General features: G+C 60.7%; 52 protein-coding genes (2 of these 52 running past the window's edge). 15 read left to right on the plus strand and 37 right to left on the minus strand.

Features of this window, described 5'->3' with window-relative positions; all coding sequences use genetic code 11:
• The 12 genes from ACTG4K_RS03825 to ACTG4K_RS03880 form a co-directional block, all read right to left on the minus strand.
• Nucleotides 1-175, minus strand: partial view of a transposase gene (locus tag ACTG4K_RS03825; protein ID WP_439112865.1) — the beginning only. The gene continues 527 nt to the left of window position 1, outside the view; 175 of the gene's 702 nt are visible here — the first part of the coding sequence; it begins with the start codon at nucleotides 173-175; its stop codon lies off the left edge, out of view.
• Nucleotides 176-238: 63 nt separating this feature from the next.
• Nucleotides 239-904 carry a hypothetical protein gene (locus ACTG4K_RS03830; protein WP_439112866.1) on the minus strand — a complete coding sequence of 222 codons (666 nt, stop codon included), beginning with the start codon at nucleotides 902-904 and terminating at the stop codon, nucleotides 239-241.
• Between the two features lie 97 nt (nucleotides 905-1,001).
• A complete protein-coding gene (locus tag ACTG4K_RS03835; protein WP_439112867.1) occupies nucleotides 1,002-2,219 on the minus strand; it encodes an MFS transporter in 1,218 nt (405 codons plus the stop codon).
• A 26-nt stretch (nucleotides 2,220-2,245) separates the two neighbouring features.
• The gene (locus tag ACTG4K_RS03840; RefSeq protein ID WP_439112868.1) at nucleotides 2,246-3,433 is read right to left on the minus strand and encodes a deoxyguanosinetriphosphate triphosphohydrolase; all 1,188 of its coding nucleotides are present in this window, start codon (nucleotides 3,431-3,433) and stop codon (nucleotides 2,246-2,248) included.
• The gene (gene aroB, locus ACTG4K_RS03845; RefSeq protein ID WP_439112869.1) at nucleotides 3,430-4,560 is read right to left on the minus strand and encodes a 3-dehydroquinate synthase; all 1,131 of its coding nucleotides are present in this window, start codon (nucleotides 4,558-4,560) and stop codon (nucleotides 3,430-3,432) included. Before aroB ends, ACTG4K_RS03840 begins: the two co-directional genes overlap by 4 nt.
• 112 nt (nucleotides 4,561-4,672) lie before the next feature.
• The gene (locus ACTG4K_RS03850) at nucleotides 4,673-5,227 is read right to left on the minus strand and encodes a shikimate kinase (protein WP_439112870.1); all 555 of its coding nucleotides are present in this window, start codon (nucleotides 5,225-5,227) and stop codon (nucleotides 4,673-4,675) included.
• Entirely contained in the window at nucleotides 5,224-7,278 is a 2,055-nt protein-coding gene (locus ACTG4K_RS03855; protein ID WP_439112871.1) for a hypothetical protein, read from the minus strand. Before ACTG4K_RS03855 ends, ACTG4K_RS03850 begins: the two co-directional genes overlap by 4 nt.
• A gap of 45 nt (nucleotides 7,279-7,323) precedes the next feature.
• Nucleotides 7,324-9,462 carry a type IV pilus secretin PilQ gene (gene pilQ, locus ACTG4K_RS03860; protein ID WP_439112872.1) on the minus strand — a complete coding sequence of 713 codons (2,139 nt, stop codon included), beginning with the start codon at nucleotides 9,460-9,462 and terminating at the stop codon, nucleotides 7,324-7,326.
• An 11-nt stretch (nucleotides 9,463-9,473) separates the two neighbouring features.
• Nucleotides 9,474-10,025, minus strand: coding sequence for a pilus assembly protein PilP (locus ACTG4K_RS03865; protein WP_439112873.1), 552 nt, complete (start codon nucleotides 10,023-10,025; stop codon nucleotides 9,474-9,476).
• The gene (locus ACTG4K_RS03870; RefSeq protein WP_439112874.1) at nucleotides 10,025-10,696 is read right to left on the minus strand and encodes a type 4a pilus biogenesis protein PilO; all 672 of its coding nucleotides are present in this window, start codon (nucleotides 10,694-10,696) and stop codon (nucleotides 10,025-10,027) included. The genes ACTG4K_RS03865 and ACTG4K_RS03870 overlap by 1 nt, the downstream gene beginning before the upstream one ends.
• An 18-nt stretch (nucleotides 10,697-10,714) precedes the next feature.
• Nucleotides 10,715-11,338: a PilN domain-containing protein gene (locus ACTG4K_RS03875; RefSeq protein ID WP_439112875.1), complete on the minus strand. Its 624-nt coding sequence runs from the start codon at nucleotides 11,336-11,338 to the stop codon at nucleotides 10,715-10,717.
• Nucleotides 11,335-12,414: a pilus assembly protein PilM gene (locus tag ACTG4K_RS03880; protein WP_439112876.1), complete on the minus strand. Its 1,080-nt coding sequence runs from the start codon at nucleotides 12,412-12,414 to the stop codon at nucleotides 11,335-11,337. The genes ACTG4K_RS03875 and ACTG4K_RS03880 overlap by 4 nt, the downstream gene beginning before the upstream one ends.
• Nucleotides 12,415-12,682: 268 nt before the next feature.
• Here ACTG4K_RS03880 and ACTG4K_RS03885 point away from each other — a divergent pair, with 268 nt between their 5' ends.
• Nucleotides 12,683-15,103: a penicillin-binding protein 1A gene (locus ACTG4K_RS03885; protein WP_439112877.1), complete on the plus strand. Its 2,421-nt coding sequence runs from the start codon at nucleotides 12,683-12,685 to the stop codon at nucleotides 15,101-15,103.
• On the opposite strand, the gene cyaY is transcribed toward ACTG4K_RS03885, so the two are convergent.
• Nucleotides 15,093-15,422: an iron donor protein CyaY gene (cyaY, locus tag ACTG4K_RS03890; RefSeq protein WP_439112878.1), complete on the minus strand. Its 330-nt coding sequence runs from the start codon at nucleotides 15,420-15,422 to the stop codon at nucleotides 15,093-15,095. The two genes, ACTG4K_RS03885 and cyaY, sit on opposite strands and share 11 nt — an antisense overlap.
• A 12-nt stretch (nucleotides 15,423-15,434) precedes the next feature.
• Here cyaY and lptM point away from each other — a divergent pair, with 12 nt between their 5' ends.
• Both lptM and lysA read left to right on the plus strand, forming a co-directional pair.
• Nucleotides 15,435-15,650: an LPS translocon maturation chaperone LptM gene (lptM, locus tag ACTG4K_RS03895; protein WP_439112879.1), complete on the plus strand. Its 216-nt coding sequence runs from the start codon at nucleotides 15,435-15,437 to the stop codon at nucleotides 15,648-15,650.
• Nucleotides 15,651-15,735: 85 nt separating this feature from the next.
• Nucleotides 15,736-17,025, plus strand: coding sequence for a diaminopimelate decarboxylase (gene lysA, locus ACTG4K_RS03900; protein WP_439112880.1), 1,290 nt, complete (start codon nucleotides 15,736-15,738; stop codon nucleotides 17,023-17,025).
• A 40-nt stretch (nucleotides 17,026-17,065) separates the two neighbouring features.
• On the opposite strand, the gene ACTG4K_RS03905 is transcribed toward lysA, so the two are convergent.
• The 5 genes from ACTG4K_RS03905 to ACTG4K_RS03925 all read right to left on the minus strand — a co-directional run bounded on the left by ACTG4K_RS03905 (nucleotide 17,066) and on the right by ACTG4K_RS03925 (nucleotide 23,196).
• A complete protein-coding gene (locus tag ACTG4K_RS03905) occupies nucleotides 17,066-17,674 on the minus strand; it encodes a sulfite oxidase heme-binding subunit YedZ (RefSeq protein ID WP_439113138.1) in 609 nt (202 codons plus the stop codon).
• A 99-nt stretch (nucleotides 17,675-17,773) separates the two neighbouring features.
• A complete protein-coding gene (gene msrP / locus ACTG4K_RS03910) occupies nucleotides 17,774-18,778 on the minus strand; it encodes a protein-methionine-sulfoxide reductase catalytic subunit MsrP (RefSeq protein WP_439112881.1) in 1,005 nt (334 codons plus the stop codon).
• Nucleotides 18,779-18,897: 119 nt separating this feature from the next.
• On the minus strand, nucleotides 18,898-20,259 hold the full coding sequence (gene ccsB, locus ACTG4K_RS03915; RefSeq protein ID WP_439112882.1) for a c-type cytochrome biogenesis protein CcsB: 1,362 nt from the start codon (nucleotides 20,257-20,259) through the stop codon (nucleotides 18,898-18,900).
• Nucleotides 20,256-22,397, minus strand: coding sequence for a cytochrome c biogenesis protein ResB (locus ACTG4K_RS03920; RefSeq protein WP_439112883.1), 2,142 nt, complete (start codon nucleotides 22,395-22,397; stop codon nucleotides 20,256-20,258). Before ACTG4K_RS03920 ends, ccsB begins: the two co-directional genes overlap by 4 nt.
• A 184-nt stretch (nucleotides 22,398-22,581) precedes the next feature.
• Nucleotides 22,582-23,196: a c-type cytochrome gene (locus ACTG4K_RS03925; protein WP_439112884.1), complete on the minus strand. Its 615-nt coding sequence runs from the start codon at nucleotides 23,194-23,196 to the stop codon at nucleotides 22,582-22,584.
• Between the two features lie 164 nt (nucleotides 23,197-23,360).
• Here ACTG4K_RS03925 and yihA point away from each other — a divergent pair, with 164 nt between their 5' ends.
• Nucleotides 23,361-24,131 (plus strand): ribosome biogenesis GTP-binding protein YihA/YsxC, encoded by a 771-nt coding sequence (gene yihA, locus ACTG4K_RS03930; protein WP_439112885.1) that lies wholly within the window; start codon nucleotides 23,361-23,363, stop codon nucleotides 24,129-24,131.
• 49 nt (nucleotides 24,132-24,180) lie between these two features.
• On the opposite strand, the gene ACTG4K_RS03935 is transcribed toward yihA, so the two are convergent.
• Both ACTG4K_RS03935 and ACTG4K_RS03940 read right to left on the minus strand, forming a co-directional pair.
• Nucleotides 24,181-25,104 carry an LpxL/LpxP family acyltransferase gene (locus ACTG4K_RS03935; RefSeq protein ID WP_439112886.1) on the minus strand — a complete coding sequence of 308 codons (924 nt, stop codon included), beginning with the start codon at nucleotides 25,102-25,104 and terminating at the stop codon, nucleotides 24,181-24,183.
• A gap of 23 nt (nucleotides 25,105-25,127) precedes the next feature.
• A complete protein-coding gene (locus ACTG4K_RS03940; RefSeq protein ID WP_439112887.1) occupies nucleotides 25,128-26,003 on the minus strand; it encodes a lysophospholipid acyltransferase family protein in 876 nt (291 codons plus the stop codon).
• Nucleotides 26,004-26,195: 192 nt separating this feature from the next.
• Here ACTG4K_RS03940 and metK point away from each other — a divergent pair, with 192 nt between their 5' ends.
• The 5 genes from metK (at nucleotide 26,196) to groL (ending at nucleotide 32,803) form a co-directional block, all read left to right on the plus strand.
• Nucleotides 26,196-27,377, plus strand: a complete 1,182-nt coding sequence (gene metK / locus ACTG4K_RS03945) for a methionine adenosyltransferase (RefSeq protein WP_439112888.1) — start codon at nucleotides 26,196-26,198, stop codon at nucleotides 27,375-27,377.
• Between the two features lie 269 nt (nucleotides 27,378-27,646).
• A complete protein-coding gene (locus ACTG4K_RS03950; protein WP_439112889.1) occupies nucleotides 27,647-29,722 on the plus strand; it encodes a PAS domain-containing sensor histidine kinase in 2,076 nt (691 codons plus the stop codon).
• A gap of 276 nt (nucleotides 29,723-29,998) precedes the next feature.
• Complete coding sequence (locus tag ACTG4K_RS03955; RefSeq protein WP_439112890.1) at nucleotides 29,999-30,391, plus strand: transposase; 393 nt, start codon at nucleotides 29,999-30,001, stop codon at nucleotides 30,389-30,391.
• A gap of 387 nt (nucleotides 30,392-30,778) precedes the next feature.
• Nucleotides 30,779-31,072, plus strand: a complete 294-nt coding sequence (locus tag ACTG4K_RS03960) for a co-chaperone GroES (protein ID WP_305334028.1) — start codon at nucleotides 30,779-30,781, stop codon at nucleotides 31,070-31,072.
• 81 nt (nucleotides 31,073-31,153) lie between these two features.
• Nucleotides 31,154-32,803: a chaperonin GroEL gene (gene groL / locus ACTG4K_RS03965; protein WP_439112891.1), complete on the plus strand. Its 1,650-nt coding sequence runs from the start codon at nucleotides 31,154-31,156 to the stop codon at nucleotides 32,801-32,803.
• A 190-nt stretch (nucleotides 32,804-32,993) separates the two neighbouring features.
• Here the strand turns inward: groL and tal are convergent, their stop codons facing one another.
• Nucleotides 32,994-33,935, minus strand: coding sequence for a transaldolase (gene tal / locus ACTG4K_RS03970; RefSeq protein WP_439112892.1), 942 nt, complete (start codon nucleotides 33,933-33,935; stop codon nucleotides 32,994-32,996).
• Nucleotides 33,936-34,005: 70 nt separating this feature from the next.
• Here tal and ACTG4K_RS03975 point away from each other — a divergent pair, with 70 nt between their 5' ends.
• Nucleotides 34,006-34,854 carry a MurR/RpiR family transcriptional regulator gene (locus tag ACTG4K_RS03975; RefSeq protein WP_439112893.1) on the plus strand — a complete coding sequence of 283 codons (849 nt, stop codon included), beginning with the start codon at nucleotides 34,006-34,008 and terminating at the stop codon, nucleotides 34,852-34,854.
• Between the two features lie 271 nt (nucleotides 34,855-35,125).
• Here the strand turns inward: ACTG4K_RS03975 and ACTG4K_RS03980 are convergent, their stop codons facing one another.
• From ACTG4K_RS03980 to ACTG4K_RS04015, 8 genes are all read right to left on the minus strand, one after another.
• Nucleotides 35,126-36,223 (minus strand): ABC transporter ATP-binding protein, encoded by a 1,098-nt coding sequence (locus ACTG4K_RS03980; protein WP_439112894.1) that lies wholly within the window; start codon nucleotides 36,221-36,223, stop codon nucleotides 35,126-35,128.
• Complete coding sequence (locus ACTG4K_RS03985; RefSeq protein ID WP_439112895.1) at nucleotides 36,220-37,209, minus strand: ABC transporter ATP-binding protein; 990 nt, start codon at nucleotides 37,207-37,209, stop codon at nucleotides 36,220-36,222. Before ACTG4K_RS03985 ends, ACTG4K_RS03980 begins: the two co-directional genes overlap by 4 nt.
• Nucleotides 37,210-37,308: 99 nt before the next feature.
• Entirely contained in the window at nucleotides 37,309-38,217 is a 909-nt protein-coding gene (locus tag ACTG4K_RS03990; RefSeq protein ID WP_439113139.1) for an ABC transporter permease, read from the minus strand.
• Nucleotides 38,218-38,371: 154 nt separating this feature from the next.
• Entirely contained in the window at nucleotides 38,372-39,952 is a 1,581-nt protein-coding gene (locus tag ACTG4K_RS03995) for an ABC transporter substrate-binding protein (RefSeq protein WP_439112896.1), read from the minus strand.
• Between the two features lie 52 nt (nucleotides 39,953-40,004).
• Nucleotides 40,005-41,231, minus strand: a complete 1,227-nt coding sequence (locus ACTG4K_RS04000) for a M20 aminoacylase family protein (protein WP_439112897.1) — start codon at nucleotides 41,229-41,231, stop codon at nucleotides 40,005-40,007.
• A gap of 19 nt (nucleotides 41,232-41,250) precedes the next feature.
• The gene (locus ACTG4K_RS04005; RefSeq protein WP_439112898.1) at nucleotides 41,251-42,231 is read right to left on the minus strand and encodes an ABC transporter permease; all 981 of its coding nucleotides are present in this window, start codon (nucleotides 42,229-42,231) and stop codon (nucleotides 41,251-41,253) included.
• Between the two features lie 64 nt (nucleotides 42,232-42,295).
• The gene (locus ACTG4K_RS04010) at nucleotides 42,296-43,867 is read right to left on the minus strand and encodes an ABC transporter substrate-binding protein (RefSeq protein ID WP_439112899.1); all 1,572 of its coding nucleotides are present in this window, start codon (nucleotides 43,865-43,867) and stop codon (nucleotides 42,296-42,298) included.
• A 184-nt stretch (nucleotides 43,868-44,051) separates the two neighbouring features.
• Entirely contained in the window at nucleotides 44,052-44,903 is an 852-nt protein-coding gene (locus ACTG4K_RS04015; RefSeq protein ID WP_439112900.1) for a DUF3047 domain-containing protein, read from the minus strand.
• A gap of 283 nt (nucleotides 44,904-45,186) precedes the next feature.
• Between ACTG4K_RS04015 and ACTG4K_RS04020 the strand changes: the two genes are divergently transcribed.
• Nucleotides 45,187-45,540 carry a ComEA family DNA-binding protein gene (locus ACTG4K_RS04020; RefSeq protein WP_439112901.1) on the plus strand — a complete coding sequence of 118 codons (354 nt, stop codon included), beginning with the start codon at nucleotides 45,187-45,189 and terminating at the stop codon, nucleotides 45,538-45,540.
• Between the two features lie 960 nt (nucleotides 45,541-46,500).
• Here the strand turns inward: ACTG4K_RS04020 and ACTG4K_RS04025 are convergent.
• From ACTG4K_RS04025 to ACTG4K_RS04035, 3 genes are all read right to left on the minus strand, one after another.
• A complete protein-coding gene (locus tag ACTG4K_RS04025) occupies nucleotides 46,501-47,481 on the minus strand; it encodes a porin (protein ID WP_439112902.1) in 981 nt (326 codons plus the stop codon).
• A 266-nt stretch (nucleotides 47,482-47,747) separates the two neighbouring features.
• Complete coding sequence (locus ACTG4K_RS04030; RefSeq protein WP_439112903.1) at nucleotides 47,748-48,677, minus strand: porin; 930 nt, start codon at nucleotides 48,675-48,677, stop codon at nucleotides 47,748-47,750.
• 317 nt (nucleotides 48,678-48,994) lie between these two features.
• Nucleotides 48,995-49,903 (minus strand): porin, encoded by a 909-nt coding sequence (locus ACTG4K_RS04035; RefSeq protein ID WP_439112904.1) that lies wholly within the window; start codon nucleotides 49,901-49,903, stop codon nucleotides 48,995-48,997.
• Between the two features lie 400 nt (nucleotides 49,904-50,303).
• Between ACTG4K_RS04035 and coq7 the strand changes: the two genes are divergently transcribed.
• Nucleotides 50,304-50,954 carry a 2-polyprenyl-3-methyl-6-methoxy-1,4-benzoquinone monooxygenase gene (gene coq7, locus ACTG4K_RS04040; protein ID WP_439112905.1) on the plus strand — a complete coding sequence of 217 codons (651 nt, stop codon included), beginning with the start codon at nucleotides 50,304-50,306 and terminating at the stop codon, nucleotides 50,952-50,954.
• Nucleotides 50,955-51,029: 75 nt separating this feature from the next.
• On the opposite strand, the gene ACTG4K_RS04045 is transcribed toward coq7, so the two are convergent.
• From ACTG4K_RS04045 to ACTG4K_RS04060, 4 genes are read right to left on the minus strand one after another with little or no spacing between them, the layout of a single operon-like run.
• Nucleotides 51,030-51,227: a hypothetical protein gene (locus ACTG4K_RS04045; protein ID WP_439112906.1), complete on the minus strand. Its 198-nt coding sequence runs from the start codon at nucleotides 51,225-51,227 to the stop codon at nucleotides 51,030-51,032.
• A 39-nt stretch (nucleotides 51,228-51,266) separates the two neighbouring features.
• A complete protein-coding gene (locus ACTG4K_RS04050; protein WP_439112907.1) occupies nucleotides 51,267-51,470 on the minus strand; it encodes a hypothetical protein in 204 nt (67 codons plus the stop codon).
• Nucleotides 51,467-51,769: a nucleotidyltransferase domain-containing protein gene (locus ACTG4K_RS04055; protein ID WP_439112908.1), complete on the minus strand. Its 303-nt coding sequence runs from the start codon at nucleotides 51,767-51,769 to the stop codon at nucleotides 51,467-51,469. The genes ACTG4K_RS04050 and ACTG4K_RS04055 overlap by 4 nt, the downstream gene beginning before the upstream one ends.
• 26 nt (nucleotides 51,770-51,795) lie before the next feature.
• Nucleotides 51,796-52,251 (minus strand): OsmC family protein, encoded by a 456-nt coding sequence (locus tag ACTG4K_RS04060; protein ID WP_439112909.1) that lies wholly within the window; start codon nucleotides 52,249-52,251, stop codon nucleotides 51,796-51,798.
• Nucleotides 52,252-52,483: 232 nt separating this feature from the next.
• Between ACTG4K_RS04060 and ilvA the strand changes: the two genes are divergently transcribed.
• Entirely contained in the window at nucleotides 52,484-54,094 is a 1,611-nt protein-coding gene (gene ilvA, locus ACTG4K_RS04065; protein ID WP_439112910.1) for a threonine ammonia-lyase, biosynthetic, read from the plus strand.
• Nucleotides 54,095-54,109: 15 nt separating this feature from the next.
• Nucleotides 54,110-55,210 carry a nicotinate-nucleotide--dimethylbenzimidazole phosphoribosyltransferase gene (locus tag ACTG4K_RS04070; RefSeq protein WP_439112911.1) on the plus strand — a complete coding sequence of 367 codons (1,101 nt, stop codon included), beginning with the start codon at nucleotides 54,110-54,112 and terminating at the stop codon, nucleotides 55,208-55,210.
• 30 nt (nucleotides 55,211-55,240) lie between these two features.
• Here ACTG4K_RS04070 and ACTG4K_RS04075 read toward each other — a convergent pair whose 3' ends face one another.
• Nucleotides 55,241-55,756 (minus strand): type II secretion system protein N, encoded by a 516-nt coding sequence (locus ACTG4K_RS04075; protein ID WP_439112912.1) that lies wholly within the window; start codon nucleotides 55,754-55,756, stop codon nucleotides 55,241-55,243.
• A 93-nt stretch (nucleotides 55,757-55,849) separates the two neighbouring features.
• Here ACTG4K_RS04075 and gspG point away from each other — a divergent pair, with 93 nt between their 5' ends.
• A protein-coding gene (gene gspG / locus ACTG4K_RS04080; RefSeq protein ID WP_439112913.1) for a type II secretion system major pseudopilin GspG crosses the window boundary here: on the plus strand, nucleotides 55,850-56,198 show its 5' portion. The gene runs 122 nt beyond the window's last position; only the first 349 of its 471 coding nucleotides appear in the window; the start codon lies at nucleotides 55,850-55,852; its stop codon lies beyond the right edge, outside the window.

Genomic DNA, 56,198 nt, shown 5'->3' on the forward strand with positions numbered 1-56,198 from the left:
TGTCCATCAACACGTAGGCGTGCAACGCCACCTGGTGTTTCACCGCGTTTTCAGCGACCAGGTCCAGCAGGGTTTCGCGGTCCTGGTCGCTGGCCACAATAGCTTGGCGGTTGTTGCCCCGCTGAATGACATGGTGCGGGTAGCCGGGAACGGTCAGTCGGGGAAGTCGGGCCATGAGCAGGGTCGGGTCCGGGAGGTTTTGAATCTGACCCCGATTATCGACCCTGAACCAAAGCCGTTACAGAAAACGGCTGGCCTGCCCGACGATAAGCTTGGCCAGCTCGTCCAGCGCAGCGGTGTTCAACTGGGCCACGGTGTAACGGGTGTTGGCAATTTCCAACCCGCCCACCGCAGCCAGGCGAATGTCGAAATTGCCGCTGTCGTGGTTGGGCATCACCCGCACACTGGCTCGCGCGGCCATGTCGTGCTCGAACACGATCGACTGCAAGCGCTTGGTTTCGGGGTGGCGCAGCTCTTGCCGGTCGTGGCGCACCTGCCCGGCCTGCAGGCGGCGCTCCACCCGCTCCAGATCGGGTGGAAAGTTGACGCTGACGCGCCCTTTGGGCAGATCGGCTGCCACCAGCGCGGGAGGCTCAGCGGGTTCGATCCGCCAGCCCAGCGCAAGGTAGTCAAACACTTCTTTGCCCCGCAGGGTTTTTTTGCGGGCATCAAACCGAAAGTCGGTCTGCTTCATCGCAGGCCAAGTCGCCTTGCCGTCCAGGCTCAGGCTCACCGCCGCAGGCTCAATCACATTGAGCTGGCGCGGCAGCTCCATAAAGTAGTGCCACACTGTCTTGCAAGCGGCCTCGGCAGCCTCGGTGCTGGCGTCCAGATGCTGAAGCTCATCGCCCTGCCGCGTTTGCAGCGTCTGCGCTTGTTGCTTGAGCTGGTTCAAAAAGCTCATTGTGGAATCCCCTGTCGGCCAATGAAGCCACCCTCTTCGGGATGATCGCGTGATCAGAATGTTTGAAAGTTTAGCGGCTTCGTGCGGTGCGCGGTGCTCAAGCACAGCCCGGCACAAAGGCCCGCGTGCGCCAAGCGGCCTGCAGCCGTCGGGCGGCCCACACCCCCAGCAGGGAGCAAGCGCCTGTGGCCACCCACGTCCAGTGCCAGCCACCCACCCGCATGGCCAGCCATGCCACCAGCGGCGGGCCTAAAAATTGACCCAGCGAAGAAAATTGCTGCATCCAGCCCACGGTGGTAGATACCGTGTCTTCGCCAGGTGCGAGCGCCACGGCCAGGCCAAACAAGGTGCCCGGTATCAGCCCGCCAACCCCTGAAAAAACCAGCACGGCCAGGTACTGCCACACCGGGTGGCCCTGCGCAGCGAACGCCACCCCGGCACCCAGCGCCATGGCGCCATAAGCCACCGTCAAGATCCACCCGGGCTGCATGCCCCGCGCCAGCAGGCGCCCCGCCCCGATGTTGCCCACCATGTTGATACCCGCTGCGAGCGCGCTGAGCATGCCCACCACCGCACCGCTGTAGCCCGCCTGACTGTAAATCGTGGGCAAGAAACCAACCACCGCCAACCACTGACCGGAATACAGAAAGAACGCTACGGCCACCAGCCAGGGGCCCGGAGCGCGCAAGGTGCGCTCCAGCCGTGGCCACAGCCGAACCAGGGTTGGCTTCACCAGGCCATTGGCTACCCGCGCGGCTGGCACCCAGCGCAGCAAAGCCCCAGCAGCACACAAAGACACCGCGGCCAGCGCCAGCCACGCCCAGCGCCAACCCACCAGCTGAAACAAAGGCGCACCCAACAGCAGGGCCAACGCGGTGCCCAGCGGCATGTAGGCGCCCCACCAACCCAGCGCGCGCGCCAGCGTGGGGGCGTGCGCCACGCGCTGGCGCAACAAGCCGGGGGCAGGCAGCACCGCCATCAAAAAGCCCATGCCCTCCACCACCCGGGTCAGCAGCAGCATGTTCACGTCGGGCGCAGCAGCGCCCAGTGCGCTGCCCAGCGCCAGCAGCACCAGGCCCGCCAGCATCACGCGGCGCGTACCCAGCCGGTCGGCCATCAAGCCCACCACCAGGCCCAGTGTCATGCCCGCCAACTGCACCAGCGACAGCAAAAACCCCGCTTGCAAGAGCGTGATATCCAGCGCTTCGCGCAACACCGGAATGGCCACCGGCAGCTTGCCCACATGCAAGGCGCAGGTCACACCCACCGCTACCACAAGCGCAGCCAGCTGGCGGGCTTCGACGGCCGTGTTCACCCCCATCGGCGCGGACTCTCCTCGGTTCACGGAAACACCACCGCACCAAACAGCCGCTCGTGCTCACGAACAGCAAACCGGTCGGTCATGCCGGCAATGTAGTCCGCCACCGCGCGTGCACGGTGCTTGGTGCGGGCATGCGCTTCGGGCAATTCATCGGGCTCGTTCAGGTAGCGGTCAAACAAATCAGCCACCACGCGGCGCGCGCGGTCGGTGGTTTCCACCACCTGCGGGTGTCGGTATAGGTTGCGCAGCAAGAATGCCTTCAACACCTGCGAGCGCTCGCGCATGCCCGGCGAAAAAGCCACCAGCCCCGGGCTGCCCCGCACCTCTTCCAGGCTCTGCACGCCCGAGGCGCTGACCAGCGCTCGGGTGGTGTCGATCACGTCGTACACCTGATCGCTCAACATCAGGCGAATGGTTTCAAACAACAATCGACGCCCCGCCAGACTGGGGTGCGCGTGCAGCGCTTGGATGCGGTAGTGCTCAAACAGCGGCACATCGCCCAGCTGATCCATTGTCAGCAAGCCCGAGCGCACGCCGTCGTCAATGTCGTGCGCGTTGTAGGCAATCTCGTCGGCCAAGTTGCACAGTTGTGCCTCCAACGAAGGTGAACCACCGTGCAAAAATCGCTGCGCCACACCACCGGGCTCCTGCGCTTCAAGCCGCTGCGCGTTGGCGCGCGAACAATGCTTCAAGATGCCTTCACGGGTTTCAAAGCTCAGGTTCAGCCCGTCGAACGCCGGGTAACGCTCTTCCAACTCATCCACCACCCGCAGACTTTGCAGGTTGTGCTCGAAGCCCCAGGCCTCTGGCTCGCTGCGGCCCTGCGTGCTGGAAAGCCGCTTCAAGCAGCTGTGCAGCGCATCCTGCCCGGCGTGTCCAAACGGCGTGTGCCCCAGGTCGTGGGCCAACGCCACCGCCTCCACCAAGTCTTCATTCAACTGCAGCGAGCGCGCGATGCTTCGCCCCAGCTGCGCCACTTCCAGCGAGTGGGTGAGCCGTGTGCGAAACAGGTCACCCTCGTGGTTTAGGAAAACCTGCGTCTTGTAAACCAGGCGCCGAAACGCCGTGGAGTGGATCACCCGGTCGCGGTCGCGCTGAAAGGCGGTGCGCGTGGGGGCCTCGGGCTCTAGGAAACGGCGGCCCCGGCTTTGCGCCGGGTCGCAAGCGAAAGGGGCCAAACCGGCAGGCCGTCCGGCTGGCGGCGTCATGCGCTGGCGCAACTGGCTTCAATCACCCGAGCCACCACGGCATCTTGCGCACCTCGCACCACCGCTTTGCCGGGCCCGTCGATCAACACAAACTTGATCTCACCCGCTTCAGACTTCTTGTCCACCCGCATCAGCGCCAGGTACCGGCCCACGTTGTCTTGCGCATCCAGCGTGGGCGCCACCGTGGGCAAACCGGCCCGCTGAATCAGCCGCGTCAGCCGCTCAACAAAAGCCGCATCCACCAGACCCAGCGCCTGCGACAAACGCGCGGCCATAACCATGCCGCAGCCCACCGCCTCGCCATGCAGCCACTGCCCGTATCCCATGCCCGCCTCGATGGCGTGGCCAAAGGTGTGCCCGAAATTGAGAATGGCACGCAAGCCAGACTCGCGCTCGTCTTGCCCGACCACGTACGCCTTGATCTCGCAGCTGCGCCTGACCGCATAGGCCAGCGCCTGCGGGTCCCGCACCATCAGCGCGTCCATGTTGACCTCAATCCACTCCAGAAAAGCCATATCGGCAATCGGTCCGTATTTGATAACCTCGGCCAAACCTGCACTCAGTTCGCGCACGGGCAGCGTCTTGAGCGTGTCCAGGTCGCACACCACGCGCTGTGGCTGGTAAAAGGCGCCAATCATGTTCTTTCCCAGCGGGTGGTTGATGGCTGTTTTACCGCCTACCGACGAGTCCACCTGCGCCAGCAGGGTGGTGGGCACCTGCACAAACGGCACACCCCGCATGTAGCTGGCGGCGGCAAAGCCGGTCATGTCGCCCACCACCCCACCGCCCAGGGCAAACAGTACCGTTTTGCGGTCGCAGCCACGGCCCAACAACGCGTCAAAAATCAGGTTCAGCGATTCCCATGTTTTGTAGGCCTCACCGTCTGGCAAGGCCACCGTGTGAACCACCGGGTAGCGCGGTGCCAGCGCGGTTGCCAGGCGTGCGGCATACAGCGGTGCGATTGTTTGGTTGGTCACGATCAGCGCACAGGCCGCTGCCGGCAAGCCACGGTAGCTGGCCTCGCTGTCAAACAAATTTGAGCCAATCAAAATGCCGTAGCTGCGCTCGCCAAGGGCAATGTCCACCTGCTCGGTGGTGAGGGTGTGGTGCTGAGATTGCGTGTTCATAGCCCTTTAGTTTAGGCCCTGTGCCAGGGCCTGGGCGCCGGTGCGGTGGGTGATGCTGTCAAACACCAAGCCCCACCTTTCACCCACCCCAAAATGGCAGAAATTTTTTCGCTCAGTCCAGCTTCGGCGGGCGTTCTGAAAGCACACCCACCGGTACCGCACCCCCTAACTCCAACTGCATCACAATCATGTTCACCAGCGTCGCCACCGAAGGCCGCCCGGTTTCAATCACAAAATGAGCCGTTTCGCGGTAAAAAGGATCGCGCACCGCATACAGATCACGCAAACGCTGCAGTGGATCGGCAACCTGCAGCAAGGGCCGATTGCGGTCGTTGCGCAGACGCCGAAACACCTCCTCAGGTGAGGAGCGCAAGTAAACGACCTGACACCGGTCACGCAAATGCGCTCGGTTTACAGCGCGCAGCACCGACCCACCGCCGGTAGACAAGACACAGGGCTCACCCAGAGTTAGCTCGTCCAACACCGCCTCTTCAACGTCGCGAAAACGCTCCTCCCCATCACGCTCAAAAAACTCACGGATGGAGCAGCCAATGCGCTGCTCAATCACGTGGTCTGAGTCAAAGAAGGGAACGGCCAGTCGCCTAGCCAGTTGCCTCCCGACGGTGGACTTGCCACTGCCGGGGAGTCCCACCAAAGATATGATCAAAGTAGTACCGAAAATGTCGTTTTCAGCCCAGAGGGCGCCGTCACATCTATGAAGAGTTGATCACCGGGACGACAGTCCCTAAGGCTCACCTGGTGACGGGTCGCCAAATCGGCCGCTGGTGAGTTGCCTGGGGAAATGTTCGGGATCGGCGTACCGGTAGGGCCAAAACTCACCGCACAGCTTGCTCCGTCGGAGGTGTTAGTGTCCACTGCGGTAGCGGCAATACGGGTTCCCGATGGCATGGGAAGCGATGGGTGGGCAGCACTGCCGACCACCAAGTTCGCCGCAACTGGTATTGAGATAGTCCGTGTACCCGTTCCATCAGGCACGGTAGCGTCTACACGGTCGAGCGCGAACGTCAAAGTCGGTGAAGACGATGAGAACATAATCGTGGTTTGCTGACGGACTGTGGTCGCCAAGGTAGTGTCACAACTGTTGGCAATGGAAGGAAACGGCGCGCCCGAGTTAGCACAAGAAGCACCAGTCACACTGCGCGGAATCCTGAATTCACCTACGCTAAAAGTCCCATCTTCATTGTCATCACGATACGTATCACCTATTTGGATGAGTGCGTCTGTACCAGCATCGAACCTGTTGTTGCTGTTTACATCGCTGTAATCCTTGGTGCCTTCAGTGTATGCCAGCACCGACACCCGACCATCGAGTGGCCGATTATTTTGGCTGATGAAGTTCACCGAGCACGAAGAAATATTATTCACTCTCGTGGTGGCGCAATTGGACGCCACTTGTCCACCCTCTGTGGTGAAGTTTACAACCGTGCCATCTTCAACGGCATTCCCCTGCCGATCAGCGATAAGCGCGGTCAAACGCGTACTGGTTCCGTCGATGTCCCAACCTTCGATGTTGAAGGTTTCCACGGACAGACTCATGAAGCGCTGTGAAGGCGGGCCAGAAGCTACTGTCAGATTTTGAGATTCGGCAAATATGTTGGGGTTTGCCTCCAGTGCAGCACGTAATCTGATTGGGCCTGGAATGGTCCCAGAAAAAACGGGAACTGACGCGACGCCAGTAGCATCGGTGGTAACCGTAACGGTAGACACGGAACCAGAGGACCCAATACCCACTCCGCCTGGATTGGCGAGGAGAGTGAATGTCACGGTTTCGTTTGACATTCCTGTTGCAGCGGAGGAGAGCACTCGAAAACTAACGATAGCCTGCTCCACTGCACCAGATCCAGCTACGAAAATTTGAGCAGGCGTTGCCGAAACGAAAGTCACGGCACTGGCGCTAGGCGCAGCAACGTTCAAAGACATCGATTGTGGAGTAGCGCCAGCGCTGGAAGCTGAGATTGTGATAACTCCGCTGCACAGCGAACCATCTGGCGCAACCGCCGTGTAAGTAGCGGGCGCAACACCACTACCGTTGGTAGTAACACTGACACCACCTGGTAACAACGAGCCATTGATACGGCCGCACGATGCGGTGTAAGTAATATTGACAGGAACGCCAGTAGAAGGCAACCCACCCACTAAGGCAGTTGTAGCCAAGGATGTGTTGCCGCCCGAAGTTAGATTGAGAGATCCCGCCGTGATAGCAGTCAAGCTCAAACTAGCTGCATCCACTGAAAAATCAACACTGCCAGAAACAGTAGTACCAGCCAAATCTGCTGAACCCGATAGCGTGGCAGCCCCCACACTGGACAGTGAGGCCGGTGCAATAGCGACTTCGGCCACACCTGCTGAGGAATTGGTAAGCGCCGTCGTCGGAGCCAAAGTCGCGATGCTTGCACCGTTTAAATTGAAAGTGATGACTGTATTGGGGACGACTGCACCAGCTGCATCTCTTAAGGTGGCTCGCGCAACAAATCCGCCACCCACAGAAATGCTGTTAATTGGAACTCCTAACTGATTGACAATCGTGACGACCAGGGTAGGAGTGCCCGTTGATGAATCAACGCCAGAATCAACACCTCCGGTTGCACCAGCATCAGTTGCACCACCTACTGTAGAACCAGGGTTACCGCCACCGCCGCCGCAAGCAGCCAATACAGACACCAACAGTACACTCCCTATTATCTTCAACAGCTTCATTTTTTTGTTCACTTTCAGAAAACGTTATGACCCCGACGGTCAGTCTCAGCGCATCACACCACGATCAGAGATCACGCGTGGCGTGATGAACACCAGCAACTCCGACTTGTTAGACGTCTTGCTTTTGTTTTTGAACAAATTGCCCAACACAGGCAAATCACCCAGCAGGGGAACTTTGGTCGTATCGTCAATTTCAATCAACTCAAAAATACCGCCAATCACCACGGTTCCACCGTTTTCAACCAGCACCTGCGTTTGAATGTGCTTGGTGTTGATGGCGATACCCGCAGCAGTGGTTTCGCCACGGCTGTCTTTGTTCACGTCCACGTCCAAAATGATGCTGCCTTCGGGCGTGATCTGCGGGGTAACTTCCAGTTTCAGGTTGGCCTTGCGAAACGATATGGCGGTGGCACCGCTGGACGTTGCGGTCTGGTAGGGATATTCCGTGCCCTGCTCGATCAACGCTTTCACTTGGTCGGCAGTGACCACCCGTGGGCTGGAGACAATTTTTCCTCGGCCATCGGCTTCCAGTGCTGAAATTTCGAGGTTCAGAAAGCGGTTGGCCGCAGAACTGAACAGGGAAATAGCGAAAGCGGCTGGTGCAAAGCCTCCGGCACCCGTTGAAGGGAGGTTCACGAAGGACGTGTTGATGGTGTCCAGCGTATTTTCACTTTCCAGCGTGGTACTGGACACGGCGTTGTAGCTACCACCAATGGCGATGCGGTTGGTTCCGCCCACGGAATAACCAGCGTCGCCACCCCGAATACCGCGCAGGTCGCTGCCGCCGAGCCGCACGCCGAGCGATCGGCCAAAGCGGTCATCGGCTTCAACGATACGCGCTTCAATCAACACTTGGCGAATGGGAATGTCAAGGCGGGCGATGAGGTCTTGCACCTGCTCCAGCTTGGAGGGAATATCAGTCACAAAAAGCTGGTTGGTGCGTGGTTCCGCAATGACACTGCCGCGCGGAGACAGGATACGGGCGCTGTTGGTGGTGCCGCCCGAGCCACTGCCGGTAATTTGCGTTGCAATATCAGCAGCCTTGGCGTAGTTCATCTGGAAGCCTTGCGTACGCACGGTTTCCAGGCTTTCGATCGAAGCTTTGGATTCAAGCTCTTGTTTTTCGCGGGCTGCAATTTCGTCTTTGGGTGCTATCCAGAGCACGTTGCCCGATTTGCGCATGCCCAAGCCTTTGGCCTGCAAAATAATATCAAGCGCCTGATCCCAAGGCACGTCTTTCAGACGGAGGGTCACTGCACCGGACACGGAGTCGGATGTGACCACGTTGAAGTTGGTGAAATCGGCTATGACTTGCAGCAGCGAACGAACTTCGATGTTCTGGAAGTTCAGCGACAATTTCTCGCCGTTGTACCCTGGCCCCTGCGTCAGTTTGGAAGGGTCAACTTTTTGCTCGCGCACTTCAAGCACAAACTGGTTGTCGCTCTGGTAAGCCGAGTGCTCCCAGTTGCCTTTGGGTGCTACGACCATGCGAACACGGTCACCTGTTTGCGAGGTGGTGACGGTTTGTACTGGCGTGCCGAAGTCGGTTACGTCCAGACGCCGGCGCAAACCTTCGGGCAATGAAGTTTTCAGGAAATCGACCACCAGGTTTTGACCTTGCTGGCGAATGTCCACACCCACTTGGTTGTTGGCCAAATCCACCACGATGCGGCCTGAGTTACCAACGCCACGGCGAAAATCAATCTCTTTGAGTGCCACGGTGTCGCGGTTGCGGCTTTCGGCAAAGGTGGCCTGGGTGGCTGGCGCGGCAACGATGGCATCGGACCGGTTAAGAACAACGATGAGGGATTTGCCTTCCACTTTGGCCTGGTAGGCTGCCGGTTGCTTCAGGTTGATCACCACACGGGTTCGATCACCAGCTTGCACCACATTGGCTGACCGCAGGTTGCCCTGGTTCATTTCGATGGTGTTTCGACCGATATTGTTGACCACGCCGGGAAAGTCCAAGGCAATGCGGGCAGGCGCCTGAATGGTGAAGCCGGTGGGCACGGCAGTCAGGGCTTCGCTGGTTTCAATGCGAATGACCTCCACGCCGCCTTGAACGCCACCGGTTAGCGACTGGATGGCATTTTGGGCTTGGGCCCAAACGGTGGTGAGAGCCATGGAGGCGAAGATAGCGCTCCTGAGCAGTGAGCGCTCCCAGACGCCGAATTTTTTTGCCATATTGGGCTTGATCATTTAGACGCTTCCTCTTGTAGCTGCAGCGCCGCGGGGCGCTCGATCCATTCACCGGCGGAGTCCTGCACGATTTCTCGCAGCGTGACACCGGTTTCCGTAATTTTGTTCACGCGCCCGTAGTTCTGGCCCAAATAGCTCCCAGTCCGCACTTGGTAGAGCAAATTGTCCACCTTGACGAGTGCAACCAATTGCCCTTGGCGGTTCATGCTGCCCACCATACTCATGGCATCGAGTGGGTAGGCTTCCAGCGGCTGCTTGCGGCGGTTAAGCTCTGGCTCTATGAGTGCCGAGTTGGCGATCGTGGTTGCCGGACTACCGCGCATCACACTCGCCAGCTTCTCACTGCTGAAGGGCTCCATCATTCGCTCACCGCTGTAGGTTTGCGGGATGAATTTGGTGGGTTCAGGTATGGGTGTTACTTGAGGTTTTATAGCATTGCGCTCGGATTGCATCCACCCCTGCAACTCGTCCTGACCTGAGCCAGTACAGCCTGCCAACGCAACCAGGCAGCTTGTGCCCAGCGCCAGCGAAAGGTTCTTTGCCTGCATCAATTTTTAACCTCTTTGGACTTTTGCTGAATGGCCACTTCTTCAGGGTCCAGATAGCGGAACGTCTTGGCAGTGCAGTCCATGGTGAGCATACCGTCGCGGTCCCTGATGGGGGTCAGCGTGAGGTTATTGAGGGTCACAATGCGGGACAGGTTGGCAATATCAGCCGCAAAAAGGCCCATGTCGTGATAGCTGCCAGTCACCCGAACTTCAATAGGCAGCTCGGCGTAGTACTCTTTCACCAGCACTTGGCCTGGACGAAACAACTCGAACTGAAGGCTGCGACCCAAGCCAGCCTGGTTGATGTCGGACAACAGCGCATCCATTTCGGCCTTGCTGGGCAACTGGCGCTCCAGCTGCGTCACGTATTGCTGCACCTGCTCCAGTTGCTTTTTAAGCGCATCAAGGTTGACAGCTTGCACCAGTTTGCCGCGGTAGTCTGTGCGCAGTTGCTCTTCTCGGGTTTTTTCTGCCAGCAATTCTTCATCAGAAGTTTTGAGCCAGGCGAACCACAGCCCCGCGATCACAGCCACACAGACCGCTATGTACAAAAGGTTGCGCGGCAGCGCCGGCCACTGGGACGGGTCGTTGGGATCAAGGCCTGAAAACTGGCTTTTGAATTGTTCTTGGACTACTTTGAAATCGACGTTGATCTTGGGCATGTTGGCCATGGTGCGTCGGTGCCTCAATCAGACTTTGCCAGGCACGACAGGCGCAGTCGTGGCGTTGCCAGAGGCCGTGGTGGCTGCGGTTGACGGGCGAACCAGCGCCACGCGAATGGTGAAGTTGGAAACGCGCCGCTGCTCTTTGTTGGGGCCGGCCACATTGGACGCCACAATTTCGACCAGTTCGGGGCGGCTCAACCACGGGCTGTTGTTGCCCAGATTGCGCAACAGCTCAGAAACCCGCTCTTGAGATTGCGCAACACCGGTGAGCAACACGCTCTGGTTTTCCTGCTTCATGCTACTGAGGTAAATGCCGTCGGGCAGCTGAGCCACCAACTCGTCCAACAGGTGCACGGGCAAGTTGCGGTCACCCTGAAGATCTTCGACAGCTGTCTGGCGCGCGCGCAATGAGGCAATTTCTTTTTGCAGGCTAGCTATGTCTTTGATCTCTAGATCAAGCTTGGCTATCTCGCTCTGAAGAAAACTGTTGCGCTCTTGCTGGGTGGCTATTTGGCCCTGATACCAAGAAAAAACTGCGCCGCAAATAATGCCACCGAGCAGTGCCGAAAGACCCAACTGGGTAAAAAATTGCTCTTTTTGCCGCTTTCTGGCCGCCTCCCGGTGAGGCAACAGATTGATCAAAATCATTGGTAAAACCTCCGCAAGGCCAAGCCTGTTGAGGTTAGGTATGAGGGCGCTTCACGAGATATTTTTCGTGCATGCACAGTTGAGGCCATTTCCATGGCGTCGAAAGGATTGATCACCATGCAGGCAAACGACGTTTGCTGGGTGACCGCATCGGTGAGCCCCGGCAATGCGGCACTGCCCCCGGCCAAAAGGATGTGGTCAACCTTGTTGAACGGCGTGCTCGTGAAAAAAAACTGAAGCGCTCGCCCAATTTCTTGCGACATGCTCTCGATGAACGGCCCCAAAACAGCCGCTTGGTAATCTTCCGGCAAATCGCCGGAACGCTTTTTGGCTTCCGCCTCATCCGAAGAAAAGCCGTATTGGCGAACGATGAGCTGGGTGAGCTGCGCACCGCCGAAAGCTTGGTCGCGTTCGTACAGCACATCGTCGTTGCGCATGACCTGCATGCTGGTGGTCAAGGCGCCCACTTCGAACAAGGCAACCAGTGAATCGACACCTTGATTGGGCAGCGTTTCGATGACCCGCCCAGCTGCCATGCGCGAAGCGTAGGACTCAACATCCATCACAACGGGCTTGAGGCCAGCAGCCTCGGCAAGACCTTGACGATCAGACACCTTCTCTTTGCGAGATGCGGCAATGAGTACCTCGACATCGCCCACCGAGCTGGCGCTGGGGCCGATCAGGCAAAAGTCCAGACTCACCTCGTCGAGGGAGAAAGGGATGTACTGATTTGCCTCGGATTCGACTTGGGCTTCCAGCTCTTTGTCTGACAGACCACCGGGCAGAATGATTTTTTTGGTGATGACGGCCGATGCAGGCAGCGCCAGTGCGACATTTTTGGTTTTGCTGCCGCTTTTTCGTACCACCCGCCGCACCGCTTCGGCCACTTCTTCAAATTTTTCGATGTTGCCGTCGGTGATCCAGCCGCGCTCCAGGGGCTCGATGGCGCAACGCTCAAGGACCAGATCGCCAGCGCGATTTCGCCCAAGCTCCACCAGCTTCACACTGGACGAACTGACGTCAATACCCAGCATCGGTGCCGGTTCCCGGCTAAATAACGACCCCAATGAGATCAAGGCGTCCCCCAAAAATGACGGCGCAACGGTACGCCAGACTTAACAATTCACTTGAATGCTAGCAGCAAGCCCCTTGTGCGGCAAAGATTTTTCACTTTTGGCGCCCGGGGAAGCGTTGTCAAAAGCATACGTATTTTTGATCAGTTTCCCAGCTCACGATGATACATAAGGCCACAAATACACAACAACTCACAATATGGGTGCTTGCACTGACGCCCCCATAACCGCGCGATTTTTATAATTCGCTACCGAACGACAGATCTTCCGCATGCCCAAAGACGAACGCGCCGCTCCTAAAAATTATTCCTCCCCAGTATCTGCGGGACGTGTGTTGGTCATCTGGATCGGTCGCCTTGCGGTGGGTCTGGCCGGACTGACGGTGGCTGCTGGCGTGGGGCTTTTGATGGCGATCGGCATCGCATTGGCTGTGGCCTACCCAAACCTGCCCGATGTGGCCGACTTAGCCGACTACCGGCCCAAACTGCCGTTGAGGGTGCTCACGGCCGATGGACAGTTGATCGGCGAGTTCGGCGAAGAACGCCGCAACCTGCTGACGATCCGTGAAATACCGGACGTGATGAAGAACGCCGTGCTGGCGATTGAAGATGCACGGTTTTTTGAGCACAGCGGGGTCGACTACCGCGGCATGATGCGCGCTGCGCTGGCCAATTTGGGGCAAGCCAAGAGTCAGGGTGCTTCAACCATCACGATGCAGGTGGCCCGCAATGTGTATCTTTCAGCGGAAAAGAGCTACACCCGCAAGATTTACGAGGTGTTGCTCACGTTCAAGCTGGAGCACATGCTGACGAAGGAACAGATCCTTGAGATCTACATGAACCAGATTTTTCTGGGACAGCGCGCTTACGGCTTTTCCACGGCCTCCCAGACCTACTTTGGCAAGCCATTGAAAGATGTGACGGTTGCAGAAGCAGCGATGCTGGCTGGCTTGCCCAAGGCACCGTCTGCTTACAACCCCGTTAGCAACCCCAAGCGTGCACGCAGCCGCCAGCTGCACATCATTGACCGCATGCTCGAAAACGGCTTCATCACCGAGGCAGAGGCCGATGCCGCGAAAACAGAGCCACTCAAGTTGCGCCAGACGGGTGTTCAACCCACCATTCATGCCGAATTTGTGGCTGAAATGGTGCGCCAGGCCATGGTGGCGCAATACGGGGAAGAGGCTTACACGCGCGGGTTGAATGTGACCACCACATTGCGCTCCCGGGAGCAGCAGGCGGCTTACCGCGCCGTGCGCGAAGGCGTGCTGGACTACGAACGGCGCCAGGTTTACCGGGGTCCTGAGTTGTTCGTCGATTTGCCATCGAACAAAGCCGCACGGGACGATGCGATTGATGACGCACTGAACGATCGACCCGACAACGGCGACCTGATGTCAGCCGTGGTGCTGGAGGCCAGCGCCCGCCGGGTTGTGGCGGTTCGGCAAGATGGCGAGCCGTTTGAAATCGCGGGTGAGGGCCTGCGTCCAGCGCAGTCAGGCTTGTCCGACAAGGCTGGGCCCAACATCAAAATTCGCCCGGGCGCCGTGATCCGCGTTGTTAAAAGCGGTGAAAAAAGCTGGCGTATCAGCCAGTTGCCGGAAGTGGAGTCGGCCTTCGTGGCGCTAGACCCACGCACAGGTGCCATTCAGGCCCTGGTGGGCGGGTTCGACTTTCAGAAAAACAAGTTCAACCACGTGACGCAGGCTTGGCGCCAGCCCGGATCGAGTTTCAAGCCTTTTATCTATTCAGCGGCGCTGGAAAAGGGCGTTTCGCCCATGACTGTGATCAATGATGCACCCTTGTTTTACAGCGCCGGTCAAACGGGCGGTAAGCCCTGGGAGCCCAAGAACTATGACGGCCGTTTTGAAGGTCCCATGTCGGTACGCCGCGCCCTGGCCAAGTCCAAAAACATGGTGTCGATCCGTGTGCTGCAAGTCGTGGGCACGCAAAGTGCTCAGGAGTGGGTCTCGCGCTTCGGGTTTGACGCCGAGAAGCACCCCCCGTACCTCACGATGGCGCTGGGCGCGGGCTCGGTCACGCCCATGCAAATGGCCGCAGGCTACGGGGTATTTGCCAACGGCGGGTACCGTGTTTCGCCCACGCTGATCACCCGCGTTGTGGAGCACAAAGGCAAGGTGCTTTTTGAGGCACCCACGGTCGAGCTCGCGGCGTCGCAGCGCGCCATCGACGAACGCAATGCTTTCGTCATGAGCAGCTTGATGCAAGAGATCACACGCACCGGGACGGCCGCCCGCGCACAGGCCACGCTGAAGCGCCCAGACCTGTATGGAAAAACCGGCACCACGAACGATTCGGTGGATGCCTGGTTTGTGGGCTACCAGCCGACCGTGGTGGCCGCCGCATGGGTAGGCTACGACACGCCACGCAATCTCGGTAGCCGCGAAACGGGTGGCGGACTGAGTTTGCCGATCTGGATCAGCTACATGGCTGAAGCGCTCAAAGACGTGCCGGTGGCCGAGTACACGCCGCCCTCTGGCTTGATCAATGTGGGAGGGGAATGGTATTTCGAAGAATTCGGGCCTGGCAACGGGGTTCGAGGATTGGGTTTGAGTGACCCCCTACCGGGTGCTGCGTCTGGCGATCCGTCTTCGCCCGATCAAGCTGGCAGCTCTGAACCCGCGATGGAGCCAGAGGACCGTCGCAGCATTCTTGACCTGTTTAGAAACTGAAAACCAGCGGTAAACCGGCCTGTTCGCTGGCATAGCGCGAAAGGCTGGCAAAAAACTCACCCTGGCCCTTGGTGTCCATCCAGGCGGCGCCGTCGTACTGGTAATGGAAACCACCCGCGCGGGCGGCCATCCACACCTCGTGCAGCGGTTTTTGCAGGTTGATGATGATCTGGCTGCGGTTGGCAAAGGTCAATGTGATCATGCCCCCCACGCGCTGGTTGTCGATGTCGGCATCGGTGGTGTCGTTGATGCGATCGCAGGTGAGCTCAACGGCCCGCAGCAGCGCCTCGGCGCGGTCCTGAAATTCAATGTCGGTCATTACAATGGGCTCATGTTGGATTTGCACCGAATTCTAGGCGCCACTGCAAGGGCAGGGAGACCACTCGTCCTTGCCGCCCTGCTGGGCGCCGGGTTGCTGCTGTCGGGCTGCGGCCAAAAGGGCCCTCTCTTTTTGTCACCGTCCGCCAGTGCATCCCCGCAGGCAACAGATGTTCCCAGCAGCACCGCGAACACGGACCCCACCAACGCCACCACCACCGGGCGCTGACCGCCACCGCCACACTTGCCGGGCCGCTTCATGCCGATCAGCAACCCTGGTTAGCCGCCCCACCCTCTCAGCGAAAACCCCCTTTATGCCCACCACTTTCGGCGCTGTGCCCGCGACACTCCCCCCGTTTTTCACGTACCAGAACGGACAACTCATGGTCGAAGGCTTGGCGCTGAGTGCGCTGGCCCAGCGACACGGCACACCGCTCTTCGTTTACAGCAAGGCCGCCATTCTGGCGGCCTTGGGCGCTTACCAGCGGGGCCTGGCAGGCCGCGCGCACCAGATCTGCTACGCCATGAAGGCCAACTCAACACTGGCTATTTTGCAAACCCTGGTACGTGCCGGATGCGGTCTGGACATCGTATCGGGCGGCGAACTTGAACGGGCGCTGGCCGCAGGGGTAGAGCCCTCCAAGGTCATTTTTTCGGGCGTTGGCAAGACCCGTGCTGAAATGCGCCGGGCCTTGGACGTGGGCATTGGCTGCTTCAACGTGGAGAGCCGCGCCGAGCTGGATGTGCTGGACGAAGTGGCGAAAAGCATGAGCCTGCGCGCGCCGGTGAGTGTGCGCGTGAACCCCAACGTGGACGCCAAAACACACCCCTATATTTCTACCGGTCTGAAAGGCAACAAATTTGGCATTGCCCACGAGGACGTCGTCGCCACCTACCGCCACGCGGCGTCGTGTGCGGGCCTACGGGTGGTGGGCATTGACTGCCACATTGGTTCACAAATCACCCAGGCCGACCCGTACCTGGACGCGATGGACCGCATTCTGGACTTGGTGCAAGCGATTGAAGCCGCAGGCGTGCCCATTGCGCACATTGACTTTGGTGGTGGTCTGGGCATCGACTACAACGGCGACACGCCCCCCGAAGCCGACGAATTGTGGCTGCGCCTGCTGCGCAAACTGGACACCAGAGGCTATGGCGACCGCAAGATTTTCATTGAGCCCGGCCGGTCGCTGGTGGGCAATGCGGGTGTCTGCGTGACCGAGGTGCTGTACCTGAAGCCGGGTGAGCAAAAGCATTTCCTCATTGTGGACGCGGCCATGAACGACCTACCCCGTCCCGCCATGTACCAGGCGTTTCACCAGATCGTGCCGCTGGCACCCCGCACCGGGCCCACCGCCGTCTGGGACGTGGTGGGCCCGGTGTGCGAAAGCGGTGACTGGCTAGGACGCGACCGGGCGTTGGCCGTGCAAGCGGGCGATTTGCTGGCGGTGATGTCGGCCGGCGCCTATTGCATGAGCATGGCCAGCAACTACAACACCCGGGGCCGTGCGGCGGAACTGTTGGTGGACGGGGAAACCGCCACCCTCATCCGCGCACGGGAAAGCGCCACCGACCAACTGCGCTTTGAAAGCCTGCTGCCCTGACGCACCACGGCACAAGCGGCCAGGCAGCACAGAACCCCCATTAGGCCGGCGGCCGGCGGCCGTAGCGCCGCCACAAACGCCAGCCCAGCAATGCGCCCAGGATGGCTGCGTAAACGGCCACTTCATTGAAATCGTTCTTGCCACTGCGCATCCAGAAAAAATGCAACACCGCCAGTGCGGCAACCACATGCACACTGCGGTGCAGCAGCTGCCAACGCCGGGCACCCAAGGCACGTATCGCGCGGTTGAATGACGTGGCGGCCATGAGCAACAGCAGCAACCAGGCGGTCGTACCCACCAGAATGAACGGACGTTTGATCACATCCAGCACCATAGCAGCCGGGTCAAAACCCATGTCAAACCATGCATAGGCCAGCAGGTGCATGCAGACATAGAAGAACACGAAAAGGCCCAGCATGCGCCTAAAGCGGGCCAATGCAGGCCAGCCAGCCAGCACACGCAATGGGGTGATGGCCAGCACCAGCACCAAAAAACGCAAGCTCCAGTCACCCAGCGAGCGGATCAAGGCCTCTGCCGGGTTGGCGCCAAGCTGATCAGCCACCGCCGCCCACAACAACCAGGCGAAGGGCAGGCAAGCCAGCACGAACACCACCGGTTTGGCTATGGGGTGCGTCAGGCAACGGTGCACAGCAGAGGCGCTGGCGCTGCGCTGGCCAGCGGGGTGTCTCGCGGCCGCCACGGCTTCAAAAGCCAACAGGCACCAGCCGCCCCGAAGCGCTCACCTGCATCAAAAGAGCTTGCGCAAGTCCATGCCGGCGTACAGCTGCCCCACTTGCGGCTCGTAGCCGTTGAACATCAGGGTCTTTCGGCGTTTGGCAAACAAGCCGCCCTCTTCGCCGATGCGACGCTCGGTGGACTGGCTCCAGCGGGGATGTGACACGTCGGGATTCACGTTGGAATAAAAACCGTATTCCTGCGGTGCCGCCACGTTCCAGGCGGTTCGCGGCTCCTTGTCGGTGAAGCGAATTTTGACCAGTGACTTGCCGCTTTTGAAACCATATTTCCAGGGCACCACCAAACGGAGCGGCGCCCCGTTCTGGTTGGGCAACACCTCGCCATACATGCCAAAAGCCAGCAGGGTCAGCGGATGCATGGCCTCATCGAGCCGCAGACCTTCGGTGTAGGGCCAATCCAACCCGCCCGAGGCGAGCCCGCGCATGGTCTTGGCATCGGCCTGGGTCACAAACTCCACATACTTGGCGCTACCCTGTGGCTGCACCTGTTTGATGAGCGCGGCCAACGAATAGCCCACCCACGGAATCACCATGGACCAGCCTTCGACACAGCGCAGGCGGTAGATGCGCTCCTCCATGGGTGCGAGCTTGAGGAGTTCCTCCAGCCCGTAAGTTTTGGGCTTGTTGACCAAGCCCTCCACCGACACCGTCCAGGGGCTGGTCTTGAACGCCTTGGCATAGGCGGCGGGATCCGACTTGTCGGTCCCGAACTCGTAGAAGTTGTTGTACGTGGATGCGTTTTCGTACGTGGTCACCGTCTCAACGGTGCTGGCGCCCACCACCGGCGAACGGGTGGCATTCAGTGCGGCCAGCCGGCCCGGGCGGGGAACGCTCGCCTGGGCCAGCGCATCGCGCGAGGCCCAACCGGCCAAGGCCGCACCACCAGCACCCAACGCCAGCCGCTGCAGCAGGGCACGCCGTCCGACGTAGTCAGACGGCGAAGTGATGTCACTGGGAACGGGGTACTGGAACCCGTTGTGGTTAAGGCGAATGATCATGAGTAGCTCCTGGGTTCCAAATGAGTCTTCGGAACAGGATCATTCTTACAAAGTTCCTGCCATCTGGTGCGCAGGAAGCTGGACAACCCCTGAGCACCAGAGGCAGCCCAGCTTGTGGGTCACAGTTCGCCGTAGCTGTGCAGACCTGAGAGGAACATGTTCACACCCAGGAAAGCAAACGTGGTGATGGCCAAGCCCACCAGCGCCCACCAGGCGGCTACCGTGCCGCGCAGGCCCTTCATCAGCCGCATGTGCAGCCAGGCCGCGTAGTTCAGCCAGACGATCAGCGCCCAGGTTTCTTTCGGGTCCCAACTCCAGTAGCCACCCCAGGCCTCTGCAGCCCACAAAGCGCCGAGTACAGTGGCGATGGTGAAGAAGGCAAAACCTACAGCAATGGCTTTGTACATCACGTCGTCCAGCACTTCAAAGCTGGGCAGGCGCTCGGCAATCCGACGGCGGCCGAACAGGATCGCCGCCACGACGAGAGCAGAAATACCGAAGTAAACGAACCAATAACTGCCACCTTTTTCGAGCGCCGACTGGCGGAACACCAAGGGCTCCAGACACAGCACGATACCCAGCAGCCACAAAGGCGCCAGCTTGTACCAGCGGGTCTCGGAGGCGCTTTGTTTGATCAGGTAAGCAAACGCCAGCATGGCGGCGATGGCGAAAGTGCCGTAGCCCACAAAGTTGGCCGGCACATGCACCTTCATCCACCAGCTCTGCAGGGCAGGCACCAGGGGCTGAATGGCATGGGCCTCACGCACCAAGGTGTACCAGAGCAGAAAGCCCACCGCAGCGCTCACCACCAGCATGGAGAAAGCACCCATGGAACGGGTCTTGTACTGGTCTTCGTAATAGAGATAAAAAAGCGTCGTCATCCAGCAAAACAGGACAAACACTTCGTAGAGGTTGCTGACCGGAATGTGGCCAATGTCCGGGCCAATCTGGTGGCTTTCGTACCAGCGCACCATGGTGCCCACCAGCGCCAGCGTCACGGCCACCCAGGCCATGCGCGAACCCAGGGACTCGAAGGCATCGCCAGCCCGGGTCAGCATGCCCACCCAGTAAAAGATGGTGCTCATGAAAAAGAGCACGCTCATCCAGAGAATCGCGGACTGGCTGGAGATGAAGTACTTGAGCAGGAACGCCTGATCAGCCCGCGCCAAGTCAGCCGTACCCTCGGGCGTCTGGTACAACCAGATAGCCAGCAAAGCCAGCGCACCCACCACCACAGAAAGCAGGCGCAAAGGACGCCAAAACCAGCCTAGCCAGACCATGGACGGCACGGCACCGACCAGAATGGCCTTTTCGTAGCCGTTCATCGCATGGTCGTATTGCAAAAACGCCCAGGCGGCGCCGGCCACAAGGATGGCCGCGAACAGCCAGTCCCACAGGTTGCGGCGGGCAAAATAACCCGGCGTGGCGCCGGAACCGTTGTTCTTCAGCTCAATGGTGCGGTTCGCAGTGGCAGTGTTCATGGGTTCACCTTCAGCAATTGGCTCTTCAAAACTTCAAACTCTTGGTCAGATTCCATCGTCTTGCGGTTGGACGACAGCGCCATCTGGGCCTGTGACGCGCGTTCGCCAGCTGGCGACAACCACACCCACACCCGCCGCTCGCGCACGTACAGCATCGCAAAAACGCCCAGGATCAGCAACAGACAACCCAAGTACACAATATTTTGGCCCGGCGCGCGCGCCACCTGGAAGACGCTGGCCTGCACATGCTCAAAGTCTTTGAGCTGGAACGTCATGGGTGCGGGGTAGAAAAATGCGTCGCTCAAACTGATCACGGACGTGGTCATGAAACGCTGGGTGGTTTCGTTGCGCTCCAGCGGCGCCAAACCAGCGCGTTCGCGGCTGATCTGCATCAGTTCGAACAACGTGCCATTGAGGATGCGCACCAGCACGTCGCTGGCCCGCTCGCGCTCGCCCTCGGGCACATTGACCTCCAGAAAAGCCGACACCGCTTGCAAGCCGCCCTTCACCGTTGCGCGGCCCTGTGTGTCCGCAGCGGGCGCGTCCACCGCTTCAGCCCCGGCAAACAGACCGATTGCGCGGCTGGCAGACGCCTGCAGCGCTTCGGCCAGTTCAGGCCGGCCCTCTTCCACCGCCGACACGGCGTAGCGGCGCACCGCCAGGTCACGCATGACAGGGTCGGCCAGCGCCGAACGCAGGCGCACAAAATCGTCCATGCTGTCCTGCGCATCGGCCGGCACACGCAGGTACCGGAACGGCTCCGACGGCGTGTCGCGCATACCCAGCAGGTACATGCGCGCGCCGTCCAGCTCCATGGGCAGCATGTAATTGTGGTACTCGACCGCCTGGCCCGCGGCGTCGCGCAACTTGTAGGTGATGCTGGGGCCCACGTTGCGCAGCGTTTTTTCAGTCACCGTCTTGTGACCCGAGCCGAGGCGGCTCTCGATGGACGTCCGCAGGTCCACCTTGCGCACGTCCACACCAGAAGCACCCGCCACCTCCGCAAAGTTCTCCACGTTGATCACCCGCAGCCCGGTGTATTCCAGCGTCATTTTGTCGTCGCCATTGGTCAACGCGCTGGTACTGCCGATCACGCCGGAAACCTCAAAGGCCTTGGCAGGGCCGTTGATGGGCATGGCCTGCAGGGTGACTTTGGAGCCACCGTCGTCAAAGCTCGACTGGTAAATGTTGATGCCGCGGTGGCTGGCAGGGTGGTTCACCTCGACGCGCGCCTCCTTCTTCTCACCCGTTTCATGGTCGTGGATGACGATGTCGCTGGCAAACAGCTTGGGCATGCCTGTGTCGTAATACTCGACGATGAATTTCTTCAGCTCGACAGAGAACGGCAGGTCTTGCAGGATCACGCCGGTCGGTTGAGCCAAGATGGCCGTGCTGGCGGTGGTGCCCTCGGTCACCAGCAGGTTGCCCCTGAACGTGGGGTTGTTGGCTGACAAGCGGTGCTGAACCGGCACATCGGCGATCAGGCCGCCACCGGTGAACGGCGTTTTACCGTTGAACAGCATCTGGGTGCGAACGATGAGGTCTCCGTCCAGCAGGCCACCAATACACACCAGCACGATGGCGCTGTGCGCGGCCAGGTAACCCACTTTGTTGGCCACGCCTTTTTTGGCGGCCACCATCCAGCCGGTACCGCCAACGGTGTTGCGCGATTGCAACTTTACCTTCCAGCCAGCACCCAGCAAAGACTGGCCGATGCGGTTGGCGGCTGCTTCAGGAGCTTCGCTCAAAGCGGCTTCGGCGCGGCTCGGAAATGCCTTGAGACTTTGCTCGCGGATGTTTTCTTTGTAGGCCTTGAAGTCCGAAAAAATCTTGGGCGTGTTGCGGATGATGCACAGGCTGGTGCTCAAGACCAAAAAGGCCAAAATCAGCAAAAACCACCAGGCGCTGTAGACCGAAAACAGGCTGGCGCTGCCAAACACATCGGCCCAGAAAGGACCGAATTGGTTCACATAGTTGTTGGCAGGCTCATGTTGCTTGACCACGGTGCCGATCACCGAGGCGATGCAGATCACCGTCAGCAGCGAGATGGCGAAACGCATGGACGACAGCAGTTCCACCATCTCGCTGGCCACGCGCGAGCTGGTTTTGATCTGCATGCCTTGGGTGGAGACGGTCATGAAAAAAAGCTGAAGGTGAAGGGCAACAAAAAGGGCGGGTCTGGTTACCCCAGAACTCGCCCTGATGTGATGTGATTTTTGGTCAGCGGTTCAACGCAAAAGAGGTTTCTTTTGCATTGTGACGTTAAATATTAACGTTTGCTTATATCCCCGCCCGTTGCGGGGACTTGACCCAGACCGAAGCTCAGCGCAGTCCGGCGATGTAGTCGGACACCGCCTTGATCTCAAGGTCGTTCATCTTGGCTGCAACACCGGTCATCTGTGCGTTGTTGTTGCGCGCGCCGCTTCGGAAAGCATTCAGCTGGCTGGCCGTGTACTCCGCGTGCTGACCCGACAGACGGGGGTACTGCGAAGGAATGCCCGCGCCGTTGGGGCTGTGGCAACCGGCACAAGCGGCGATCTGGCGGTCGGCAATGCCGCCGCGGTAAATGCGCTCGCCCAGTCGCACCAGGTCTTTTTCTTGCGCAAAGCCGGTCTTGGCTTTTTGGTCCGCCAGCCAGAAGGCGATGTTGCGCATGTCATCATCGGACAGTGCGGTTGCAAAACCCTTCATGATGGCGTTGTCGCGCTTGCCCGACTTGAACTCATGCAATTGCTTGATGAGGTACTCGGGGTGCTGCTGTGCCAATGTCGGGTTGATCGGCGTGGTCGAATTGCCGTCGGCGGCGTGGCAGGCCACACACACCTGGCCATACAAGGCCGCACCTTTGGCCAAATCGGGCTTGGCCGATTGGGCATAGGCGCTGAACGACAGGGCTGCAGCGGCAGCGGCGCAAAGGAGTGAAACAGGCAATTTCATGTCTGGGCTGACGTCGGTGGCGACGGGTTCGGTTGAAGAGATTCGCGGTAGTTTTGTTCTAAGCCCATCAATTTTACAATGCCCCACCGGGAAAACCCCAAATGACCCAACACCACACTCCAGCCCCCCCCTCCGATTCGCCGTCCCATGACGCCCCGGCCGCCATGGCCGAACAACCCAACGCTGGAAAAAACCAGGTGCCCGCCACCGTGAACCAGGTGCCCGCCACCGTGGAGGCCAAGATTGCCCATGGCTGGCTGCACACCGCCCGCTTCCTCACCACCGCTCCGCAGCTGGAACACCTGCCGGCGCTTGACCTCCCAGAAATTGCCTTTGTCGGGCGCTCTAACGCGGGCAAGTCGACCTGCATCAACACACTGACGCAGCAAAAACGGCTGGCGTTTGCATCCAAAACGCCGGGTCGCACACAGAGCATCAACCTATTTTCACTGGGCAAGCAGGGCGTGCACGACGCGGTGCTGGCCGATTTGCCGGGCTACGGCTATGCGGCCGTGCCCCGCGAAGCCAAGCTGCGCTGGCAGCGCGTGATGGGCAACTACCTGATGACCCGCGAAAACCTGACAGGCGTGGTGTTGCTGATTGATCCGCGCCTGGGCATGACCGAGCTGGATGAAATATTGCTCGACGTGATCCGACCGCGCGTACAGGCTGGCCTGAAGTTCTTGGTGCTGCTGACCAAGTCGGACAAGCTCAGCCGCTCCGAAGCGGCCAAAGCCCTGTCGATCGCCAAGCTGCAAAGCGGTGGCGGTGAGGCCATGCTATTTTCAGCCCTGAAAAAGCAAGGGCTTGATGAGGTGGCTCAATTGCTCTGGCAGTGGTCTCACGCACCCACCAAAAATGCCAAGGGTGAGGCGGCTGAACCCGACGCCGACGTTGATTCGGATCAGGAACCCGAGCCCGAGTCACTCGACTGACTTTTGTGGACGAGCCGGGCTTTGCCGAGCTCTGGAGCCAACCGGGGTTTCAGTCCTGGCCGTAAACCGGGGGCTCGCCCGGCGGGCGGGTCTTGAAACGCTTGTGCACCCAGTAATACTGCTCGGGCATGGTCTGGATCATGGTTTCCAGGCGCTGGTTCATCAGGGCGGTGTCGGCCTGCGCGTCGGGCCCCGGGTAGTCCGGCCAGGCGGGCAACACCTCCACGTCGTAGCCCCAAGGGGTGATGCGGCTGACCACCGGCACCACCTTGGCCTGCCCCAGACGCGCCAGGCGGGGCAGCGTGGGCACAGTGGCGGTTGACACCCCAAAGAACGGCACAAACACCGACTCCGAGGGCCCCATGTCCATGTCGGGCAGCAAATACAGCACCTCCGACGCCCGCACCGCCTGCACCACTGGGCGCAATCCTTGGTGCTTACCGACCAGTTTCACAGCGCCATAGCGCAACCGGCCTGCGCGAATCCAGCCGTCCACCGCCTCGTTGGCTTGCTCGGCGTACACGCTGATGAATGCCCTGGGCGCAAAAAGCGCGAGCGCGGTGCCGCCGGCGTCCAGCCCCACAAAATGCGGCGCAAAGATGACCGTGGGAGCATTGCCCTGCAATTCATCGGTAGCGCCGACCAGGCGCAAACGCGTCCGAACCTTGGCCTCGTCGGCTTCCCAGAGCCAGCTGCGGTCGAGCCAGGCCTGCACAAAAAACACAAAATGCTGGCGCACGGCACGGTTGCGCTCGGCTTCACTGTCGTGCGGAAAACACAGCGCCCAGTTGGTGCGTGCGATGCGTCGGCGGCGCCCCGCCACCCCATGCAAGAGCTGGCCAACCAGCCAGCCTAGCGAACGAACCCAGGGCAAAGGCAGGTGCGCCAGCAGGCGCATGAAGCCAAGGCCTAGACGGTTCACCCAGCCCACGCGGGGTGTCGGATCGGCAGGAACGGGAGAAGAAGTCGGCATAAGGGATGGCTTGCGGTGGGAAGTCAGTGGCCGGTGCCCGGCTCAGCGCCCTTGGCACCGGCAGGTTTTTTGTAGCGCGCATAAGACCACAGGTATTGCTGCGGGCATTCGCGCACCAGCGCTTCCATCGCGTGGTTGATCTGTTGCGCGGCCTGTGTGGCGTCGGTGGCCATGGGCGCCATGTGGGTGGGGTCAAAGGGGCGCACGTGCACCAGGAAACCGCGCCCCCAGCTCAGGCGCTCGCCCCAGATCAACACCGGCTGCGCCTTGGCGCTGTGAACCAGGCGGGCTGAGAGCGTCATGGTGTAGGCGTCGCGGCCAAAAAAGGTCGCCCAAACGCCCTGCCCCTCGGGCGGCACCTGGTCGGGCAACAAACCCACCGCCTGCCCCGACTTGAGCGCCTTGATGAGTTGTTTGACGCCCGCGAGCGTGGTGGGCGCAGTGTGCAAGCCCGGCCGGTTGCGGGCGTTGGCCACCAGATCTCGCAGCCACGGCTGGCGCGCCGGGCGGTACAGCACCGTGATCGGCATGTGTTCACCAAACCGCTCGGCCAGCGCCTGCGCCGTGATTTCAAAGCAGCCCAGGTGTGGCGTGAGATACAACACCCCCACACCATGGGCCTGCGCGGCCTCGATGTGCGCAGCGCCTTCCCAGCCCACGCGCACCGGGCGACCCAGCCACAAACGGGGCAGCTCCGCCACCATCTTGCCAGCCTCGCCCACAGAAGCCAGGACCACGCCCACAGAAAAGCCGCCCTGGCGTACGTTGTCGAGCAAACGGCGGCGGTAGCGCCCCGACAACAGAAAGCTCAGCCAGCCCAGCAGCCAGCCCCCGGCGTGCAACAGCGGGAGCGGCAACTTGCTCAAGAGCACAAAGAGAAAACGGATGAAAGCGTCCACGGCACAGCCAAAACATGGCCCCACAGGCTCGGTGCCTTGGAGCAACAAAGAACAACCGCGACAAAAGCTTGATCTAAAATCGCGTCATCGCCGAGTTACTGAACTAATTGCGGGGCGATTCACAAATTCCGCTAAAGCGTTCGCCGAACTCTGACAGACCGGCAACGCCGATCCACCAACTTTGGAGTTTATATGGCGAACGATTTCCTCTTCACTTCCGAATCCGTCTCTGAAGGCCACCCCGACAAGGTGGCTGACCAGATTTCCGACGCGATCCTTGACGCGATCTTTGCGCAAGACCCCCGCAGCCGCGTGGCCGCCGAGACGCTGACCAACACCGGTCTGGTGGTGCTGGCCGGTGAAATCACCACCAACGCCCACGTGGACTACATCCAGGTGGCGCGCGACACGATCAAGCGCATTGGCTACGACAACACCGAATACGGCATTGACTACAAAGGCTGTGCGGTGCTGGTGGCTTACGACAAGCAAAGCAACGACATTGCCCAAGGCGTGGACCATGCTTCAGACGACCACCTGAACATTGGCGCCGGCGACCAGGGCCTGATGTTTGGCTACGCCTGCGACGAGACGCCCGAGCTGATGCCTGCGCCCATTTATTACGCCCACCGCCTGGTGGAGCGCCAGGCCCAGCTGCGCAAAGACGGCCGCCTGCCTTTCTTGCGCCCCGACGCGAAGAGCCAGGTGACCATGCGTTACGTGGACGGCAAGCCCCACAGCATCGACACGGTGGTGTTGTCCACCCAGCACAGCCCCGACCAGTCCGAGACCCCGACCAAGATGAAGGACAGCTTCATTGAAGCCATCATCGAAGAAATCATCAAGCCGGTGCTGCCCAAAGAATGGCTGCAAAACACCCGCTACCTCATCAACCCAACCGGCCGTTTTGTCATTGGTGGCCCGCAGGGCGACTGTGGCCTGACCGGGCGCAAGATCATTGTGGACACCTACGGCGGCGCCTGCCCGCACGGCGGCGGCGCTTTCAGTGGCAAAGACCCCAGCAAGGTGGACCGCTCCGCGGCTTACGCGGCGCGTTACGTGGCCAAAAACATCGTGGCGGCCGGGCTGGCCAAGCAGTGCCAGATACAGGTCGCCTACGCGATTGGTGTGGCCAAGCCCATGAACGTGACGGTGTACACCGAGGGCACGGGCGTGATCCCGGACGAACAAATTGCCGCCTTGGTGAACGAACACTTCGACCTGCGCCCCAAAGGCATCATCCAGATGCTGGACCTGCTGCGCCCGATCTACCAAAAGACCGCCGCCTACGGCCACTTTGGCCGCGAAGAGCCCGAATTCACCTGGGAACGCACCGACAAGGCCGCCGCCCTGCGCGCCGCCGCCGGCCTCTAACACGGCGGGCAGGGTTCCAGGCGGGCCAGCCACTGCGGCCTGCGCAACACAGCCGCACCCTGGCAGCCGCCCAAAAAAAAAAGAGCGCACCCGCAAGTGAGCGACCTTTCAAAAAAGCCCCTGGCCTGTGCGCAGGGGCTTTTTGGTTGTCCCTTGCGAGGGCTGGCGAGGGCCAAAGGGTAACAAGCCTGAATTTTCTCTAAAGACTTCCGATAACCCATGTACGGACTTTTACAGCCGTGCATTGCAACGATCTGGAGCCTTGAAACATGGACACCTCTTTCCAACCGGAACAGACCGGCGACGCGCATACCGATCTGGAGCGACGGGTTGACGAACGGACACGTGACCTCCAGCAAGCGCTCGACCAAGCGCAATCGCTTTATGAACACGCCCCCTGCGGCTACCTGTCGCTGGACGCCAACCACCGGTTCGTCAAACTCAACGAGACCTTGCTGGGCTGGCTGGGCTACAGCCGGGAAGAGGCGCTCGGTCAGCTCGATATTTTTGACCTCATCGACCCGTCATGGCGCCCGGTGATGCAAGACCGCCTGGAGATCCTGCTGCAAAGCGGGCGCACCGAGGCCATGGAGATCGAGGTGCGCCGCAAAGACGGCAGCCGCTTCCATGCCCTGTTTTCTTCGACGGCGGTGCGCGACGTCGAAGGCAACTTCGTGCACAGCAACACCATGCTGGTCGACATCAGCGAGCGCAAAGCCGCCGAACAGCGTGTGGTGGCTCACGAGGGCTTCCTGCAAACCATTACCGACCGCATTCCTGCCCGCCTGGCCTATTACGACAAAGACCTGATCTGCCGCTTTGCCAACACCGCCCACGCCTCGCGCTACGGCAAGCTGGCCAGCGACATGGTGGGCTCGCACCTGAGCCAGGTGGTGCGCCCTGACCTGCTGCCGGAAATCTTGCCGCGCGTGGCTGCGGCGCTGAGCGGACAGGTGGAAACCTTTGAAGCCGAGCGCGTGGCCAGCGACGGTACCCGCAACTACTACGAGATTCACTACATCCCCGACTTTCAGCAAGGCGTGGTGGAAGGCATCTTCATTGAATTGCACGACATCAGTGAGCGCCGGCGCACCGAAGAATTTGTGCTCGACGCCAACCGAGACCTGGAAGAGCGCGTGCGCGAGCGCAGCGCCGAGCTGTTCCAGAGCGAACAGCGCTATCGCCTGATGGTGGACGCCATTCAGGACTACTGCATTTACTTCATCGACGAATCAGGCCTGGTGACCGACTGGACCGAAAGCGCCCAGCGCCTGCACGGCCACCGCCGCTCGCAAATGGTCGGCCGTTCGTACCAGACCCTGCTGTCCACCGACAACGCGGGCGAGGACGAGGTGGACCCCGGCCAGGTCTTGCGCCTGGCCAAGGCCCATGGCCAATGGGAAACCCGTGGCTGGCGCCAACGCGACGATGGCTCGCGTTTCTGGGCCCACACGGTGTTGACCGCGTTGCGCAACGAGGCGGGCGAGCTGCAGGGCCTGTCCAGCATCACCCGCGACATGACTGCTGCCAAGAGCCTGGAGGACGTGATGAACGACCTCAACCGCGAGCTGGAAAAACGCGTGGCCGAACGCACCCAGCAGCTGGTGGCCGCCAACAAAGACCTCGACGTGTTCTCGCACATGGTCTCGCACGACCTGCGCGCGCCGCTGCGCCACATCGCCAGTTTCGTGAGCTTGCTGCAAGAGCAGTTGGGCGGGTCCAGCGACAAACTCGTGACGCAATATCTGAACGCCACGTCCAAGGCCAGCAAGCGCATGAGCCACATGATTGAGGGCCTGCTGGAGTACGCGCGCCTGGGCCGGGTGGCCATCGAGTCGCAGCCCGTGCCGCTGGCGCCCTTGCTGGAAGGCGTGATGGCCCACCTGCGCCAGGAAAATCCCGGTCGCAACATCGAATGGGTGATCGAGGAAGACCTGCCCATCGTGCGCGGCGACGCGATGCTGCTGGCGCAAGCCTGGAGCAACCTCCTCAACAACTCGGTGAAATACACCCGGCCGCGCGAAAAAGCGCGCATTGAAGTGGGCTGGAAGGTCAACCCTGTGGGCGGCCGCACTTTTTATGTGCACGACAACGGCGTGGGCTTCGACCTGGAAAAGGCGCACAACCTGTTCGTCATGTTCCAGCGCCAGCACCATTCCATGGACTTCGAAGGCACAGGCACCGGGCTGGCACTGGCGCAGCGCATCATCGAACGCCACGCCGGGCGAATCTGGGCCGAGAGTGCGCCCGGCCTGGGCTGCACCTTCTATTTCACCTTGCCTTTTGAGGGACTCGAGCCCGAACTGGACTTTCCTCGCTCCTCCTTGGCTGAACTCACCATCTGAAAGCCGCATGGCCGCACAGGCGCCCGGGGCTTTACGCAGGCCAAAAACGCCTGGGCGCCAAGCCACCCTGCTGCATGCTATCGGACCCAGTGCAACGTAGAGGCCGCGTCAAGGACTTCACGCCGTCCTCGACATTGGTGTCGATGTTCACACCACTGAACCTTGGATTTTTCAGGCCTTCGCCATGGGACTTCACACCCAAGATGCGTGCACGCTCAAGGGCACACCGGTCCATGTTGAGACGCTCATCCGGTATCTCAAGAAAGAGGGCCTGGTGTGGAAGCGGCCCCGCCACTGCCTAAAAAAAGCGAGACAACGCCGGGAGCTATTGGGCTGGTCTACTTCGACGAATCTGGCTTCGTTCAGGTCCACCCCAACCACAGTGCATGGACACCCAGCGGCGAGCGCCACGGCATTGAGGTCCCGCGCGGCCAGCGCCTGAACGTGATGGCCGCGATCGATCCAGCCGGCGTTCAAACTGCTGCAAAAGCAGGGGTGACGCTGAAATTCCTGCCACCCGAAAGCCCTGCGCTCAACCGCATTGAGGTGATGTGGCGGCTGATAAAGCCTCGCTGGTTGGCGCTCAGGCGGCGCAGCAAGGAAGAGCTTGAGCAGGCTGTAGCCCCTGTGTTTGCCAACTTCGGCAGAAAATTCAAGATGGCGTTTTGATGCGAACAATGGGTGTCGCCTGACTTACTGACCCGTAGGTGCGCCATCAGCTCGTAAAAGTTCGATCTGCCACACGGTGCACCGCGTGCGTCTTGCGGCCACCTTGGCAGTCGCCGCAGCCTCGTTCCGCCTTGAATCACGTGGCCCGCTCCTCAAACTCAACGTCGGGTGGCACACACTGAAAAGTCGAGTGGCATTCCGCACCATCGCCCCGCTTTGCGCAAAAAACCAGGCACCGGCCTTGAAAAGCGGCGGGGCCGCCCTTATCATTAGCACTCGCTGGTGTTGAGTGCTAACACTCCCCGCCAAGTCGATCAACGGCATCGCTGGCCCCAAGCTGGCGCCGCCGATCTGAACCCCCTTTACTGTTCTATCTCAGGAGATGCAATGAACCTTCGTCCTCTCGCCGACCGCGTGATCGTCAAACGTATCGACAGCGAAACCAAGACAGCTTCCGGCATCGTCATTCCCGACGCCGCAGCTGAAAAGCCAGACCAGGGCGAAATCCTGGCCGTAGGTCCTGGCAAGAAAAACGACAAAGGCGAACTGTCGGCCATGAACGTCAAAGTCGGTGACCGCGTTTTGTTTGGCAAGTACAGCGGCCAGACCGTCAAGGTCGACGGTAACGAACTGCTGGTGATGAAAGAAGACGACCTGTTCGCAGTCGTCGAGTCCAAGTAATTTTGCGGGACTGACCGGGCAACGCGCACAGCGCCTGACCGCTCAGTCCCCAACTGTTCAAACCATTTAGGAGCTATCAACATGGCAGCAAAAGACGTAATTTTCGGCGGCGAAGCCCGCGCACGCATGGTCGAAGGCGTGAACATCCTGGCCAACGCGGTCAAAGTCACCCTGGGTCCAAAGGGTCGCAACGTGGTGCTGGAGCGCTCGTTCGGCGCGCCTACTGTCACGAAGGACGGTGTTTCGGTCGCTAAAGAGATCGAACTGAAGGACAAGCTGCAAAACATGGGCGCCCAGATGGTCAAGGAAGTTGCTTCCAAGACCTCGGACAACGCCGGTGACGGCACCACCACCGCCACCGTGCTGGCGCAAGCCATCGTGCGCGAAGGCATGAAGTACGTGGCCGCCGGCATGAACCCGATGGACCTCAAGCGCGGCATCGACAAAGCCGTGACGGCCCTGACCGCCGAGCTGAAGAAGGCCTCCAAGGCCACCACCACCAGCAAGGAAATCGCCCAGGTCGGTTCCATCTCTGCCAACTCTGACGAAACCATTGGCAAGATCATTGCCGATGCCATGGACAAAGTGGGCAAAGAAGGCGTGATCACCGTGGAAGACGGCAAGTCGCTGGAATCCGAACTCGAAGTCGTCGAAGGCATGCAGTTCGACCGCGGCTACCTGTCGCCCTACTTCATCAACAACCCCGAAAAGCAAGCCGCGCTGCTGGACAACCCTTTCGTGCTGCTGTACGACAAGAAAGTCTCCAACATCCGTGACCTGCTGCCCACGCTGGAGCAGGTTGCCAAGGCAGGCCGTCCGCTGCTGATCATTGCCGAAGACGTCGAAGGCGAAGCCCTGGCGACGCTGGTGGTCAACACCATCCGCGGCATCCTGAAAGTGGTGGCTGTGAAGGCCCCTGGTTTCGGCGACCGCCGCAAAGCCATGCTGGAAGACATCGCCATCCTGACCGGCGGCAAAGTGATCGCCGAAGAAGTCGGCATGACGTTGGAAAAAGTGACCCTGGCCGATCTGGGTTCGGCCAAGCGCATCGAAGTCAGCAAGGAAAACACCATCATCATCGACGGCGCTGGCGCTGCCGCTGACATCGAAGCCCGCGTGAAACAAGTGCGCGTGCAGATCGAAGAAGCGACTTCCGACTACGACCGCGAAAAGCTGCAAGAGCGCGTGGCCAAGCTGGCCGGCGGTGTGGCCGTGATCAAGGTTGGCGCTGCCACCGAAGTCGAGATGAAGGAAAAGAAAGCCCGCGTGGAAGACGCCCTGCACGCCACGCGCGCTGCGGTGGAAGAAGGCATTGTGGCCGGTGGTGGCGTGGCCTTGCTGCGCGCCCGTCAGGCCGCTGGCGTCATCAAAGGTGACAACGCCGACCAGGACGCCGGTATCAAGCTGGTGCTGAAAGCCATCGAAGCGCCTCTGCGCGAGATCGTGGCCAACGCCGGCGGCGAGCCATCTGTGGTGGTCAACGCCATCCTGGCGGGTTCGGGCAACCACGGCTTCAACGCCGCGAACGACACCTACGGTGACATGATCGAAATGGGCATTCTGGACCCAACGAAAGTGACCCGCACCGCACTGCAGAACGCCGCTTCGGTCTCCAGCCTGATGCTGACGACCGAGTGCATGGTGGCCGAATCCCAAAAGGATGACGCACCTGCCGGTGGCATGGGCGGCGGCATGGGTGGTATGGGCGACATGGGCGGCATGGGCATGTAATTGCACATTGCCTGAGACGCCATGCCGGCGTTGCAAGGGCTTGCCGTGGCGCTGCCACTGTCTACGCCCATGCGCCTTGGCCTGGCGCCTCATGCTGCGTCAGAATGCTTTTTGGCAATCTGATATCAATCCAAGAAAAAAACCCCGCGAGTTGCCTCGCGGGGTTTTTTCGTTTGTGGGCCGAAGCCGCTTACTTCATCATGCCTTCGAGCTTGATGGTGTCAGCTACAAAGGAGCGAATGCCTTCGGCCAGCTTTTCGGTGGCCATCGCGTCTTCGTTCATCGCAAAGCGGAAGCCCGCCTCGTGGTACTGCACAAACGGCATGTCCATCGCTTTCGCGGCTTCGGCGTCCAGCGCTTTGGGCAAAGCTGCGTCGCTGGCGGCGAGCTGCGCCAGCAGGTCGGGGCTGATGGTCAGCAGGTCGCAGCCGGCCAGTGCCGTGATCTGGCCTACGTTGCGAAAGCTCGCACCCATCACTTCAGTGGCTATGCCGTGTTTTTTGTAGAAGTTGTAGATGGCGCGGACCGACTTCACGCCGGGGTCATTGGCACCCGCCATGTCGGCCTCGTCCCAGGTGGCGCCAGCATTCTTTTTGTACCAGTCGTAAATACGGCCCACAAACGGCGAAATCAGCTGCACCTTGGCCTGGCCGCAGGCCACAGCCTGGGCAAACGAGAACAACAGCGTGAGGTTCGTGTGGATGCCGTCGCGCTCAAGTCGGGCGGCGGCCTGAATGCCTTCCCAGGTGGAAGCAATTTTGATCAGCACGCGGTCAACGTGCACGCCTTCGCCCTGGTACAGGTCGATGATGCGGCGCGCGCGCGTTACGGTGGCTTCGGTGTCGAAGCTCAGGCGCGCGTCCACCTCGGTGGAAACGCGGCCGGGGATGTGTTTCAAAATTTCACAGCCGAAGGCCACGAGCAGGCGGTTCATCACTTCGTCCTGGCCCTGCGCGCCGTATTTTGCGACAGCGTCTTGCAGCAAATGAGCGTATTCGGGCTTTTGCACCGCCTTCAGGATAAGCGACGGGTTGGTGGTCGCATCCCGTGGCGAAAAGGCCGCGATCTGGTTGAAATCACCGGTGTCAGCGACCACGGTGGTGAATTGTTTGAGTGCGTCAAGCTGGTTCATTTCGCCATTATCGGGTGTAATAAGGTTTCACGTTCTTGTTGTAACCCGTTTCGTAACCGGATTGTTCTCCATGCTCGACCGCATCAAAGCTTCCTTGCCTTCGCTAGCGCCCGCTGAACAACGGGTAGGCAAACTGGTGCTGCTCGACCCGCGCAGCTTCGCCAGCCTGCCGGTGTCTGAACTGGCAGACCGCGCCCATGTAAGCAAGCCCACCGTGGTGCGTTTTTGCCGCAGCATGGGCTACGACGGCCTATCAGACTTCAAGCTCAAGCTGGCGGGCACGGTGAGCGAAGGTGTGCCCTTCATCCACCGCAGTGTGGACGTGGACGACAAGGTCGGCGATGTGCTGGTGAAAGTGATCGACAACACCGTGGCGGCTTTCCTGAAGTACCGCAACGACGCCTCCACCCACTCCATCGAAAAAGCGGTGGACGCGCTGCTGGCCACCTACAAGAACCGAGGCCGCATCGAGTTTTACGGCGCGGGCAATTCGGGCATCGTGGCGCAGGACGCGCAGCACAAATTCTTCCGCCTGGGCATCAACGCCATCGCCTACAGCGACGGCCACATGCAGGTGATGAGCGCTTCGCTGCTCGGACCGGGCGACTGCCTCGTGATCGTCTCCAACTCGGGCCGCACGCGCGACCTGATGGACGCAGCAGACATCGCACGCAAGCACGGCGCCACCGTGATCGTGATCACCGCCAGCGGCTCGCCGCTCGCCGCCGCCGGCCACATCCACCTGTCGGCCGACCACCCCGAAGGCTACGACCGCTACAGCCCCATGACGTCGCGCCTGATGCACCTGATGGTGATCGACGTGCTGGCCACCTGCCTGGCGCTGCGCATTGGTGGCAGCAAGCTGCAGCCGCTGCTCAAAGAGATGAAGAACAACCTTCGGAGCAAGCGCTACGCGTGACCGTGCGCGTTGCGCACAGGTCCCGAGTCCCCCTGCGCCGCAGCAATTGAAACACCCCCGCGCCGCCTTCGGCGTCACCCCCTGAAGGGGGCGGCACTGGCGGCCCGGCAAAGCCGGTGCCGCGGTGCCCTTGACCCAGACACGCGCGCCGAACATGAGGAGGATGGGTGCTTCCTGTAGCGAAGTCAAGGAGGAGGCCCGCGCAGCGGGCCGGGGGAAATTCGCGGAGGGGAGCGCCCGTTGTCCGAGCCAACGCCACCACGTCACCCGATCAGATCCGCCCCTCTTCCACCGCATGACACGCTATCCGGATGCCGCCCAGAGTCAGCAGGTTCGGACGCTCCACACGGCAGCGCTCGTTGGCGTGCGGGCAACGCGGGTTGAACGCGCAACCGTCCGGTGGGTTCAGCGGGTTGGGCACTTCACCAGAAACCGGTGTGCGCGCCTTGCCGGTGTCGTGCATTTTGGGAATCGCGTCCAGCAGCATGCGCGTGTAGGGGTGGCGCGGGCTGTCAAACAGCGTGTGCTTGGGCGCCAGCTCCACCAGCCGGCCCAGGTACATCACGCCCACCTGATCACTCACATGGCGCACCACCGCCAGGTTGTGGCTGATGAAGAGGTAGGTCAGGCCGCGCTCGCGCTGCAGGTCTTTCATGATGTTGAGCACCTGCGCCTGCACGCTCACGTCCAGCGCGCTGGTGGGCTCGTCACACACCAGAAACTCCGGCTGCGTGGCCAGTGCCCGCGCAATGGAAATGCGCTGGCGCTGCCCGCCCGAAAACTGGTGCGGGTACTTCACCCGATCCAGCGGCGACAAACCCACCGACTTCAGCAGCTCGTCGACCCTTTCGCGAAGCGCAACTGGCTCGGTTTCAATGCCGTGTTCGCGCAAGGGCTCGGCAATGATGTCCTCCACAATCCAGCGCGGGTTCAGGCTCGCGTACGGGTCCTGAAAAATCATCTGGATGCGCCGGCGCAGCTGCCGGCCCTGTGGTGTCTTGAAGGCCGCGTGTGCGTCCAGCCCATCAAACGCAAAGCCACCGCGCGTGGGTTCGTACAAGCCCACCAGCAAACGCGCCACGGTGCTCTTGCCACAGCCCGACTCGCCCACCAGCGCCAGCGTCTGGCCACGCAGAATGTCAAACGACACGCCGTCCACGGCCCGCAGCAGCTGGCGGGGCTGGCGTTCAATCACGCGGTTGAGCCAAGGGGCCGACACATCAAAGGTCTTGGCCAGATCGGTGGCACGGACCAGGGGTGCCTCGTCTGCTGGCGCAGCCACGGCCTGGGGCGGCGTTGCATCGGTCTGGGCTGCGGCGTGGTTGTCTGCCTGCGCTTGCACCGCCTGTTCAATCAGATTCGAGCTCATGCGGCCACTCCCGGCGTCAAAACAGTGGTGGCGTCATGCAGCCAGCAGGCGGCGCGTGTGGCGCCCGCAGGCATCAGATTGGGTCGCTCCACATGGCAGCGGTCCACCACCCGGTCGCAGCGCGGATTGTAGGCACAGCCGGTCGGGATGGCGTTCAGGCGTGGCATGGCGCCGTCAATCTGGTGCAGGCGTTCGCGGTCCTGGCTCATGTCGGGTATGCAGGCCATGAGGCCGGCGGTGTAAGGGTGTGCCGGGTGATTGATCACTTCGTGCACCGGCCCAATTTCGGCCATGCGCCCGGCATACATCACGGCCACGCGATCACAGGTTTCTGCAATCACGCCCATGTCGTGCGTGATCAGCATCACCGCCGCACCACGTTCTTTGCAGATGGTTTTGAGCAGCGTGATGATCTGCGCTTGAATCGATACGTCCAGTGCGGTGGTGGGCTCGTCGGCCACGATCAGCTGCGGTTCGGCGGCCAGCGCCAGGGCAATCACGACGCGTTGCCGCATGCCGCCCGAAAACTGGTGGGGATAGTGGTCAATGCGCTGCTCGGCCGCAGGAATCCCGGTGTCTTGCAGCAGCTTGATGGCCCGCTTGCGCGCCTCGGCCTGGTTCACCGGCAAGTGGGTGGTAATCGTCTCAATAAGCTGGCGCCCCACCGAATACAAAGGGTTCAACGAGGTCAGCGGGTCTTGGAAGATGGCGCCAATCTTGCGCCCACGCACTTTGCGCATTTCCTCGTAAGGCAGGTTGTCAATTCGCTGGCCGTGCAGGCGTATCTCGCCACCCGCCACGCGCCCTGGCGGCTCTAGAAGGCCGATGATGGACGCCCCGGTGAGCGACTTGCCCGCGCCCGATTCGCCCACCACACCCAGAATTTCACCGGGAGCAATTTCAAAAGAAACGTCGTCCAGCGCACGCAGCGTGCCGCGGCGACCCGGGAATTCGACCACGAGGTTTTTTACTTCTAACAGGCTCATACGTTCTCAGAAAAAAGAGCGATCCACCGCCGGGCCACCTCAAGGCGGCTCAGCCCCTCGGAGGGCAACGACGACACGACGTGCGGAGCGTGGGGGTCATCACCGGAGTCGAGGGTTGAGCGCATCGCGCAGCCAGTCGCCCAGCAGGTTGACCGACAGCGCAATCAACACCAGCATGGCGCCGGGGAAAATGGTGATCCACCACTCGCCAGAAAACAGGTAGTCGTTGCCCACGCGGATGAGCGTGCCCAGCGACGGCGACGTGGGCGGTGCGCCCACGCCCAGAAACGACAGCGTGGCTTCGGTGATGATGGCCGTGGCCACCTGGATGGTGGCCAGCACCAACACCGGGCCCATCACGTTGGGCAGCACATGGCTGCGCATGATGCGCAGAGGCGCCACACCCGTCACGCGGGCGGCCTGCACGTACTCTTTGTTGCGTTCTACCAAGGTGGAACCCCTCACGGTGCGCGCGTACTGCACCCACCCGGTGAGCGTGATCGACAAGATCAACACGCCAAACGCAAGCCCTTCGTGCGCGTTGGGAAACATCGCACGCCCCACACCGGCAATCAGCAGCGCCACCAGAATGGACGGAAACGACAGCATCACGTCGCACAGGCGCATGAGCACGCCGTCCACCCAGCCGCCCAGAAAACCGGCCAGCAAGCCAAACGACACACCGATCAGCACCGACAACACCACCGACGCCAAGCCAACCGCCAGCGAGATGCGGGCGCCGTACATGATGGCCGACAAAATATCGCGCCCCTGGTCGTCGGTGCCGAGCAAGAAATTGGTTGCGCCGCCCTCGCTCCAGGCGGGTGGCAGCCGGGCATTGGAAAGCTCCAGCGTGGCCAGATCAAACGGGTTATGCGGTGCCACCCAGGGGGCAAACAAAGCGCCGAACACGCATATAAAAGCGATCACCGCCGCCACGATGGCGGTGGGTGAATTCAAAAAACTGTGGCCGACATCGCCGTCGAACCAGCGGCGCAGAATGGAAATCAAAGCAAGGACTTTCGTAATCAATCAACCGGGCATCCAGTCTGCACGGGTAGCCCTCCCACAGCCAGCGCGGCACCGCCCTTCACGGAGTACAGGACGGACCGCTGCTGGCGTCCCCCTGAAAAGGGTGACGCCGCAGGCGGCGCAGGCGCGTTTACTTCGCCGACATGTAACGGAACGGCATGAAGTTGTCGGCCATTTGCGCCAACTGCACATTGTTGGCCACACCCCACGCCAGCGCCTGCTGGTGCAGCGGCAGGTGGCCAATGTCGTCGCTGTGCAGCTTGAAGGCTTCCTTGATCATGGCGTCGCGCTTGGCCTTGTCGGTCTCCGACTGAATCTTCAGCGTGAGCTCATCCACCTTGGGGTTGCAGTAAGACCCCAGGTTGAACTGACCAGAGCCTGAACTGTCCACGCAACGCATCAACGCGTTCAGCGCGTTGTGTGCGTCGTAGGTGCCAGGCGTCCAGCCCAGCAAATAGAAGCTGGTGTCACGCTTGAGGATTTTGGGGAAATACGTGCCCTTGGTTTCGGCCTGCAGGTTCACTTTCACGCCCACACGTGCAAGGTTTGCAGCCACCGCCTGGCAAATGTTGCCGTCGTTCACATAGCGGTCATTGGGGCAGTTCATGCCCACCTCAAAACCGTTGGGGTAGCCGGCATCGGCCAGCAGTTTTTTGGCGGCTTCCGGGTCATAGGGCAGGCGGGTGTTCATCGCCGGGTCAAAGCCATTGATACCTGGGCCCACCATCAGCGCGGAGGGCTTGGAAGCGCCGCGCATCACGGTGCGCTGAATGCCGTTGATGTCGATAGCCTGGTAAAACGCCTGGCGAACCCGCTTGTCTTTGAACGGGTTCTTGCCCTTCACGTTGGAATACAGCAGCTCGTCGCGCGCCTGGTCCATGCCCAGAAAAATGGTGCGCAGCTCAGGGCCTTGCATCACCTTGCTCTTGCCGCTGGCGTTGATGCGCGCCACGTCTTGCAGCGGCACGGGCTCAATCACGTCCACCTGGCCCGACAACAAGGCCGCCACACGGGTGGCGTCGTTGCCAATCGGGGTGTATTCCACGTTGATCACGTTGCCTTCAATCTTGCCCCAGTAGCTGCCGTTGCGCACAAACGAGGTTTTCACATTGGGCTGGCGCTCGCGCAAGCGAAATGGCCCGGTGCCATTGGCTCGGAACGAGGCGGCGTTCTCAATGCCTTTGCGGCGGTCTACCGGGCGCGTGGCCTGGTTGGCTTCGGCCCATTGCTTGTTCATGATGAAAACCAGCGACAACACGTCAGGCAAGATGGGAAATGGTGCCTTGGTTTCAATCTCGATCGCAAAATCGTTGACCTTGCGCACCTCCTTGAAGTCGTTGGTGTAGCTCTTCATGTCAGAGCCATCACCGGCGGCGCGGGCGAAGCTGAACAACACATCGTCGGCGGTGAACGGTGCGCCATCATGAAATTTCACGCCTTTGCGCAATTCAAAGCGCCACACTGTGGGCGACGTTTGCTTCCATGAGGTGGCCAGCGCAGGCACCAGGTTCAGGTTTTTGTCGCGGCCCACCAAAGGCTCATAAATGTTGTTGGTCACGCTGAGCTGCAGCGACTCGTTCAGCGAATGCGGGTCCATCGACAGCGCGTCCCCCTGGTTGCCAATACGCACGGTCTGCGCCGTGGCACTGCCCATGGCGGCGGTCATTGCAGCCATCACCAGACTGGCTGCCAGCGTTTTCTTCAGTTTCATGCGTTGCTCCTAGCGGTGGGTTGGGGACAGGAAAATAAAAACCACATGTGGGTCAGGTCGTTTCGGTCAGCGGCATGCCATGTTCCACCAAGCTGGCGTGCAGCGCAGCTCCCAGCGGCAACACATCGTCGTTGAAGTCGTAGCGGCTGTTGTGCAGGTAGCACCCGCCCATGCCGCTCTCCAGGCCCTGGCCCAGCCGCAGGTAAGCGCCGGGCTTCACCTGCAACATGAACGAAAAATCTTCGGCGCCCATGCTCGGGTCCATGGCGCGGTCCACATGCTCATGGCCCACCAGCTTTTGCGCCACATCGGCGGCAAAGCGGGCCTCGTCGCGGCTGTTGATGGTGGCCGGGTAAATGCGTTCGTAAATCACATGCGCGGTGGCACCCAGGCCCAGCGCCACGCCGGAACACACCTCGTGTATGCGGCGCTCCACCAGGTGTTGCACCTCGGGGCTGAAGGTGCGCACGGTGCCCACCAGCGTGGCCTTACCGGGCATCACGCTGAAAGCGCCCATGTCACCCGCGTGCATGGCGCACACGCTGATCACCGCGCTGTCGATGGCACGCACGTTGCGCGACACGATGCTTTGCAAGGCCGTGATCAGGTGCGCCGACACCAGCACCGGGTCCACCGTCTGGTAGGGGTGTGCGCCGTGGCCGCCTTTGCCGGTCACTTCAATCGTGATGCGGTCGGCCGACGCCATCATGGGCCCCGGGTTCACGCCCACCGTACCCGGCTTCATCTGCGGCCAGTTGTGCATACCATAGACCGACTGCACCGGGAAACGGTCAAAAAGACCGTCTTCAATCATGGCTTTGGCGCCGGCGAAACCTTCTTCGCCCGGCTGAAAAATCAGCACCGCGGTGCCGTCAAAATGCCGCGTCTCGGCCAGGTAACGCGCCGCCCCCACCAGCATGGCGGTGTGGCCGTCGTGGCCGCAGCCGTGCATCATGCCGGGCTTGGTGGACTTCCAGGCAAAGTCGTTGTGCTCGGTCATGGGCAAAGCGTCCATGTCGGCGCGCAAGCCCATCATGCGACCACTGCCGCGCTCGCGGCCATGAATCACCCCCACCACGCCGGTATTGCCAATGCCCGTGTGAATCTCGTCCACCCCGCACACCTTGAGCGACTCCACCACGCGCTGCGCGGTGTAGTGCTCTTCAAACCCAATTTCCGGGTGGGCGTGCAGGTCGCGGCGCAGTGCTGTCAGCTCGGGGTGAAACGCCGCAATGTGCGCAAACGCGCGGCCATGGGCTTTGATGCGAGGGGCCTGCATGTCGGTCTTTTCAAAGGCTTCAATGTCCGCCCGACTTTTCCACGCGAAGGCGGGGGTCGACAGCGAAATACAAGAGGTCAACCACCAAGTTGATCACCACAAAAATGAGCGCAATCAGGCACAGGTAAGCGGCCATCACCGGAATATCGGCAAACGTCACCGCCTGGATGAACAACAAGCCCATGCCCGGCCACTGAAACACGGTCTCGGTGATGATGGCAAAGGCGATCAGCCCACCCAGCTGCAAGCCCGTGATGGTCATCACCGGCACCAAGGTATTTTTCAGCGCGTGGCCAAAGTGCACCGCCTGGTTGGTCAGGCCACGGGCGCGGGCAAACTTGATGTAGTCGGTGCGCAGCACTTCCAGCATTTCAGCGCGCACCAGCCGCATGATCAGCGTGAGCTGAAAAATAGCCAGGGTGATGGCAGGCAACACAATGTGGTGCCAGCCCTTGGCCGTGAGCAAACCAGTGCTCCACCAGCCGAGCTGGGTCACGTCGCCCCGGCCAAAGCTCGGGAACCAGCCCAGGTTCACCGCGAACACCAGGATCAACAAAATACCGATAAGGAACGTAGGAAGGGACACACCCAGCAGCGACACCGTCATGAACAACTGGCTGATGAACGTGCCCCGCTTGAGCGCGGCGTACACGCCCATGGGAATGCCCATCACGAGCGCCATCACCGCAGCCACCAGCGCAAGTTCCAGCGTAGCCGGGAAACGCTCAGCAATCAGGCGCGACACCTTGGCGCCTTGGCGCAGGCTCAGGCCAAACTCGCCCTGCGAGGCGTTGGCCAGAAAGTGCCAGAACTGCACCACAAACGGCTGGTCCAGCCCCAAGTCGGCGCGCAGCTCCCGAATCTGGTCGGCCGTGGCGTCTTGTCCCAACAAAAACACCACCGGATCACCCACGTACTGAAACAGCATGAATGCGATCAAGGCCACGCTGACCATAACGATCACGGCCTGCGCGAGCCGCCTGAGAATGAATGCAAACATCGTTTTTGGAATTAAAGAGGGGGTCGACCCTCACCGGCTGCGACCCCCTGCGATCAGGCTGAAATCAGTTTACCTTGATCAGGCGCCAGTCCAGCCGGTTGTCGGCGCGGTGCACCACGTCGATGTTTTTCTTCATCGCCCAGGGAATGATCTGGTTGTGCAGCGGAATGTGCGCCACGTCTTCGTTTTGCAGCATCAGCGCCTTGTTCAGCAGTTCGGTGCGCAGTTTCAAATTGGTTTCCTTTTTGGTGCGCTCCACCAGCGCGTCCATTTGCGGGTTGCTGTAACGGCCCACGTTGTAATTGCCGTCGCCGCCCGCACCCAACGATCGCGTGAGCGACTGCAGGCTGTACAGCGCATCAAACGTGGGCACGCCCCAGCCCAGCATGTAAATGCTGGCTTCGTAGCGTTGGATCATCGGGAAATACGTCACCAGCGGCAACGTGCGCAGCTTGGCTTTCACGCCAATGCGCGCCCACATGGACGTGACGGCCTGGCAAATCTGCTCATCGTTGATATAGCGGTTGTTGGGACAGGCAAAGTCCACCTCAAAACCGTCTTTGTAGCCGGCATCGGCCAGCAGCTTCTGGGCCGCCGCCACGTCAAACGGATAGCGTTTGTGCACCGCCTCGCTCCAGCCGTTCACCTGCGGCGCCACCAGCGCACCGGTGGGCTGGCCCAGGCCGCGCAGCGTCACGCGGGCAATGGTGTTGATGTCGATCGCCTGGTAAAGCGCCTTGCGCACACGCTGGTCTTTCAGCGGGTTTTTGCCTTTGATGTTGCTGCCCGGCAGCTCATTGCGGTGCTGGTCCATGCCAAAGAAAATGGTGCGGTTTTCAATGCCGTCCACCACCTTCAAGCTGCCCTCAGAGCGCACGCGGGGCAAGTCCTGCGGGCTCGGGTCGAGCACAAAGTCCACCTCACCCGAGAGCAGCGCGGCCATCCGCGTGGCCACGGCTTTTACCGGGGTGTACACAATCTCGGTCGCATTGCCTTCCATCTTGCCCCACCAGCCGGTGTTGCGGGTCAACACAATTTTTTGGTCGGGCTGCCATTCTTTCAGCACGAACGGCCCAGTGCCGTTCGCATTGCGGTGGGCAAAGTTCTCGTCTTTGGTGCGAATGTCTTTGGGCGCCACTGAGTTGTTTTTCTCGGCCCAGGCCTTGCTCATCATGCGCAGCTCGGTCAGCTGGTTCAGCAGCACCGGGTTGGGGTCTTTGGTAAAAATGTCGATGGTATTCGCGTCCACCTTCACCACACGGTCAATGCCCTGGGTGTAGACGGCGAAGTTGGACGTCTTGCTCATGGCGCGTTCGATGGAAAACACCGCGTCATCGGCCGAGAACGTGGAGCCATCGTGAAACTTCACACCCGTGCGCAGCGTCAGGCGCAACTGGGTGGGGGTCACCTGTTTCCAGCCCGTGGCCAAAATAGGCTCGGGCTTGAACGTGCGGCTGTTGTAGTACACCAGCGACTCGTACACCGCCGCGTGCACCCCGTTGGCCAAGGCATTGTTTTGCGAATGAATGTCCCAGGTGGGAATGTCACTGGAACTGGTCCATTTGAAGGTTTTGGCCTGTAATGCGCCAGCGCTCAAAGCCAGCGCTGCGCAGAGAACGGTCAGTCGGTATTTCATTGGTTGACACCTGAATTACTTGAAGAAGTTCGTACTATGCAACATCCGTTCCCGATCAAGCACGGTGCTAACCCGCATCCCTGATACCCCGGCGACAGCGCGTCCGACACAACACAACATCAAGGCCCACATTCACCCAAATTCAGCAGGCTTTAGCCAAACTGATGCAACCATTGAATGCCCCTCAGCGCGCGCTCTCGTCAACTCGAGGCAACAAAGTCAAGGCGCCGTACCAGGCTTTCAAACGGCTCTGGGTGTTATCGGTATCGGTCATCAAGGCCACCGCCACCAACGGGCCGGGTGGCTCGCCAAACGCACGCAAAAAATCGGCGTGCACATCACGATCGTGGTCGCGCCAGCGCCCCAGCTGGTCAGCGCCCGACTCCACCACCAGCTTGCGAATGCGGTCGGTGCGCGGATTCACCACAACGGTGCCCACCGGCTCGGTGTTGCTCCACACGTACACCAAGCTCGCATACGGCAGTGGCTCGCCAGTGAGCAGCCGCGTGAGTTCAGACAAGCGGTGCGTGCGCGGCGAGAGCTGGGTCCTGTCGCCGTTAAAAGCCAACACAATGCGTACCGGCGAGTCTTCGTTCTGCGCGTCGGCCAAGTCAGCGCCGGGCGCCAGGCCGTCGATCTTCCAAGAAAAAGCCATGCGGCCTGCTTGCACCGGCGCCGTGTCCATTTGCTGGCGCAAGATGCTCACCGAGCGCTCAGCCGACACCCCCAACGCCGGGCGGCCCTGGATGGCCGCCGCGTCAAACGGCGCAAACGCTTTGCCCGGCAACACAAACGGTTGCCAGTCATGCACCGTTTCGGGTGTTTTGAACAACTGGCGCGCCAACTGCCGCCCAGCCTGGCTGATCAAAGGCTTGGCGCTTGGCCCTGCCCTCGACCGCTCGCCCTCGTCAAAGCTTTCGCTGCGGCGATCAGCCACGCCGTCTGGCGGCGCAGGCACCACCGGAAAGCCCACCGGCAAAGCGCAAGCCACCAGCCCGCACAGTCCCAGAAGTACCAAAACCCGCAGACGCGTCACAGAAAAAACCCAACAGAGCGTCCACCCTCAAAACTGCAACGGCAAACAGGCCCCAAACATGGATTGAGTACTAAATGTCTCTTTTTAACCGCGTTTAAATCAAAAATCGTCATAAAAGCCTCTAAAAAGCACATTTAAGCATGCGCCACCTCGAATAAGACGTGCGCTAAACCCCGGCCAACTCCTACATTGGGCCCTGGCAGCACCTCGCTGCCAACAGCCCACCCAAGGTTCGTCAAACCAACCAGGGCTGTCCTAACCCGGTCATCTCAAGGAGGATCTCATGCTCAAAAAAACACTGGCAGCGCTGCTCGCCCTCTTCGCCGCCGCCGCCTTTGCTGCGGTGGACGTCAACGAGGCCTCAGTGGCCGACCTTGACAGCATCAAAGGCATAGGCCCCGGCACATCCGCCAAAATTGTGGAACAACGCAAAGCCGCCAAGTTTAAAGACTGGGACGATCTGGTTCAGCGCGTTTCAGGCATTGGCGACAAGCGCGCCGCCAAACTGTCTGCCGAAGGGCTGACAGTGGGCGGTGCACCCTACAAAGCGAGCGACAAGAAAGCCGTCGCCGTCAAAACGCCCAAGGCTGTCGCTGCAGCTGAAAAGGCACCGGAGCTGGCGCCAATCAAGAAATAGGCGTCCAACCAGCCACGCATCCGGCTGGCCTCACCAACACCAAAAAACCCGCGTAGGCGGGTTTTTTTTCGTCTCCGGCAAACGAAACAACGAAACACCGCCAATCTTGAGAAGCGTCCATGTGGATGGCGCTGAAGGGACTTGCAAGGCAGGCCTTGTAGCGGCCATGAACCCGCCGGACATGGCCTTGCTGCGCTGCCCCGCCAGCGACACCATGGCATCCCCCGGATAGGCATGCCCCCCCCTGTTGCCGATCCAGAACACGGCGACCAAGCGGAGCCGATTCCTGTGGGCGGGCAACATGGCCCACCCAACCGCCGCAGCCCGCATTTTTTGAGTGGTGGCGCACAGCGATGGGGTCAACTTCATCCACCGCACGCTGCCATGCATTGCTTGGCATCTCCCATGGGCCTGTCCGACGTGGAGCACCCGTGCTAAGAACCGCAGGTTTCACCCCAATCGGCCCCGGTGATGACCGTTTTCACCTTCTTCTTGACTCAAGACGGAGTCTGTGGATCAAAAACAAGGAGAAAGCGGTGCTTCGATCAACATGACCCACTGCCGTCGAGTTGCAGCCGGCGACGTCCAAGTCCGACAGCGTCCACGGTTTAGTGCGCTATGGCGCGGTGCGCAAACGGCCAAAGCAAAGACCGCCTATTCTCGTGCAAGCCTCTGGTACCGAGTAACCTGAAAACTTGTCGGGCCTGCTTCGCGAGATGTGCCCAAACCGGCCCACCCTTCGCACGGAAAAGGGCCGAACACGCTGCATGAACTCGCGTCTGGTCCTACACCTACCTGTGTGACCCTATCTGTGCCTTTTATTGCGAAGAAATGGCACCTCTTAATTGGAATTTGAACCCATTTATTTTGTGACCCCATTTTTTTACGGCTTGCAGCTGGCGTAAAAAAACCCGCCTGGGCGGGTTTTTCATGTGCTCAGCTTATGTGCTGGGCTGGATGTTAGAAGGCGTGGCGCACGCCCACAGCGTACAAGCTGGCTTCGCTGGTTTTCACGCCAGCGGTCTTGCCTTCGGCTACGTTCAAACCACCATACACCGAAGTGCGCTTGGACAAGGCGTAGCTGCCTGCCAAGCTCACGCCCGTGCGCTTTTCGCCGCCTTTGACCGCATTATCCTTGGAGTAAGCCACACCGCCCGAGAGGGTGAGGGCACCCATGGGCACATTGGCACCAATGCTGAACTCGTTGGTTTTCTCGGTCGTTTTTGGTGCCAGCATAGCGGTCTGGCTTACCAAACCGTAGCTCGCCAGCACCGTGGCAACGCCCAAGTCGTAGGACGCATTGATTCGGGTAAAACGTGGATCAAAGGCGCCGCCTTCAAAGTCGATCTGGTGAGCAACGCCAACAAACAGCGGACCGCTGGCGTAATTGGCCTGCATCGAAGTCACGTTTTGCTTCACTGCACCATTTTCGTCGAGCGAATAGCTGATAGCGCCACTGAAACCGCCAAACGATGGGCTGATGTACTTGAAGTTGTTCTTTGGACGCGCGGTGTAACCCGTGCTGTTGAACACAAAGGCTTCGGCCGACAGGGCCGAGTCAAACGACGTGAAAGCCGCGCCGCTGATGTCGTCATAAGCCGCATAGGTGTTGCCCAGCTGGACTTCACCAAAACCACCCGACACGCCCACCCAAGATTGGCGGTCAAAACCACCCGCGCCTACGCCGGTATCAGCAGAAAAACCCTGCTCGAGCAAGAAGTTGGCTTTCAAACCACCACCCAGGTCTTCCGTGCCTTTGAAGCCGATGCGGTTGGCACTCACGCCACCAGCATCGAGCTTGGTTACCGATTTACCGCCAAGGTCGGTGTTGATGCTACCAACCCAAAGGTCAACAACGCCGTACAGCTGCAGGCTTGACTGTGCTTGCGCCGCGCCAGCAACAGAACCGAAAACGGCCAAAGCAACGAGAGATTTTTTCATGGGTACATTCCTTAGTGAGTCGTGGCGTGCCCAGAGCAACAGCACCACAAGGTTTTCGAACAAAAGCAATCCTTTAGATTAATCATATTTTCTAATATGCACCAGATGGCCATCCAAATTAGTTAGTGAATTTGCAGCAAATGTAGCCCGTAGCCAACAGATGCACACTTCATCCGCGCAGAACCCCACAAATGCAAAAACCCACCGTGTCGCCACGGTGGGTTTTTTGGGTTCTGAACCTTCAACTGGCTCGCGCCAGCGTTAGATCAGAAGGTGTGCTTGACGCCAACACCGAAACGGCTGTCCACGCCACCAGCGGCGGTCGCAGCAGCATTGTCGTTGCGCAGACCGCCGTACACGGTGGTGCGCTTGGACAACAGATAAGCAACGCCCAGGCCGTAGCTGGAAGCGCGGTCACCACCGTCAGCCTTGGACGAAGCGTAACCAGCAGACAAAACCATGTTGGCCGCCAAAGGCACGTCAGCGCCAATGGTGAAGTCGGTCACATCAGCTGCACCTGTGGACTTCACCAGACCGTAGCCAGCCAACAGCTTGGCCATACCCAGATCGTAAGAACCGTTCACACGGGTGTACTTCGTTTCTTCAGCGCCGTCTTTATCGATCTGGTAAGCGAAACCGGCGAACGCGGGGCCGCCTTCGTACTTGGCGTGGAAGGCGGTCGACTGCTTGCCCGTGCCTTCTTTCAGCGTGGTGCTGACAGCGCCGCTGATGCCGCCGAAGTCAGGGGTTGCGTAGTACAGACCGTTGGCTGGGTTGGCTGTGTAGCCGCTGCTTGCCCAGATGCCGGTGGGTGCGAGCACCGAGTCGAACACGGGGTTGGTTGCGCCAGCGATGTCGTCGTAAGCAGTCCACATTTTGCCCAGCTTGACTTCACCGAAACCACCGCTCAGGCCAACGTAGGACTGACGCGAGAAAGCTTGACCAACGGTAGCCGAACCATCATCAATGCTGAAACCCTGCTCCAACAAGAAATTGGCTTTCAAGCCACCACCGAGGTCTTCGGTGCCCTTGAAACCCAGACGGCTGCCGCTAACACCACCAGAGGTCATTGCTGCGGACACGCCTTTGTCTTTGTGGATCACAACATCAGCGATGCCATACAGGGTCACGCTGGACTGAGCCATAGCGGCACCGGAAGCGGCCAACACAGCCAGAGCGATCAAAGATTTTTTCATGGGATCTTCCTTTTAAAAATGGGCCCATCGCTGGGCGGGGATGAATCTCAAAGAGACAAGTCATCCTAGCCCCATTCGGGTTTTTACCCACGGGAAAACCCCTAAAGAGTTGTTTTAAATCGTCTAAATGTCTTTTTTTTGACACACTCAACAACAGTCGGGTGCCTTGGTTGCTGATCGCTTTGGGGGCTGCGTTGCCTGAAACTGCCACCGGGCAATCGGTGCACGCCTGGGGAAGCTCGTAACAAAAAAAACCCACTGTGTTACCACAGTGGGTTTGGATCTTATCAACTCACTGGCTTGAGCCAGCGTGCTTGTTAGAACGTGTGGGTCAAAGCCACGGTGTAGCCAGACTTCTCTGCAGCGGCCTTGCTGTCGCGGGCGAAGTCTGCTTCCAGGCGGGTACGCTTGCTCAGCGGGTACTGGTAACCGATAGCGAACTTGGCGTTGGTTGTTACGCCAGTAGTGTCGTTCTTGGCGCGAGCATAGCCAACGCGAGCGGCACCAGGGCCAGCAGGAATCGTGGCGCCGATCAACCAACCTTTGGTTTCAACACCTGCGCCGGTTTCCTTGTTGCCCAGACCGAAGGCGAGCTTAGCCACGCCCAAGTCGTAGGTGGCGAAAGCGTTCAACACATCACCATTGTCAGCGCCGTTGTCCTGGCCCAAACCCACTTCCAGGGCACCGGCTGCGTAGCTGACTGCGAAAGAAGTGTCGTTCTTGGTAGCAGCACCTTCCTTGAGGCCCACAGAAGCAGCCACCTTCACGGGACCAAACGCGCCATCGTAGCGCACGGAGTTGGCAGTGCGGACATAGGTGGTCTGCATACCGATAGCGCGCAGGGCACCCGCGGTATCACCACCCCATGGATCAGCTTTGTTGTTGGCGTTGGTGAAGTTTGCCGTGTACTGGCGGCCGAAGTTGACCGAACCAAAGCCACCCGACAGACCGACAGTGGAGTAGCCGTTGAAGCGCACGCCGGAAGCTTCGCCGTTATCCACACGCAGACGCTCTTCCAGACCGAAGTTTGCCTTCAGGCCGCCACCCAAATCTTCGGAACCCAAGAAACGGACGCGGCTGCCGTGCACTTCGCTCATCGTGCCTTTGGTCTCGCCGATCAGCTTGCCGTAGGAAACATCCAGCTGACCGCTCAGGGTCACGGTGGATTGTGCAAAAGCGGCGCCGGTAACGGCCACAGCGGCCAGAGCAATCAGGGTCTTTTTCATTGAGAAATTCTCCAAGGTTGTAAAAAGAGAGGCCTCGGGTCTGTGCCCTTGAACCAACCTCCGTTTCGGAAGCTGGAGTGATTGCAACAGAATGCGGCCGGGTTCGCCAAGGGGCGCCGCACCGCCGGGTTCATAATTTGGGTAAACCCTAGCATTTTTGTTGCCTTGAAACGACACAAACGGCAGCAGCTGAAACACACGGCACGGTGTGAGCGCGTGCGTGTGGCGGTTCAACAGGCGACGCAATCTGTGCAGGCGCCGGGGTGAAGCAACCAGGCGAACTCACTGCGCTGCGCTCTGAGCTTTCATCTAATCTACGGGTTGAGGCCGTGCGCTGCTGGGCTCCCATCTGCCACGCAACCCCAACCCACCCACAAACAAACTTGAACGGAGTCTCCCCATGCGACTGGACCCTTTGCTCACCGCCGCCGACGCCGCGTTGCGGACGCTGTTTGTACCGGCCCGCGCTTCGCGCGACTGCCCGACCGTGCCTGAAATGCCCAACGCGCCGTTGACCGATGCAGAGCGCCAGCTTTCTGGCGCGCTGATGCGGGTGAACCACGTGGGCGAGGTGTGTGCGCAGGCGCTTTACACGGCGCAGGCGCTGGCGGCGCGCAGCCCGGGGGGCGGCAAGGCACCCAACCGGGCGCTGGCGGCGCAGCTGGATGCTGCGGGCCGCGAAGAAACCGACCACTTGGCCTGGACGAAGGCGCGGCTGGATGAGCTGGGTGCGCGGCCTTCTGTGCTGAACCCGTTGTGGTACGCCGGGGCTTTTGGGCTGGGCTTGCTGGCGGGGCGCATGGGGCCGGGGGTGAGCCTGGGCTTTGTGGTGGAAACGGAGCGCCAGGTGGAAGCGCACCTGGCCAGCCACATGGACCGCCTGCCGCCGGGCGACCAGGCTTCGCGCGCCATCGTGGCGCAGATGAAGGACGACGAGGCCCGCCACGCCCGCGAGGCGCAGCATGCTGGGGCGGTAGAGCTTGCGGCACCGGTGCGCGGCCTGATGCGGGCAGCGGCCAAGGTGATGACGACGGTGGCGCACCGGGTGTGACCCTGGGAGGCGACGCTGCCGGCGCGCCAAGCCTTCAGCGGGCTCAGACCGAACAGTGAGTAACTGGAACGGACTTCAACGGATGTAAGTCTTGCGGCAAAAGTCCAGCAGCTGGTCGTGCCAACGGAGCAACTCGGGGGCGCTGCCGAGCATGGCTTCAAAAAACGCGTGCAGCGTCTTCGGGTCGTCTTCGTATTCGTGGTTGACGGCGTTGCGCAGTTCGCGAATTTCTTTCCAGCGGTCCACCGAGTCCGGGCAGCCCAACTTTTCCATGTACAACAGTACGGCCGTGAGCGGCTCTGAAGGCTTTTCCTACTCCAGCGCCACAGCTTTCATGGTTTTGCCCATGTGCTCTTGAAATTCACTGAAGCGCATACGAAACGCTGCCAGAGACTCGTGCTGATCGGGCTGTAGGCATGCCCACTCTTGAATAGGCAGCAATTTTTCAATTTGGGCCAGCGAATACAGAAGGTACTCGCGCATGCGCCCGAGGTGGTCCAGCTTTTTCCAGATCAATGCCTGGTGCTCACTCGTAAAAGGATGCCCTCGTGCTTGGCGATTAGGCTGATAGGGCTGACATCGCCAATGGGTTTGACCACCAGGTCCACCGGCATGTCCAGCAGTTCCTGCAGCTTGTTCTTGCAGCGAATCTTTTGCATGAGCAGCGGATTGGTCATCTCCACGTACAGGCCAACGTCGCCGCCCCTTTTTTGATCGTCCACGCGAGAGCCGAACAAGGTCACCCTGACGCCTTCTCCGAGCAAGGCTGCCGTGGTGCTTTTGATATCGGCAATCTGGACAGGGGTGAGTCGCATGGGTCGTTTAGACAGAGGAAAAGGGGCTATGCAGAAACGTCAACCAGCTCAAAACCGGTGGTGATTTCAGCCGTTTTGCCCAGCATGATGCTGGCTGAGCAGTATTTGTCGTGGCTCATGGCGATGGCGCGTTCTACGGCCACGGCTGGAATGCCTTTGCCGGTGACGGTGAAGTGCATGTGGATTTTGGTGAAGACTTTGGGGTCGACTTCGGCGCGCTCGGTGGTGAGCTTGACGCTGCAGCCGCGCACGTCGTGGCGGCCGCGTTTCAAGATGAGCACCACGTCGTAGGCGGTGCAGCCGCCGGTGCCGGCGAGCACGGTTTCCATGGGGCGGGGAGCCAGGTTGGCGCCGCCATTTTCAGGTTTGGCGGCATCGGGGGCGCCGTCCATGGTGAGCACATGGCCGCTGCCGGTTTCGGCCACAAAGCCCATGTGAGAGCGGGTGCCGGCGGCGCCGGTCCAGGTGACGGTGCATTCCATAAGGGTTCCCAGCGTGAAATAAGTAGCGAAGTTTGGGCAAGCTCTCTAAAAGCTAGCAGAAGACCGCCTAAATATGTTGCGTTGCAGCATGCAGGCGGTATACTCGTGCCATTGTATTTAAGGTTGTCTCCTCTACCCTCCACGGGTGGATTTAAGCCCGGACCGGTTCTGCCAGTCCGGGTTTTTTTTGGCCGTTTTTGGGTCTCGATATGATCCAGACAGAGGAAATACCATGCCCGCTCCATCCCAAAAGACCGCTTCCCACACCGATTTGCCGCCAACGTCCCCTGTCACAGCGCTGACCCCGGCCGACTATTTGAAGAAAATTTTGACTGCCCGGGTGTACGACGTGGCGGTGGAGTCGGCGCTGGAGCCGGCCAAAAACCTGAGCCGACGGCTGAACAACACGGTGTTGCTCAAACGCGAAGACCAGCAACCGGTGTTCAGCTTCAAGCTGCGCGGGGCTTACAACAAGATGGCGCACCTGACACCGCAGCAGCTGAAAAAAGGCGTGATCTGCGCTTCGGCCGGCAACCACGCGCAGGGCGTGGCGCTGGGCGCGAGCAAGCTGGGCACGCGGGCGGTGATTGTGATGCCGACCACCACGCCGCAGGTGAAGGTGGACGCGGTGCGCGCACTGGGCGGCGACGTGGTGCTGCACGGCGACAGCTATTCCGACGCCTACACCCACGCGGTGGCGCTGCAGAAAAAGCAGGGCCTGACGTTTGTGCACCCGTTTGACGACCCGGACGTGATCGCGGGCCAAGGCACGATTGCCATGGAAATCTTGCGCCAGCTGCAAAGCCTGGGCTCGGACCACCTGGACGCGGTGTTTGTGGCCATTGGCGGCGGTGGTCTGATTTCGGGCGTGGCCAACTACATCAAGGCGGTGCGCCCGGAGATCAAGGTGATCGGGGTGCAGACCACGGACTCGGATGCGATGCTGCGGTCGGTGAAGGCGGGTGAGCGGGTAACGCTGCCCGACGTGGGCCTGTTTGCCGATGGCACGGCGGTGAAGCTGGTGGGCGAGGAAACCTTTCGCATTGCCAGCGGCCTGGTGGACGACTACGTGGTGGTGGACACCGATGCGGTGTGTGCCGCCATCAAAGATGTGTTTGTGGACACGCGCAGCATTGTGGAGCCCTCGGGCGCGCTGGCGGTGGCAGCCATCAAACAATACGTGGCCAAGCACAAGACCAAGGGCCAGACCTACGCCGCCATTTTGTGCGGCGCCAACATGAACTTTGACCGGCTGCGCTTTGTGGCCGAGCGGGCCGAGGTGGGTGAGGAGCGCGAGGCGCTGTTTGCGGTGACGATTCCGGAAGAGCGCGGCAGTTTTCGGCGGTTTTGCGAACTGATTGGCAGCTTACCAGGCACGCCGCGCAATGTGACGGAGTTCAACTACCGGGTGCACGACGCGGCCAAAGCGCATGTGTTTGTGGGGCTGACGACGCAGGGCAAGGGCGAGTCGCGCGAAATTGCGGGCCACCTGGGCAAACAGGGCTTTGAGGCGCTTGACCTGACGCACGACGACCTGGCGCAAGAGCACATTCGGCACATGGTGGGCGGACATTCGCCGCTGGCGAACGACGAGCGCCTGCTGCGTTTTGTGTTTCCCGAGCGGCCCGGTGCCTTGCTGAAGTTTTTGAGCCTGATGCGACCGGGCTGGAACATCAGCCTGTTTCATTACCGCAACCAGGGCGCTGACTATGGGCGCATTTTGGTGGGCTTGCAGGTGCCGCCGAAAGACGACAAGGCTTTTGCCAAATTTCTGGACACGCTGGGCTACCCCTACGTGGAAGAAACGCAGAACCCGGTGTACCGGCTGTTTCTTAAAAGCTGACGAGAGGCCCACCGCATGTCCGTCGATTCTGTTTTTGAATCTGTCACTGGAGCGCGCAAAGCCGTGTTGCCTTCGGGCTTGAGGCTGCCTGCGGTGCTCCCCACAGCCGACGAGGCGCTGGACGCCAGCTTGGCCCAACGGCTGGCGCACGACGGCTTCCCCGCGCACGCGCTGGGGCGGCTGGAAGCCTTGGTGTTGCAGCTGGCGCGCATTCAAAGCACCAACGCGCAAAGTTTTGATCTGCTGGCTTTCGACTCGCCCCAAGTGGTGGTGTTTGCCGCCGACCACGGCATTGCCGACGAGGGTGTGTCGGCCTTTTCGCTGGAGGTGACGCAACAGCGTGTTTTGCAAATGCTGCGGGGCCGGGCGCCCGTGAACACGCTGGCTGCGCTGCACGGCTTTGAGGTGACCGTGGTGGACGCCGGGCTGGCTTCGCACGTTGTCTTGCCCGAAGACGCCACGCGGCGGGTGCCGCTGGTCGTGCGAAAAATTGGGCACGGCACACGCAACATGGTGCTGAGTCCGGCCATGTCGATCACGCAGGCCGTGGCCGCCCTGCATGCGGGTATGGACGTGGTGAAACACCTGCCCGGCAATGTGCTGGCGCTGGGTGATGTGGGCGTGGGCAGCACGTCGTGTGCGGCGTTGCTGCTGTCGCGATTGTGCGGCGTGCCGCTGGCCGACGCATGCGGGCGCGACCACCACCAGGAAGGCGGTCTGAACAACAGCCAGCTGCAAAACAAGCTGGAAAAGCTGTTTGCTGCGGCGTCAAGACACCGCAAGGCGGTGACGCCGCTGGACGCATTGGCGGCCATGGGTGGCTTCGAAATTGCCATGATGGTGGGCGCCATGCTGCAAGCCGCCAGCGAGCGCCGCGTGGTGCTGGTGGACGGCTTTGTGGCCGGCGCTGCGGCGCTGGTGGCGCGCGGTTTGTGCCCGGCGGTGGCCGATTACCTGGTGTTTGGGCACCGCTCAGCCGAGCCGGGGCACCGCCTGCTGCTGATTCACCTGCAAGCCCAACCGCTGCTGGACATGGAATTGCGCGTGGGCCAGGCTTCGGGCGCCCTGCTGGCCTGGCCGCTGCTGCAGGCGGCGCAAAGTTTGCTGGAACCCTGAACCGGGGAACCGGGTCCGTGCGTCTTGCGCTCAGGGTGCAGTAGCTGGCATTTCGGGCAACGAAAGCTCTACCGTGGCGGGCCCTTGCAGCGTGGGGCCCAGGCGGGCGGTGGTGCGGCTCACGGCCTGCAGCACCAGGCCACCGTCCAGCACGGCGCCCACGCGGTAAGGGCGGGGTGGCTGGCCATCGAGGCCGATCAAGGCCGCGCCTTGGGCCGCGCCCACCGCCACAACGCCCAACAAGACGTAACGGCTGGGCACGGCGACCGGTGCCTGAGCCACTCCGGAAGACACCGCCGGCGGCAAAAAACCCAGCGCGCGGGCCACCACCGCCGGGTCTGCTACGGGCAGCGCCATGGGTGCCGCCGCCACGGCCGTGACCGGTGTTCGGCCCCAGGCCAGCAACACCCAGTAACCCGCGCTCAAGCCGGCGGCGAGCCACAGCATCCCTGCGGCCGCAGCAGCCCAGGGCCGACGCGCGTTCAAGGCGCTGGCATGGCCGTCGCCGGGGTAAACGGAATGGCTGAAAGAGGATGCCTGGGTCATAGGGCCGCATTATGATGGACGCTGGAGCCCAAGAGCCCAGCACGCTCTCGGCCTTGTTGACCTTGGACAACGCGCCACCGCAGGGAAATTGACATGAACCACACCGACACCCTCACCCACCGCCCCACCCGCCTGCCGTTCGGTTTTAGGCGTGCGTTGCAGCGGGGTTTCACGCTCATTGAACTCATGGTGGTGCTGGTCATCATCGGCGTGCTGGCGGCTTTGATCGTGCCAAACGTGCTCGACCGCGCCGATGACGCCCGGGTGACCGCGGCCAAGACGGACGTCAACAACCTGATGCAGGCGTTAAAGCTGTACCGGCTGGACAACCAGCGCTACCCCAGCAGCGAGCAGGGCCTGAACGCGCTGGTGACCAAGCCCACGGCCAGCCCGCTGCCGCCCAACTGGCGGCCCTACCTGGAAAAGCTGCCGGCCGACCCCT

This window comes from Hydrogenophaga sp. (assembly GCF_965657535.1).
Lineage (GTDB): Bacteria > Pseudomonadota > Gammaproteobacteria > Burkholderiales > Burkholderiaceae_C > Hydrogenophaga.

What these genes read in the sequence shown, in the direction of transcription:
- ACTG4K_RS03830 (WP_439112866.1), bottom strand. Translation starts at nt 904, where the DNA reads ATGAGCTTTTTGAACCAGCTCAAGCAACAAGCGCAGACGCTGCAAACG.
- ACTG4K_RS03840 (WP_439112868.1), bottom strand. Translation starts at nt 3,433, where the DNA reads ATGACGCCGCCAGCCGGACGGCCTGCCGGTTTGGCCCCTTTCGCTTGC.
- aroB (WP_439112869.1), bottom strand. Translation starts at nt 4,560, where the DNA reads ATGAACACGCAATCTCAGCACCACACCCTCACCACCGAGCAGGTGGAC.
- ACTG4K_RS03855 (WP_439112871.1), bottom strand. Translation starts at nt 7,278, where the DNA reads ATGAAGCTGTTGAAGATAATAGGGAGTGTACTGTTGGTGTCTGTATTG.
- pilQ (WP_439112872.1), bottom strand. Translation starts at nt 9,462, where the DNA reads ATGGCAAAAAAATTCGGCGTCTGGGAGCGCTCACTGCTCAGGAGCGCT.
- ACTG4K_RS03865 (WP_439112873.1), bottom strand. Translation starts at nt 10,025, where the DNA reads ATGCAGGCAAAGAACCTTTCGCTGGCGCTGGGCACAAGCTGCCTGGTT.
- ACTG4K_RS03870 (WP_439112874.1), bottom strand. Translation starts at nt 10,696, where the DNA reads ATGGCCAACATGCCCAAGATCAACGTCGATTTCAAAGTAGTCCAAGAA.
- ACTG4K_RS03875 (WP_439112875.1), bottom strand. Translation starts at nt 11,338, where the DNA reads ATGATTTTGATCAATCTGTTGCCTCACCGGGAGGCGGCCAGAAAGCGG.
- ACTG4K_RS03885 (WP_439112877.1), top strand. Translation starts at nt 12,683, where the DNA reads ATGCCCAAAGACGAACGCGCCGCTCCTAAAAATTATTCCTCCCCAGTA.
- cyaY (WP_439112878.1), bottom strand. Translation starts at nt 15,422, where the DNA reads ATGACCGACATTGAATTTCAGGACCGCGCCGAGGCGCTGCTGCGGGCC.
- lptM (WP_439112879.1), top strand. Translation starts at nt 15,435, where the DNA reads ATGTTGGATTTGCACCGAATTCTAGGCGCCACTGCAAGGGCAGGGAGA.
- lysA (WP_439112880.1), top strand. Translation starts at nt 15,736, where the DNA reads ATGCCCACCACTTTCGGCGCTGTGCCCGCGACACTCCCCCCGTTTTTC.
- msrP (WP_439112881.1), bottom strand. Translation starts at nt 18,778, where the DNA reads ATGATCATTCGCCTTAACCACAACGGGTTCCAGTACCCCGTTCCCAGT.
- ccsB (WP_439112882.1), bottom strand. Translation starts at nt 20,259, where the DNA reads ATGAACACTGCCACTGCGAACCGCACCATTGAGCTGAAGAACAACGGT.
- ACTG4K_RS03920 (WP_439112883.1), bottom strand. Translation starts at nt 22,397, where the DNA reads ATGACCGTCTCCACCCAAGGCATGCAGATCAAAACCAGCTCGCGCGTG.
- ACTG4K_RS03925 (WP_439112884.1), bottom strand. Translation starts at nt 23,196, where the DNA reads ATGAAATTGCCTGTTTCACTCCTTTGCGCCGCTGCCGCTGCAGCCCTG.
- yihA (WP_439112885.1), top strand. Translation starts at nt 23,361, where the DNA reads ATGGCCGAACAACCCAACGCTGGAAAAAACCAGGTGCCCGCCACCGTG.
- ACTG4K_RS03935 (WP_439112886.1), bottom strand. Translation starts at nt 25,104, where the DNA reads ATGCCGACTTCTTCTCCCGTTCCTGCCGATCCGACACCCCGCGTGGGC.
- metK (WP_439112888.1), top strand. Translation starts at nt 26,196, where the DNA reads ATGGCGAACGATTTCCTCTTCACTTCCGAATCCGTCTCTGAAGGCCAC.
- ACTG4K_RS03950 (WP_439112889.1), top strand. Translation starts at nt 27,647, where the DNA reads ATGGACACCTCTTTCCAACCGGAACAGACCGGCGACGCGCATACCGAT.
- ACTG4K_RS03960 (WP_305334028.1), top strand. Translation starts at nt 30,779, where the DNA reads ATGAACCTTCGTCCTCTCGCCGACCGCGTGATCGTCAAACGTATCGAC.
- groL (WP_439112891.1), top strand. Translation starts at nt 31,154, where the DNA reads ATGGCAGCAAAAGACGTAATTTTCGGCGGCGAAGCCCGCGCACGCATG.
- tal (WP_439112892.1), bottom strand. Translation starts at nt 33,935, where the DNA reads ATGAACCAGCTTGACGCACTCAAACAATTCACCACCGTGGTCGCTGAC.
- ACTG4K_RS03975 (WP_439112893.1), top strand. Translation starts at nt 34,006, where the DNA reads ATGCTCGACCGCATCAAAGCTTCCTTGCCTTCGCTAGCGCCCGCTGAA.
- ACTG4K_RS03980 (WP_439112894.1), bottom strand. Translation starts at nt 36,223, where the DNA reads ATGAGCTCGAATCTGATTGAACAGGCGGTGCAAGCGCAGGCAGACAAC.
- ACTG4K_RS03985 (WP_439112895.1), bottom strand. Translation starts at nt 37,209, where the DNA reads ATGAGCCTGTTAGAAGTAAAAAACCTCGTGGTCGAATTCCCGGGTCGC.
- ACTG4K_RS03995 (WP_439112896.1), bottom strand. Translation starts at nt 39,952, where the DNA reads ATGAAACTGAAGAAAACGCTGGCAGCCAGTCTGGTGATGGCTGCAATG.
- ACTG4K_RS04000 (WP_439112897.1), bottom strand. Translation starts at nt 41,231, where the DNA reads ATGCAGGCCCCTCGCATCAAAGCCCATGGCCGCGCGTTTGCGCACATT.
- ACTG4K_RS04005 (WP_439112898.1), bottom strand. Translation starts at nt 42,231, where the DNA reads ATGTTTGCATTCATTCTCAGGCGGCTCGCGCAGGCCGTGATCGTTATG.
- ACTG4K_RS04010 (WP_439112899.1), bottom strand. Translation starts at nt 43,867, where the DNA reads ATGAAATACCGACTGACCGTTCTCTGCGCAGCGCTGGCTTTGAGCGCT.
- ACTG4K_RS04020 (WP_439112901.1), top strand. Translation starts at nt 45,187, where the DNA reads ATGCTCAAAAAAACACTGGCAGCGCTGCTCGCCCTCTTCGCCGCCGCC.
- ACTG4K_RS04025 (WP_439112902.1), bottom strand. Translation starts at nt 47,481, where the DNA reads ATGAAAAAATCTCTCGTTGCTTTGGCCGTTTTCGGTTCTGTTGCTGGC.
- ACTG4K_RS04030 (WP_439112903.1), bottom strand. Translation starts at nt 48,677, where the DNA reads ATGAAAAAATCTTTGATCGCTCTGGCTGTGTTGGCCGCTTCCGGTGCC.
- ACTG4K_RS04035 (WP_439112904.1), bottom strand. Translation starts at nt 49,903, where the DNA reads ATGAAAAAGACCCTGATTGCTCTGGCCGCTGTGGCCGTTACCGGCGCC.
- coq7 (WP_439112905.1), top strand. Translation starts at nt 50,304, where the DNA reads ATGCGACTGGACCCTTTGCTCACCGCCGCCGACGCCGCGTTGCGGACG.
- ACTG4K_RS04045 (WP_439112906.1), bottom strand. Translation starts at nt 51,227, where the DNA reads ATGGAAAAGTTGGGCTGCCCGGACTCGGTGGACCGCTGGAAAGAAATT.
- ACTG4K_RS04055 (WP_439112908.1), bottom strand. Translation starts at nt 51,769, where the DNA reads ATGCGACTCACCCCTGTCCAGATTGCCGATATCAAAAGCACCACGGCA.
- ACTG4K_RS04060 (WP_439112909.1), bottom strand. Translation starts at nt 52,251, where the DNA reads ATGGAATGCACCGTCACCTGGACCGGCGCCGCCGGCACCCGCTCTCAC.
- ilvA (WP_439112910.1), top strand. Translation starts at nt 52,484, where the DNA reads ATGCCCGCTCCATCCCAAAAGACCGCTTCCCACACCGATTTGCCGCCA.
- ACTG4K_RS04070 (WP_439112911.1), top strand. Translation starts at nt 54,110, where the DNA reads ATGTCCGTCGATTCTGTTTTTGAATCTGTCACTGGAGCGCGCAAAGCC.
- ACTG4K_RS04075 (WP_439112912.1), bottom strand. Translation starts at nt 55,756, where the DNA reads ATGACCCAGGCATCCTCTTTCAGCCATTCCGTTTACCCCGGCGACGGC.